Here is a 57671-nt window from a genome sequence, read left to right as displayed (position 1 = left end):
ATTGCCACCAGATCGCCAAGAACGACAATTAGGATCAGCAGGAAAATACCGGCAAGGAAGGTCGACAGGCGGCAACGGCCACCTGATTTGACGTTGATCACCGACTGGCCGATCATCGCACAACCGGCCATACCGCCAATGAAGCCGGTAAAGAAGTTGGCGATCCCCTGACCATAGCATTCGCGGGTGCGGTTCGAACTGGTGTCGGTCAGATCATCAACGATCTGGGCCGTCATCAGACTTTCAAGCAGACCCACAGCCGCGACCGCCGCCGAATAGGGCAGGATGATCAGGAAGGTATCAAGGTTCAGCGGCACATCCGGGAAATAGATCGCCGGGAAGGCATCGGGCAGTGCGCCCATATCGCCCACCGTGCGCAGATCAGCGTCGATAAAGAACGACAGGCCGGTCAGAACGACGATGCAAATCAGCGGCGACGGGATGACCTTGGTGATGCGCGGGAACAGATAAATGATGGCAAGACCGCCTGCGACCATCACATAGGTCATCGGGCTGACATTGGTCAGTTCCGGCAGCTGGGCCATGAAGATCAGGATGGCAAGCGCATTGACGAAGCCGGTCATCACCGATTTGGAGACAAAGCGCATCAGATTGCCAAGGCGAAGCACACCTGCCAGCATCTGGATAACACCGGCCAGAACGGTGGCGGCCAGCAGATAATCCAGCCCGTGTTCGCGGACAAGCGATCCCATCAGGACCGCGGTGGCGGCGGTGGCGGCCGAAATCATGCCCGGTCGCCCGCCAAAGATGGCGGTAATCACGGCGATCGAGAAGGAGGCATAAAGCCCGACCTTCGGGTCAACACCGGCAATGATGGAAAAGGCAATCGCCTCCGGGATCAGGGCCAGCGCAACGACGAGGCCCGAAAGCACATCGCCGCGAATGTTGCCAAGCCACTCAGCCCGCAAACGCGGAAGAAAATCGCTATTCACAGAAAGTCTCCGTCTCCATAAGCCCGTAATATCAACTGGATTGTCCCCGGGCCGGAATGTCATCAGGCGGTCTTTCTGATCCGTCAGCCGGAAATGCAGCGACAGGTCTCCCCAAGACCATCCTGTTCGTTGCTGCGTCGCAGCAGGCTGTACCTATACCAATTTAAGATTTTGCACAACCATGGGGCGGGGATGTCGCACGATGGCGATTGCATATGGGAAGTCTATGGGGGATGACGGACTGCTGAGAAATTTGGAGAGGCAGTCTGGCTGATGAACAGCCAGACTGAGAAGTCGTCAGGAGCAGGAAAGTGAGGGGAGCTTGCCTGCGCCTGAGCAAGATATTATTGGCTTACGGCCTTGGCGGCTTGGTCAATTGTGTCGGCGACCACTTTTGGCTGGGTCATGAAAATAGAATGACTGGCGGAAACCTTGGTGACCTTGGCGTTGATCCGTTCGGCCATCGCGGCAAGCATTTCGGGATCGAATGCCTTGTCCTCGGTTCCATAGACAGCCCAGCTCGGTTTTGTTCTCCAGGCAGCGTTTTGAAGTTTGGTTTCAAATGCCTCGAGATTGATCGGGACCTGTGAGTCTCGCATGAAGGCAGCATCCGCATCGCTGACATCATTTGCAAAGCCCTGTTTGAACTTTTCGGGTTCAACAAAGGCATAACCGTCGGTGTGAATGTCGAGGACGAATTCCGGCGGCGTTGTATAGCCTTCATAGAGCTGGCCTGTTGTTTCACCAGCATCCGGCGCGAGGGCCGCGACGTAAACGAGTGCGGCAACTTTGGGATCTGTGCCTGCTTCGGTGATGACGGTTCCGCCCCAAGAATGCCCGACGAGAACAGTCGGTCCATCCTGACGATCAAGGGCGCGTTTTGTTGCGGCAACGTCGTCGGCCAAAGACGTAAGCGGGTTCTGTACGATGGTTACGTTGTACCCGCGCGCCGTCAGATCATTGTAAACGCCGCGCCAGCCGCTTCCATCGGCGAATGCCCCGTGAACGAGCACGACATTGCGAATGCTGTTGCCGTCTGCGGTCTTGTCGTCTGCCTGCGCAGATGTTGCGGATACCAAGGACAATGCGATGGCAGCGGCGATGTTCAATATCTTGTTCTTCATTTCCGTAATCCTTTTCTGGTCAGTGTAGTTATTGAATGTCGAAAGCAGCGCAGTGTTGGATGTCGCTTTGCGACGGGCTGTGGGATGTTTAATAGTTATCGCGATAAATGTTATTTCGATAACTATTAAGTTGGATTAATTCTCTTGTCCAGAAAATAATTATCGCGATATATATTATCGTGAATAAACCTTGAGATCAGGTGCCAGAAAGGAGTCTCTTTTGTCGGAAGAATCCAACATTCCCGTGCCCCTTGAAGATCAACTATGCTTTGCGATCTATTCTGCGGGGATAGCGATCCAGCGGCTTTACAAGCCGTTGCTGACCAAGCTGGGTCTGACCTATCCGCAATATCTGGTTCTCAACGTTCTCTGGGAACAAAACACCCAGAGTGTGGGTCAGATCGCTGATCGACTTGCGCTCGAGTCAAGCACGCTCACACCCTTGTTAAAGCGTCTTGAGAGCTCCGGAATGGTACGCCGGGAACGAAATCCGGATAACGAACGACAGGTCCTGATTACGCTAACACCCGCCGGACTGGCGCTTCGTGATCAAGCCGGTTGCCTTGGTGCTGCTTTGTTGCAGGCTTCTGGCCAGAGCCCGGACGCGCTTGCGGATCTGAACAGCAAGACAAAGCAGCTTCGTGACCTGATTTACCAGAATGGTGTGGACTGGTAACAGCAGTGGTTTGATCGCATTGCATATTCCGTCAAACCGTCGGAACAGTACCGCCATCAATGACATATTCCGTGCCGGTTATGGAGCCGGCGCGATCAGATGCCAAAAATGCAATCAGGTTGGCGACTTCGGCGGGTTTTGCCGGGCGACCAAGCGGTATTCCGCCAAGAGCATCCATGATGATCTTTTTGCCGCCGTCATAGTCGGTGCCTGCTTGTTCGGCCAAGCGTTCGGCCAAGTGAACGGAGGCTTCTGTTTCTATCCATCCCGGTGAAACGCGCACAACGCGAACACCTTTGGGAGAGACTTCTTTTGAAAGCGCCTTGCTGTAGGTCGACAAAGCAGCCTTTGCAGCGGCATAGGCCGTTGTTGATTCTGGCAGCGGCAGTTCGCGTTGGATTGAGGTCACATGTATGACCACGCCCTGTCCTTGCGTGATCATGTCAGGGACCAAATGCCGATCAAGCCGCACGGCGGGAAACAGGTTCAGGTTCAGTTCCTGATACCAGTGATCATCGGACAATGCCCGGAATCCGCCAGCAGGTGAAGATGAGCCGCCAAGCATGTGGACGATGATATCCATACCACCAAGACGTTGTTTTGTTGCCTCTGCCACGGACAGGCAACCGTCATCGGTGGTCAGGTCGGCCGCGATAAAGTTATCGTCGGGAAACGTTTCCGGGCGGCTGCGCGCTGTGGTCAGAACAGTTGCGCCCAGTTCACGCAAAAGCTTGAATGTTGCAAGGCCTGCGCCCTTTGTCCCACCGGTAACAAGGGCGCGCTTTCCTTTCAGGGCAAGAAAATCTGACATCATTTCACCCCCATCTCGGCAATCTTGTTGTCTTTGATGCGAAAGACGTAGTCCAGCGTTACCGGGCTGTTTGGGAAATTCCCGCTGACCTTGGCGCGCACCATGACCTTGTCACCGGTTGTTTCTGTCTCAAGAGGCTCGGCGACATGGTTGTATTTTTCCTTCGCTGCCAGCCACCAGTTTCGGATTTCGGTCGACCCAACGTGACGTTCGCCTTCGTCATGAACGACTGCATCCGTGCAGAATGCTTTTGTCAGAATGTCAGGGTCCTGGTTTCGATCCGCATCGAAATACGCCTGCACAGCATCAATCATATCCATCGCTTTCACTCCTTACGGTGACTTATATCTCGACAGATAATCCTGATCCATTGTACTAACAATACGGATAATATTTGACGTAGTGATGAAAAAAACGGGACAATGGAACGTATCGTCTTGAACGATCTGGAAGCTGTCATGGCAATTGCCAAACGCGGTACATTTCGCGGGGCGGCCATTGATATGGGGGTTTCGACAACAGCCTTGAGCCATGCAATCAGCAAGCTTGAGGCGGGTCTGGGTGTCAGGTTGTTTAACCGCACCACGCGAAGCGTATCGCTCTCGGATGCGGGCAAGTTGTTTGTCGACCAGGTCGGTCCTTCGCTTCGGAGTATCCATGATGGGTTGGAAGTGGTTCGCTCGCAGCGAGAAACGCCTTCTGGAACCATTCGTATCAATGCGGCCCCCTTTGCAGCGCGTGAGGTGATTTCGCCACTCGTATTCGAGTATCTCCGCCGGTTTCCGGACATGCATGTCGATCTGGTGACCGAAGGGCGACTGGTGGATATCGTCGCGGAAGGTTTCGATCTGGGGGTAAGGGTTTCGGGGTTGATTCCCAGTGACATGATCGCAGTGCCGCTTGGTCGCGTTCAACAATATGCGATTGTTGCATCCCCCGACTATTTCAAGGGGCGCAACAAGCCAAAGGTCCCGCCGGACCTTTTGAACCATAAATGCATCCGCGTAAGGTTGCCTGACGGATCGGTTTTCAGATGGCGATTTGAGAAGGACGGCGAAGCGGTTCAGATTGACGTGAACGGGCCCATTACACTCGACGAGGCAAGTCTGGCGCGTGCGGCGGTTCTGGAAGGCATTGGGGTCGGCTGTTTTATGGAACGTGATGTCCTTGCGGACATTGAAGCAGGGCGTCTTGTGCGCGTGCTTGACGACTGGACGCTGCCATTTTCCGAGCTCTGCCTTTACTATCCCGGGCGGCGCAATCTGTCGGCCGGGCACAAGGCGTTTGTTGCGCTTGCCAGAGAACTGGGGCGGGGTGCTGCGTCAAATAAGCCAATTGTCAGTCCAATTGCACTCTGACCAAGGCCTTTGGCCAGAGTGCTTCGGATCTTATGACATCTTGAATTGCCGGTCAGGCGTTATCAAGCACGGCCTTGGCGATTGCCTTGCCGCAGGTGACGGTATCGGCCTTGCCGCCAAGGTCGGCGGTGCGCAGGTTTTCATCCAGAAGGACGGCCTCAATCGCGCGCATGATGGCGTCATGGGCATCGGTGTGGCCGAGGTGATCAAGCATCATTGCCCCTGACCAGATTTGCCCGATGGGGTTGGCAATACCCTTGCCCGCGATATCGGGGGCGGAGCCATGCACCGGTTCGAACAGGGAGGGGAATTTGCCTTCCGGGTTGATGTTGCCCGATGGCGCGATGCCGATTGTGCCCGTACAGGCCGGGCCAAGGTCAGACAGGATATCGCCAAACAGGTTGGACGCGACAACCACGTCAAAGCGGTCCGGGTTCATCACGAACTGGGCGGTCAGAATATCGATATGATATTTGTCCCAGGTGACGTCGGGATAGTTTTTAGCCATTTCGACCACGCGTTCATCCCAATAGGGCATGGTGATCGAAATGCCGTTCGATTTGGTCGCCGAGGTCACATGTTTGCGCGGGCGTTTCTGGGCCAGCTCGAACGCGTATTTCAGGATGCGGTCAATCCCAGTCCGCGACATGACGGTTTCCTGAATGACGATTTCACGGTCCGTGCCGGGATACATTTTGCCCCCGACCGAGGAATATTCCCCTTCGGTGTTTTCGCGCACGACATAGAAATCAATATCACCCGGTTTGCGACCGGCCAGCGGGGAGGGTACGCCGGGCATCAGTTTGGCCGGGCGCAGGCTGACATATTGGTCAAAGTCGCGCCGGAACATGATCAGCGATCCCCACAGCGAGATGTGGTCGGGCACGGTATCGGGCCAGCCGACCGCACCAAAGAAGATCGCATCGTGGGGTTCGATCTGTGCGCGCCAGTCATCGGGCATCATCTGGCCGTGCTTTTGATAGTAATCGCACGAGCCGAATTCGAATTCATTGAAGGTGAGGTTGATATCAAAAACCTCTGCCGCGGCCTTAAGCACGCGAATGCCTTCTGGCATGACCTCTGTGCCGATGCCGTCGCCGGCGATGACTGCGATTTTGTGGGTGGCGCTTGTCACGATGTTTTCCTCCGTCGCGATTTGGTTGTCTTTCAGGTAATCAGGATTGCCCGGAAATCATTTACATTGGTAAGTGTAGGGCCGGTAATGATTCCGTCTTCGAGTGTTTCAAAGAAGCTGTGACCATCATTATTGGCAAGATACGCCTTTGCGTCCATTTCCAGAAGTGATCCACGCAACAAGGTATCGGGAGAAACGTAAGCACCGGCGATTTCTTCGAGCCCGTCAACGCCGTCAGTGTCGCCCGCGACTGCGTGAATGCCCGGTGCGCTATCGAGTTCTATGGCAAGCCCCAGCAGAAATTCGACATTTCGGCCGCCGCGCCCAGTGCCTTTGACGGTGACGGTGGTTTCGCCACCAGATAACAAGACGCAAGGGCGATCATTTAAATGGCGGCGCGACGCGATATGCTTGGCTGTTGCGGCGAGTGATTGTCCGAGCTCGGATGCTTCGCCTTCGAGTGAGTCGCCGAGGATTATGGCATCAATGCCTGCACAGCGCGCCTTCTGTGCGGCGGCATCAAGTGCCATTTGCGGTGCCGCGATCAAATGGGCCTCTGTGTTCGACAGTCTGGGGTCATCGGGTTTGATTGTCTCGACTTTGCCTGAGCACAGGGAGTCCAATGCTTTGTTCGGCACGGGTATGTTGTATCGGGTTATGACCTCAAGCGCGTCGGCGCAGGTTGTCGGATCAGCAACTGTCGGTCCCGAAGCAATATCGATAAACCTGTCGTTTGGAACATCGGAGATCATGAGCGAAACCACGCGTGCCGGGTGGCAAAGTGCTGCCAGTTTGCCGCCTTTGACTGTCGATAGATGGCGACGGACGCAATTCATTTCGTCAATTGATGCACCTGATTTCAATAGCGCCTTGTTAATCGCCTGTTTTTCTTCTAGGCGGATTTCGGGTATCGGATCCACCAGAAGTGCCGAGCCCCCGCCTGAAATCAGGCAGATAACAAGGTCATCTTCGGTAAGGTCCTTCACGCAGTCCTTGATGCGGCGCGTGGCCTGAAGCCCGGCTTCGTCCGGAACCGGGTGGGATGCCTCGATGACTCCGATTTTGCAGGTGTCTACAGCGTGGCCGTAACGCGTAATCACAAGCCCCGAGAGATCACCAGTCCAGTATTTTTCCAGGGTCTGCGCCATTTTGGCGGACGCCTTGCCAGCGCCGATGACAATGGTCCGCCCTTTTGGCTGTTTCGGGATAAAAGGCGGCAGGCAAAGCTGAGGGTTGGCCGCATCAACAGCGGTTTGAAACAGATCAATCAGAAAATGTTTGATTGATACGGGATCATTGAGCTTAGTTTCTTGTTCAGTCCTCATCTTTGCCTCTGAGGTGTTTATTTGTTGTCGCCCTGGATCGCGGCAATAACCGCATCGGTGACCTGACGGGTGGTAGCGGTGCCGCCAAGGTCCGGTGTATGAAGGTCCGGATTGGCCGTTACGCGTTCTACCGCCCGCATCAAGCGTTCTGACGCTGTCTTTTCACCGAGGTGATCAAGCATCATCACCGCACTCCAGAAGGTCGCAACCGGGTTGGCGATGCCTTGGCCGGTGATATCGAACGCCGAACCGTGGATCGGTTCGAACATCGAGGGGAATTTGCCTTCGGGATTGAGGTTGGCAGTCGGCGCGATGCCAAGCGAACCGGCAAGGGCGGCAGCCAGATCAGACAAAATATCCGCATGCAGGTTGGTTGCGACAATCGTATCAAGGGTTTCGGGACGCAGGGTCATGCGCATGGTCATGGCATCGACCAGCATCTTATCCCATTCGACATCCGGGTATTCGGCGGCGACTTCCTTGGCGATTTCGTCCCACATCACCATGCCGTTGCGCTGAGCGTTTGATTTGGTGACCACGGTCAGCTTTTTGCGCGGGCGTGAACGGGCAAGATCGAAGGCAAAACGCATAATGCGGGTGACACCGGCACGGGTGAAGATCGATACCTCGGTTGCGACTTCTTCGGGCAGCCCGACGTGGGAACGCCCGCCCTGACCGGCATATTCGCCTTCGGAATTTTCACGCACGATAACCCAGTCAAGCTCCGTCTGTTTGACATTGCGCAGCGGACTTTCGATGCCTGGCAGAATGCGGGTCGGGCGCACATTGGCGTATTGATCAAACGGTTGGCAGATCGCCAGTCGCAGACCCCAAAGAGTGACATGATCGGGCACATCCGGGGCGCCAACAGCACCGAAATAGATCGCATCGTGATCCTTGATGTGGTCACGGCCGTCTGCAGGCATCATAACGCCATGCTTCTTGTAGTAATCGGAACCCCAGTCAAAGTGATCGAAGCTCATGGTGAAACCGCCATCGCGTTTTGCCAGAACATCCAGAACCTCGGTTCCGGCCGCAACGACCTCTTTGCCGATTCCGTCACCCGGAATGGCCGCAATACGATAGTTTTTCATGTTCATTCTCTTTGGTCAGTGTGTTGAATTCGTTTGATCGTGCCCGATCAGAACAGGAAGCCGGATGGCATTCTGATCAAAAGGACCTTGGCCATCAGAAGATACAATCCGCCGACAATGGCGATTGCTGCGACGGCTTCGATAAGTTGACGTTTGGGCCCCATGATTTCGTAGCAGGCGACCCGGGACAGGATCAGGAAGGCGACGATTGCTGCGGATGCAAACCCGATAACGGGGATTGCAGCGACCCATCCGGCCATGACGACGACCAGGGTGATGCGCCGCGATACTGATGCTGTCTCGGTTTCGCCGCTTGCTGCAGCTGGTTTGCGCAGAAAGTTCAACGCCAGAAGCATGACAGACAGGATGATGACGGCGACCGATATCGTGCTTGGAAAGACCGATCCCATCGGGCTCATCGTTGCGGTCTGACTGTATGCCCAGCCAGCGGCAACGATGAGGAGTGCGGAGACCACCATTCCGCTGACATCACGGGGTTTGGCGATCTGTTTCTTCAAACCGGCAAGTGGATCGAAGGGTGGGGCCTTGATTTCCTCAATCTCCTGAACCGTCGTTTCACCATTGCTTTGGGAATAGGAGCGTGCGGCATCGAGGGCCCGTTTCTTGGCCTTTTCCTTGCGCTTGGCAAAAATCAGCGGGTAGGCCACGGTGAAGATGGCCAACGCAACGATGGCAAGGCTGATGGGGCGGCCAAAGAACATACCGGTGATGTTGTTGGTGGCGTTGCCAATCAGATAAGATTGCACAAACCCTTGCTCGGCAATTTTGCCCAGAACCAGACCAAGGACAATCGGCGAGGGCGCGAAACCGCAGCGGTTCAAAACCCAACCAAGAACACCCAGACTGATCATCATGGTGACGTCATGCAGGTTGCTGTGGATGGCAAAGCTTCCAATCACCGTCAGAAAGGCAATGGTTGGCACCAACAGGGTCTTGGGGATCGAGGCAATTGATTTATAGGCATAGCGGCCAATGAGCAGACCAGCGGGCAGCATGAGTGCTGTCGCGATCAAAAGCCCGAAAATAAAAGTGTAAACGATTTCGCCTTGCTGGGAGAACAGCGTTGGGCCGATCTTGATGCCCTGAACCAGCAAGGCACCGAGAATAATGGCATCGGGAGGCGTGCCCGGAATGCCCAGAACAAGGGTTGGAATAAATCCACCGCCCACTGTGGCGTTGTTGGCGGCCTCTGTCGCCATGAGGCCGTCAGGTGCGCCTTTGCCAAACGTCTCAGGTTCTTTTGACGAGCGGCGGGCTTCAGAATAGGACACCAGACCAGCAATGGAGCCACCCGCACCGGGTAAGATCCCGACGATTGTGCCAATAACCGAACTGCGCAAAACGTTGAATTTGCTCTTCCAGGTCAGACCGAATGCTTCGAGTAGACGAATGCCGCGTTTGCCTTGTTCGACCTTCAGGTGACGATCAGGTGTTGCAACAAGATCAATCAGCACCGGAATGCAATAAAGACCGATCAGAGCGGAGACGATATCAAAGCCGCCCAGCAGCGTATGGGTGCCCATGGTAAAACGGATATCCCCGCCAACCACGGCAACGCCAACCATCGCCAGCATCAGGCCGATACAACCGCCGAGCAGGCCTTTGATGGTATTGCCAACAGAAAGGGCGGAAATAAGGGTCAGGCCGAAGACTGCCAACCAGAAATATTCAGGCGGACCAAAGGCCAAGGCAACCTTTGCCAGCGGCGGCGACAGCAGCAGCAGGAACACACCCCCGACAAGGCCACCAACAACAGATGCCAGCGTTGCCAGTGTTACTGCAAGACTACCGTCGCCGCGTTTGGCCATCGGGAAACCGTCAAACGTCGTGGCGATGGCCGACGGTGTTCCCGGTGTATTGACCAGAATGGCGGCAAACGCGCCGCCATAAATGGCCCCGGTATAGATCGCACCAAGCGCAATCAAACCGGTTGCGGGATCCATGGTAAAGGTAAACGGGACCAGAACGGCCACCGCCATGGTTGCTGACAGTCCGGGCAAAGCACCGATAACCGTTCCAAGTACAACGCCGCCCAGTGCCATAAGCAGGTTTAAAGGCGTGAGCGCGCTCACGAAATAGCCCAGCAATTCCATGGTGGTGACCTTTCCAATCCCGAATTATTATTGTTGGCGTTTCTTAGCGGTTGGCGATGCCAAGCTTTTCTGCGATTTCACGGTACTCTTCGGATTTCGCAGCAACGAAATCATTGATGAAGTCGTAGGTGATATCGGTCAGAACAAAACCGGCATCTTCCATCTTCTTCTTGAATTCAGGATTGTTGTTCACGTCCGTGACCATCTGCGAGATTTTCTCGCGGATTGGCTCCGGTGTTGATTTCGGTACGGCAACACCGCGGAATGCACCGCCAACGATATCAAAGCCAAGTTCCTTGAAGGTCGGTACATCCGGGAATGCCTTGACGCGGGTTTCCGATGCAACAGCAAGCATGCGCATGCCATCACCATTGTTCACGCCCGAAGTCACATAGTTAAAACCACCGGTGGTCTGGCTGCCGAGGATGGCGGTAACCGCCGGGCCGGTGCCGCTGAACGGGACATAGGTGGTGGTAATGCCAGCCAGTTCATCAAACTGAACCTGACCAAGATGGTTGGCAGAGTTCGAGCCCGAACCACTGAGTGTGACAAGGCCTGGATTGGCTTTGGCGTAGTCGATCAGTTCCTGCAGGTTCTGGAATTCGCTGTCCTTGGGGACAAAAAGCGCATTCGGAGTGTAGTGGAAGAAGTTGATGTAGGTGAGGTCTTTGGTCTCGTAACCAACATCTTTTTCCATCGGCTGCAGGATGGTATGGGGCAGGTTAATCCCCATAATGGTGTATCCGTCACCTTCCATGCCGTTCAGCTGTGACCAGGCCTGTGCACCACCGGCACCTGCCATGTACTGGATAACAAAAGACTGGCCTGAAATTTCTTCAAGATATGGCTGCTGGAAGCGTGCCGAGACATCGGACTCACCACCGGCATTGAACGGAATGATGTAGTTGATGGTCTGTTCCGGATATTCGGCAAATGCCGTTCCAGAAATAAAGGTTGCGGCCATTGCCGCTGCGATTGCTAGCTTACGCATCGGTATTCCTCCCGAAATAATTTTCACCGGACAAATTGCCGGTGCTGGCAACCAGAAAGGATCGTGTTGATCGATCCCATGCCAGTGTTTCCCTGATGCCGCATCGGGTATTGGGCGCTGTAGGACGCCTGCGTTCGGCTGTTGTTTTTAGCCCGATCGACTCCTTCAGTTTATATTTTTGAGAAATTGATTATAATTTCCGACTTCTCACTTCATTATGTCGCAGAGGTTAATAATGTCGGTCGATAGTGATCTGGGCTTTTTTGTGCTTCTGGTCCGCAAGGGCAGCTTGTCGGCAGCGGCACAGGAACTTAACCTCTCGCCGCCAGCGGTGAGCAAACGGTTGGCGAAGCTAGAAGACCGTTTAGGGGTCAGGTTGCTGAACCGCACCACCCGGCGGATCAGCCTGACAAGTGAAGGCGACGCCTATTTCCAGAGCGCCGAACAGATCATGCGCCAGATTGATGATCTTGAGCAGCGGGTCTCGCATGCCAGTGAAACGCCGACAGGGCTTTTGCGGATCAATGCAACATTCGGGTTTGGGCGTGAATATGTCGCACCAGTGGTGTCGGAGTTCTCGCACCTTTATCCCGAAGTCGAAGTGCAGCTTCTGCTGACCGATATTCCGATGAATATGGTTGAAGAAGGAATTGATCTTGGCATTCGTTTCGGCGGGTTGCCAAATTCGCGCATTCGTGCGCGCAAATTGCAAGGCAATCGACGATTTCTGTGTGCCGCACCGTCTTATCTTGAACGACATGGGATGCCGCGCAATTTGTCAGAGCTGATCAATCACAATTGCATCATCCTGCGGCAAAACACCGACGTGCATGATGTCTGGAAACTTCAACGGGGTCAGCATTCCGAGACCGTTAAAGTACATGGCACACTCAGCAGCAATGATGGTGAAATCGCGTTGCAATGGGTGCTTGATGGTCATGGGATCATGATGCGATCAGAATGGGATATTGCGCGCCATGTCGAGGAAGATCGATTGCATCTTGTTCTGCCGCAATATGCCCATGTCGATGCGGACATCTACGCTGTTTACCCGGAGCGCCACAACCTCTCTGCCAAGGTGCGCATTTTCATTGATTTCTTGCATCGGAAACTGCGCGAGACCTCAACCGCGCGCATTCAGTGACGGAGTGTCGCAGAACTTAATCTGCATCAAAAAAGCCACCCGCCGAAAAAGGCGGATGGCTTGTAAAGTCTGTTACGAAACAGCGTTCGCCGTTAGCGATTCTGGCGGTTATCAATCAGGTCATCGACAACACCCGGATCGGCAAGGGTCGAGGTATCGCCAAGCTGATCATATTCGTTGGCGGCAATCTTGCGCAGGATGCGGCGCATGATTTTGCCCGAACGGGTTTTCGGCAGACCCGGCGACCACTGGATGAAGTCCGGGCTTGCGATCGGGCCGATTTCCTTGCGGACCCATTTAACCAGTTCGGCGCGCAGCTCGTCGGTCGGTTCCTCGCCAGCATTAAGCGTCACATAGGCATAGATGCCCTGTCCCTTGATGTCGTGCGGAACGCCGACCACGGCGGCCTCGGCCACCTTGGAATGGGCGACCAGTGCGCTTTCAACCTCGGCGGTGCCCATACGGTGACCCGATACGTTGATCACGTCATCGACACGGCCGGTGATCCAGTAATAACCATCGTCGTCACGACGTGCACCATCACCGGTGGTGTAGACGTTTTTGAACGTGCTGAAATAGGTCTGGATGAAGCGTTCATGGTCACCATAGACCGTACGCATCTGACCCGGCCAGCTGTCCTTGATGACAAGGTTGCCATCGGTTGCGCCGGTCAGTTCCTTGCCTTCGTTATCAAGCAAGGCCGGCTCCACACCAAAGAACGGCAGGGTCGCCGAACCCGGTTTCAAGTCGGTCGCACCCGGCAGTGGGGTAATCAGGATGCCGCCGGTTTCGGTCTGCCACCAGGTATCGACAATCGGGCAATTCTTTTTGCCGACATGTTCGTAATACCATTCCCAGGCTTCTGGGTTGATCGGTTCACCGACCGAACCAAGAATGCGCAGGCTGGACAGATCGGCCTTGTTCACAAAGCTTTCGCCTTCGCGCATCAGGGCACGGATTGCGGTCGGTGCGGTATAGAAGATGTTGACCTTGTGCTTTTCGCAGACCTGCCAGAAGCGCGATGCGTCCGGATAGCTTGGCACACCTTCAAACATCAGCGTCGTTGCACCATTGGCCAGCGGGCCATAAACGATATAGCTGTGACCGGTGACCCAGCCGACATCGGCCGTGCACCAGTAAATGTCGCCTTCGTGATAGTCGAAGACATACTGATGGGTCATCGACGCGTAGACGAGATAACCGCCCGAGGTGTGCAGAACGCCCTTCGGCTTGCCGGTCGAGCCCGAGGTGTAAAGAACAAACAGCGGGTCTTCGGCGTTGACTTCGGTCGGCGGGCAGTCGGTGGAGGCTGCTTCGCATACTTCGTGATACCAGACGTCGCGGGCATCGTTCCAGGCAACGTCCTTGCCGGTATGCTTGACGACGACCATTTTCTCGACCGATTTAACACCCGGATGGGAAAGGGCTTCATCCGCGTTGCGTTTCAGCGGTACTGAACGGCCGCCACGCAGACCTTCGTCCGAGGTGATGACGACTTTCGCGCCGCAATCCTCGACACGGCCCGCCAGCGCTTCGGGCGAGAAGCCGCCAAAGACGATGGAGTGGATCGCACCGATACGGGCACATGCCAGCATGGCAACGGCGGCCTCGGGGATCATCGGCAGATAAATGACAACGCGATCACCCTTGGCAACGCCCATCGATTTCAGCGCATTGGCGAAACGACAGGTGCGCTCGTAAAGATCGCGATAGGTGATGTGTTCCGAGACGTTGGGATCATCGCCCTCGAAAATGATGGCGGTCTGATCGCCGCGCTTTTCAAGGTGACGGTCAAGGCAGTTGGCCGCAACGTTGAGCGTCCCGTCCTCATACCACTTGATATAGAGGTCCTTGGCGTCGTAGCTGACGTTTTTGACGGTGTTATAGGGCTTGATCCAGTCAATGCGTTTGCCGTGTTCGCCCCAGAAGCCTTCCGGGTCTTCGACCGACTGCTTGTACATGGCGTCGTATTTTGCCTTGTCGATCAAAGCGCCCTTCGCGATGTCGTCAGGTACGGGATAAACGTTCGCAGACATATGTGGCCTCTTGTTCGTTTCCTGTGGTCTCTAGGTCGGCACCGGGGTGTTTTCGATGACTTTTCCAACGGGCTCGAAAAAGGCATTCGTCCGATGCAGTAATTTCGGTGCGGTTCAGAACCTGCTTTGCCATGCTGCCCGGTCCGGTGTGTGTTCGGTCCCGTTCAAAGGGGGCGGGCACGGCAAAGTTAATCCTGTCGCTTGCGCCCTATGCTAGTGCGCAGAGAGTATTGAGGGAATACAACTTAAGACGGGGGCGGGCCTGGCCGGGTGCGCGTTGGTTGGTGTACGTTTGCCACACTGGCAGGCGTGATCGTCGTCTGTGGCCGCCCTTGCGTGCCGATCCTTGGTTCTGTTCCCTTATCCAATTGAAATATATCCGAAATTCCGGGCTTCGCCAGTGAAGCCGATTACATTTTTTCCATGCCCGGATGTGGGACCAGCTTGGTTCGGTTCTGGATTTGACGGAACAAAACAGATACAAAGAAGCCAGCACGTAATCAAATGGTGGGATAATGGATCCGATTTCTTTGGCAGCAGGGGCGCTTGGCGCATCTGTTCTGGCACTTGTCTTTAGCATCATGATGGTCAAGCGCATCAAGGATGCCGCGGAGGCCGAGACGGAGTCGCGCACAGCCCTTCTGGCGTCCCAGCTTGAACATGCGGAAAATACCCGGCGCGATCTTGCGACCGAGGTCGCCCAGATGCGTGAAAAGCTTTCCGAGGCATCGGAAAAGCGTGCCATTGCCGAAACCACGGCCAACCGGGTGCCCATCCTTGAAGCCGAGATGAAGGAGCTTCGCACCGCCCTTGATCAGTGGCGTGAAAAGGGATCCGAGCTTGAGACCGCGCTTGAGAAAGAGCGCGAGGCGGCCAAGGAAAAGCTCGAGATGCTCGAAGATGCCAAGACCAAGCTGCTGGATAGCTTCAAGGCGCTGTCGTCCGATGCGCTCAAGGTCAATAACGACGAGTTCATGAAGCTGGCGCGTGAGAATTTCTCGCGCCTGCAGGAAGGGGCCAAGGGCGATCTTGAAAAACGCCAGCAGGCCATTGACGGGATCGTAAAGCCCATCCGGGAACGCCTTGAGGCTTTTGATACCAAGGTCAATGAACTTGAAAAAAACCGCAAGGAAGCTTACGGCGAGCTGCGTGAACAGGTCGGGACCCTGGTACAATCGCAACACAAATTGTCCAAGGAAACCCAGACGCTGAGCTCTGCCCTGCGGTCCAGTTCCTCGGTGTCGGGCAAATGGGGCGAATTGCAGCTCAAGCGCATTGTCGAACTGGCTGGGATGCTCAAGCATTGCGACTTTGATGAACAGGTGCATTTCAACACCGACGAAGGTATTCAGAAACCCGACATGGTCATTCACCTGCCGGGCGGCAAGAATATCGTGGTCGATGCCAAGGCCCCGACATCGGCCTATCTTGAGGCGATTGACGAGAAATATGACGAAGATCGCCGCGAAGCCTTGATGGCGACCTATGTCACCAATGTGCGAAAGGTGATAACGGATCTTTCGAAAAAATCATACTGGAAGTCGGTCGACAGTCCGGAATTTGTCGTGCTGTTTCTGCCCGGTGAAAGCTTCTTCTCGGCCGCCCTTGAACGTGATCCGCGCCTGATCGAGGACAGCTTCCGCGATGGCGTGATTTTGGCAACGCCGACAACCTTGCTTGGATTGCTTAAGGCCGTTTCATATGGCTGGCGACAGGAAGCTTTGGCCGAAAGCGCACGTGATATCAGTGAAATCGGTTTGCAGCTTTATGATCGTCTGGGCGCGCTTGCCAAGCATTTCTCATCAATGGGAAAATCGCTTGAAAGTACGGTGAAGCATTACAACAAGACGCTGGGGTCACTCGAAGGATCGGTTCTGGTGTCGGCGCGCAAGCTCAAGGAAAAGCATATCGTCTCTGATGACCGTATGATCGAGGAACCGTCCCCGTCAGAAACCCATGTGCGCGAAATCACCAAGATGGAATTGCTGGCCGGGCCAGAGGATGCGACGCCAGACGCCAAGGATTAAGCCAAACCGGTTTTGGCCGAGATCCCTTGTGGGCGACATGGCAGCCATAACGGCTAAATCGGGCTGTTTGCTTGACTTGGGCGTGGGGAAACCTTATCTCGAAGCGCGAAATTCGCTATAATTATAGGAGGGTCAGGTCCCCCTAATTTGATTTGAATGGCAGACGTTATATTTGTGATCTCCTAGGAAAAGCCCGCAGTGCGGGGGAGGTCTCCCGGATAAGGGGTTTGACGCAGGAGCGCGCGAATATAACGTCTGTCCTTCGGATTCACCTGATTTGCACGGGCTACGTTGTCGCAAAGCCTTGAAAGATGTATATCTTCCTGCGGTTTTGCTTCGCGTATCCGCACAAATCAGGTGAACCATTTAAACCAAATTAGGGGGACCTGACCCTCAACCAAGTTCGAAACCGGATCAGAGACCCATGGCCCTGCGTGAAATTCTTATCGTTCCAGACCCGCGCCTGAAAAAGGAATGCGAACCGGTCGAGGAAGTGAATGATGAGATCAAGACCCTTCTTAATGACATGCTTGAAACCATGTATGCGGCACCGGGCATTGGCCTTGCAGCGCCGCAGATCGGGGTGATGAAACGCGTGGTTGTCATGGATGTGTCCGATGACAAGGACAAGCCGGAACCGCTGAAGCTGATCAATCCGGAGATCATCTGGGAATCCGAGGAAACTTCGATCTATCAGGAAGGGTGTCTGTCGATCCCGGAACAATATGCAGATGTCGAACGCCCGGCCGAAGTCGGCATGCGCTATATGGATGAAAACGGCGAAATGCACGAGATCGAGGCAGACGGGTTGCTTGCGACCTGTATCCAGCATGAGATCGATCACTTGGATGGCGTTTTGTTCACCGATTATCTCAGCGCGCTTAAGCGCAACATGATCCTGAAAAAAGTTCAGAAGCTGCAGAAAACCAAAAAGTCTGCCTGAGACGTCTGATCAGAAACGCATGCGAGGGGCCGGTTTTCCGGCCCTTTTGTTTTGTGTGGGTTACGATTTGCGGGGCTTGATGTCTTTTGGGTCAAGCCCGACAATCCAGCCTTCACGTTCCAGAACACTTGGCGTCCGTGGCAGATGTTCCAGACGGCGACCCTCGGCGATTTCGATCAAGCCCATCACACCGATCAGTGCGTCAAAGGCATTGTCCTTGCCGTGATCCGGGCCAAAGCCATCCTTGATATCGGCCCAGACCGCAGCGCTGATTTCGATGCCCCTGATGTGGGCATCTTTGCGGAGTTGGTGCAGGTATTTCTTACGGCTGATTTGAATTGATTTAGTCAACTCACTTGTATCAGTAAGCCAGCCATAAATTTCGCCGGGATAGGTTTCAATCAGGGTGACGCCGGTGGATCTGGTGCAGGTTTTGAGATCGCCCGAAAACGGCCAGATGTTAAATCCATCGGCATGACCCGGGATGATCAGGTTTTTGAGGCCATGCAGCATCCCTTTGCCGACCTGATTGGCGCCAAGCGTCCAAAAGGGCGGGCAGGCGGCGTTGCGTTGGGTGGTTGGGAATTCGCAGGCGCGATGAAGCGCATCGAAATCGGTCAGGCCCAGTGCCTTGATCAGATGATCGCGTTTGACACTGCCATTTGTGCCGGAACTTCGAGGGTAGAATGGCCGTTTGTGCCGGATTTCATCCGGTGATTGGCAGACCTCAAAGAATTCCTGCCATTTATCGGTTTGAAGAGTGTCCAGCAAGGATTTGAAGTCTTTGATATTCGCGCCATCATACCACGCGTCAAGAAATCCGATCGGCATATCAAGGCCAAGCCAGAGCGCATTCTTCTTGCCATGGCTGGCAAGCGATTGGTGGAACTGATGGAGCATCCCGACCGGTTCGATGGCGTGGATTTGCCAGCCGGTGTCACGGCGGCTGGCTTTGGCGACCCAGCGGCCCTTGGCCGACAGGCTCCAGTCTGCGTGCCAGATATGGCTGACCGGGTATTTGGGCGATTGAGGTAAGGCTTGGCTTGTCATTTGGGCAGGATAAGGCCAAATTGCCGCCAGAAGAGTCAAAAGATGAATGGACGAGTGATATGACCAAGCTGCGCATTGCCTTTATGGGAACCCCGGACTTTGCCCTTGTGGCGCTAAAGGATCTGGTGGCGGCGGGTCATGACGTTGTTTGCGTCTATTCCCAGCCGCCGCGGCCGGCAGGGCGCGGGCACAAGGAAACGCCAAGCCCGGTGCATGCCTGGGCGGACGCGCAGGGGATTGAGGTCCGCCATCCGGTATCCTTGAAATCGGCCGAGGAACAGCAGGCCTTTGCCGATCTTGATCTCGATGTTGCGGTGGTTGCGGCCTATGGCCTGATCTTGCCGAAAGCCATTCTCGATGCGCCGAAATTTGGCTGCCTGAATATTCACGCGTCGCTTCTGCCGCGCTGGCGTGGCGCAGCGCCGATTCAGCGCGCCATTCTGGCCGGGGATGCGGCGACCGGTGTCACCATCATGCAGATGGATGTCGGGCTGGATACCGGTGACATGCTTTTGATTGGTGAACTGCCGATTACCTCGGAAACTTATGCCAATGCCCTGCATGATGATTTGGCGGAACTTGGCGGCAGGATGATTGTCGAGGCGCTTGAAAAGCTCCCCAAGGGGGAACTTGTTGCCACCAGGCAGCCTGAAGAGGGTGTGACCTACGCGGCAAAGCTGGAGCGCGCCGAGGCCAAGCTTGATTTCAATGATGATGCCGCTGCACTCGAGCGCAAAATCCGCGCCTTTACCCCGTGGCCGGGGGCCTATTTCGAGCTGGGTAAGGAACGCATCAAGGTGCAGGCGGCCGAGGTGATGGATCAATCCGGCCCGGTGGGTGAAATCCTTGATGACAAGCTGACGATTGGCTGTGGCACCGGCGCGCTGCGTCCGACCCGTATTCAGCGCCCGGGCAAATCGGTGATGGATACTGATGCGGTGCTGCGCGGCTATGACAAGCTTGCCAAGGGCGTAAAGCTGGGCTGATGGCAAATATCACGGCACATGCGGGTGGTGATCTGACGATCCGGCCAGCTTTCAACCGCGATGGCGATGGCATTGCCGATCTGATCGCGCTGGTGTTTGCCGATTATCCCGGCTGCGTGTTTGATCGTGCCGCCGAATTCCCCGAGCTTGACGCGATTGCCGATGACTTCAAGGCCGATGACGGCCGGATCTGGGTTGCGGTCGATGATCTGGATCGGGTTCTGGGCTGTTTCGGGGTTAAATATGATGCCGCCACCCGCGAAGCTGAGCTTCACAAGGTTTATCTGCATCCCACTGTCCGCGGGCGCGGTATGGCGCAAAAGCTTATGGCAAAGGCATTGGCGTGGCTGGGGCAAACCCATCCCGAATGTCAGGTGGTGACGCTGTGGACCGATACGCGGTTTGAGGCCGGGCATCGGTTCTATGAAAAATGCGGCTTTGCGCGCACAGGCGAAAGCCGCATTCTGGATGATCTTTCCAATTCGTCGGAATGGCAGTTCCGGTTTGACTTTGCGGCATATCAGAAGGCGCTTGGCTTCTAGGTCAGGTGCCTATCGGTTATTTGCCGACATCGCGGGCGGTTTTGCTGGTGTCGGTGGTGCCGTCACTGTTGCGGCGCACCGCACGGGCATCGCGGAAGCCGAGCTCCCACGGCGGGACCGGGGTGAATTTTTCGGCCAGAAAATCAACAAAGGCCCGGACCTTGGGTGACAGGTGGCGTTTATGCGGATACACCGCCGAAATCCATGCCTGATCATGGACATATTCGGTCAGAACCGGGGTCAGGCGACCCGCACGGATATCTTCATGGACGAGGTATTCGGCCAGACGCGCCATGCCAAGCCCGGCCAGAACCGCCTCGTGCAGCACGTCACCGTCATTGGCCGAGAACGAGCCCTGTGCGCGGAACGCCACGTGACCATCGGGCGTTTCAAAGTGCCAGTCGTTAAAGCTTTCGCGCGATGACAGATGCAGGCAGTTATGGTTTTCAAGATCCTGCGGTTTGCGCGGGATACCGTTCTTTTCGAGATATTCCGGTGATGCGACGATCATACGTCGGTTGACCGCGTATTTACGCGCAATCAGCGACGAGTCTTCGAGTGCCGACAGGCGAATGGCAAGGTCATAGCCATCGTTGACCAGATCGGTGAATTTATCATCAAGGGTCAGCTCAATCCGCACATCAGGATAGCGTGCCAGAAATTCCGGGATCAGCGGCACCACCTGCATCTTGGTAAAGGCCACCGATGCGTTGATCCGCAGCGTCCCGCGCGGGGCGGCATAAAGCTGGGTGACGACTTCTTCGGCTTCCTCGATCTCATTTAGGATCGTGCGGGCGCGTTCGTAAAAGGCGCGGCCTTCCTCGGTCAGGCTGAGCTGACGGGTGGTGCGCATCAAAAGACGGGCACCCAGACGATCTTCAAGGCGCGAGATGTATTTCGAAACAGCTGACGGTGACAGGCGCATTGTCCGGGCAGCGGCCGAGAAACTTCCTTCCTCGACTGCATGGACAAAGATTTCCATTTCCGCGGCGCGATCCATATTCAGCTTTCCTATTTATGACGGACATTCACAAGTAATGTGCATATTGAGGTAATTCTCTTTCCCCGTAAAGGAAATTAGATTGAGTTCATCGAGAGCGACACGGCGTCGCAACGAACGAAATTTTAGGAGGTCACCATGGCCACTTACGAAGAAATCACCACCCGTTACATCTCCACCACCGAAATCGAGGCAGGTGTACGTAAAGGTCAGCAGCTCCGCGCTGAATTCGTAGGCTCCTTCTTCCGTAACCTGTTCAAAGGTTCCGAGAAATCAGCCGACGTAAACCATCCGGCCGGCACCGTTGGCGGTGCTGCCTAACTGACGACCTAACTGCATGCGGTCGAGCGCCGATTGATTTCCTCCCCAAGAGGTGCTCCCGCAGGCAGGGACTATGACGACGGTTTCTATCTAGCGTCTTCCTCCCTATTTGACGCTGTTTTCCCGACTGGCCCGGTCACTTTTGTGATCCGGGCCATTTTTTTCGCAAAACGCTTTAATCGGCTTCTTTCGGGGCGATGTTGGGCGGCATGTAAAAGCCCGGCCGTTCCGAGAACCAGGACCCCAGACTGACGATGGCAGCGGCAATCAGGGTCACGACCAGCATGGTGGCAATCGACATGTCGGCCGCAAACATCCAGCCATAAATCGCCGGGCCCATGGCCGAGGCCAGCACCATGACCGCTGTAAGTGTACTGCGCACCGCGCCAATTTCATCAAGCGGCACCAGTTCCGGGATGATGGCGGTGCGCAATGTCGTGGCAAAGCCCACAGTAATGCCAACCAGCCCCATATAAATCAGGATCACCCACGGCGTGGTTGTCAGGGCCAGAATGGCAATACCAACCATCATCGGGATCAGATGCCAGGGAAACAGGCGGCGGGCAGAATGTTTGTCAATCAGCGGACCACTGCCAAACGCGCCCAACACCGACGTGATGGCAAAAACCGTGAAACCTGCCGCAAACCAGCCAAGATCGATCCCCTTGCTGTTGGAAATCGCGCCTTGATGGAAGAAAAGGGCGGTCATGATCAAGGGTGGCGCGGCCAGCATCGGCATGCAGAACCAGACATAAACTGATTTGAACAGGCGCGGGTGATCACTTTGGGGGTGGCTTTCCGGGGAGTCGGCACGCGCCGTGCCGGATGCAGTGGCCGATTCGCCTGATTTCGCGGGTGCCTTGCGGAATTTTGCATCGCTTCGAATAAGCCAGATCGCAACCGGCAGCAGGACCAGCAGAATAAACGCCGCCGACCCGGCATAGGTGTATCGCCAGCCAAAGGCGGCAATCAGGGCCAGCAAGGTGGCGGGCATGATCGCCTCTGCCAGGGGAAAGCCGAAACTGGCAATCGCCAGCGCCCGTCCGCGATTGCGCGAAAAATAGCGCGCAATACCGGTCATGCTGACATGGCTCATCAACCCCTGACCGGCCAGACGCAGCACAAACAGGGCGGTAATCAGCATCCAGACATTGCCGGCGAGCGCAATCATCACACAGCCAAGTGCGAGTAACGCCATGGTGGCAAGGCTGTAGGACAGGATATCGACCTTGTCGATCCAGCGGCCAACGACTGGCAGGCAGAGCGCGCTGGCAATGGTGATCCCAGCATAGATATTGGCAAATTCGGTTTCATTGAGTGCAAGGCTGGCCGAGATGAAGGGTACAAACAGTGCGACCAGAAACGTCTGCCCGAACGAGGAGCCAAAACTGTGCAACGCGCCAAAGGCAAGTTGGCGGGGCGCTTGGCGAAGCAAGATCAAAAACTGCATGCGGATTCCGGCGAGGTAAGAGTGGGGCGCAAAATTAAATAGTATGAGGAATTTAACCGTACCGGTTATGCCTGTCTACCTGCCCGAAACTATGTAGCTAGTAGTTCATCATAAATGGGATGTCTTTAGCACATTTGTGATGAGGCTCAATACAGACGTAGATTCAGTATTTGCTTCCGATAATTGATTAACTCAAAGCGCATTGAGTCGATATCGCGTTCAAGTTCAGCAGCTAATTTGGGAATGTTATGAAAAGCAGTCGAAGTAATACATCTCCACAGATCGTTCATCGTTCGCGCAAGACGATCAAAAGAACCCTGTAAAGGGAGAGGGATAATATTACTTTTCCGAATCTCATCTGCCGAGAGAATGACGCGCCTTACGTGCGATATTCCATCTTCCGAGTAAAGTAATTTTATGATCTCGTCAGCAGGAGAATTTAATTCGTTCTCCTTATAGAGTTCTAGAGAGATGCGCATAAAAGCCTCTCCTCCAGTGCAGAAATTTTCAATGTCTGCTAGCTTAATATTGACATCTGCTAATAAAAAATCCTCCCTCTGCTGCTGAGCAACTCTCTCCGAATGTAAAATTTGCTTCCTCGTTGAAACGATAACAGAAAAACCGCCTGCAAGACCCAGCAATCCCGCAGTCAACGCCTCCCATTGGAGGGTTCGTATTGAGTTGCAGAGGTTTGATGTGCATCCAGCAACCAATGAGTTGCCAGAAAGACCTACCCCAATTACTGAGATTGCTGCGAGCAAAACCAAATGAACCGGCCACCAATCCTTGACGTGTCTTGTAATTGCAGTTTTGGTCAACGCCGATACATCCTAATCACTAACTGATTGCGTGAGATGTTAGCGCATATGGTGTGTTGGTAACACTCAAGAAAAAGCCCGCAAGCATTTCGCTTACGGGCTTTGACTTTCGTCGGGACGGAGATGGTTTAGCTTGCGGCGACTGCCGGTGTCGGGGTGTTCTTTTTACCCTGCCACCAGTTGAAGGCCAGAACCGCAAGAAGGACGATCGTGCCAGCGATTTCTGCCCGGATGTCAGGATAGAACACGCCGATGGTTGCCGGAACGATGATTATGCGTGAAAGCACATCCATCGGGGCAAACAGATAGCCTTCAAGGGCGGCGGCAAAGGCGACCAGACACAGGATCGCGGTAAAGCCGGTCCAAAGGACGATCTGGATCGAACCGCCTTCGATGATTTCCGGATTGAAGACCATGAAGGCCGGGATCAGATAGAGACCCTTGGCAAACTTCCACGCCTGAATGCTGGTTTCCATGGGGCTGGCGTTGGCAATCGCGGCCCCCGCGAAGCCCGCCAGTGCAATCGGCGGCGTCACGTTACTGTCCTGCGAGTACCAGAACACCACCAGATGCGCGATCAGAAGCGGAATGCCGAACTCGTTCGACAGTGCCGGACCCACCAGCACGATCAGAACGATATAGGACGCCGTGACTGGCAGACCCATACCGAGGATCAGGCTTGCGATCAGCACCAGAACAAGCGCCAGAACGATGTTACCACCCGAAAACGCGATCATCATCGACGAGAATTTCAGGCCAAGACCAGTGACGCCAACCACGCCGACAATGATACCGGCAACCGCACAAGCCATCGAAACGGCAACGGCGTTTTTCGCACCAAGTTCAAGGGCGGCAATGGTGATCGCGGTGCCCTTGCGAATGGCAGCGATCAGTTTTTCGTGGCTTGGTTTTTCACCTTGCTGCGGGGCGACAAAGAAGAACCACAGCGCATAACGCAGGGCGGCAACCGCCATCACCGACAGAATGGCCCAGAAACCCACCCGCATCGGCGAGATGTTAAGCACCAGCAGGTAAATCAGGATGCCCAGCGGCAGGATGAACTGCCAGCCTTCCTTGAGAACTTCTTTCCAGTCCGGAAGCTCTTCGACCGGCATACCGCGCATGCCCTGTTTCAGGGCAACGATATGCACAAACAGATAAACCGTGCCGAGATAGAGGATCGCCGGGAAGATCGAGACCAGAACGATGTCGAGATACGGCACCTGGGTATATTCGGAAATCAGGAACGCACCCGCCCCCATCAGCGGCGGGGTGATCTGGCCACCGGTGGAGGCTGCGGCCTCAACACCGCCCGCCTGTGCCGGGCGGTAGCCGAGCTTTTTCATCAGCGGAATGGTAAAGGCGCCCGTGGTGACCACGTTGGCAATTGCCGAGCCACTGATCGATCCCATACCGGCCGATGCCAGAACGGCGGCCTTGGCCGGGCCACCCGGTTTTCTGCCGGTGGCGGCATAGGCCATATCGATGAAGAATTTACCCGCACCCGTGACTTCAAGGAACGCCCCAAACAGAACGAACATGAAGATATAGGTCGCAGCAACCCCCATCGGCAGGCCGTAAATGCCTTCCTGACCGAGGTAAAGTTGCCCGACAAGGCGATCAACGTCGTTGCCGCGATGGGCAAGAATGCCCGGAAGCCATTCACCGACCCACGGCAGTGCACCGCGCGGACCCGACAGGGCGTAAATGATGGCAACGATGCCAATCACGGTCATGCCAAGGCCGACCGCACGGCGGCTGGCCTCCAGCACGGTAACGGTGGCAATCACGCCGATGATCAGGTCGGTTTCGCTCCAGAAACCGGCGCGGTTGATGATTTCATCAAGAAAGAACGTAAGATAGAAGCCCGTGGTAAAGGCGCCGGCCAGGAAGGCCAGATCAATCACCCAGCCAAGGAAGCCGCGCTTTTTGTTGCTGCCGAAAATCGGGAACATCAAAAAGGCCAGGAACATCACGAACGCAAGGTGAATACTGCGTTGATAGAACAGGCCAAGCGGTTCGATCCCTGCGCCATACATCTGAAACAAAGAGAGTGCGACTGCGACGATCGAGATTGCCCACAGAACCAGTTTTGGCTGTGGCAATCTATCCGTCATGGATGGCAGCGTTGCCTGTTCGGACATGAAATTTATTCCCCGGTATCAAGGCGGATGGTGACACGGGTGTGTTCAGCCATCTTTGAAAGGTTGATTTCGTCACGGTCAGTGACGATGCGGTGGTTCACCGCAAGTGAGCCGACGCGCAACACATAGGCATTGCCGCGTACAGGTTCGTCGATATCTTCGATCCAGTATCCGCCGCCTTCTGCGCTGGTCAGGATCCCGCGACCGGGATAATGACCAAGTCCCGCCGCGAAGTCGGGCTGATAGGCGCGATGGAGAACCATCTTGCCAAGATCGTCGACATAACAGTCAATCACGCCATCACCGGTGACAGAATGGTTCCAATACAGGCACCAGCCGGTTTGACGCGGAATTTCGGTTCTGGCCAGAAGCGCCCCGTCCTCACCGATCACCTCAAGATGATCAATAACGGTGCCGGGCTTGACGTGATCCTGATAGGCCGGGCCAGCACATGCCGTGATCAGGAGAAGAAGGGCGGCCATTGCTGGCCGCCCGAACTTTTGCAGAAGCATCTTACTTGATCAGCTTCGGCGGAATCGGCATGCCGGTTTCTTCGTAGTAACGAAGGGCGCCCGGATGCATCGGGATCGGGGTCGAGTTCAGAGCGAAATCAACCGTGGTGTCGTTTGCTGCCGGGTGGATGGCGATCAGTTCGTCGACCTTTTCAAACAGGGTCTTGGTGATCTGATATGCCAGTTCCTCGTCCATTTCTTCGTTCACGAACAGAACGTTCGGGGTCGAAATGGTGTTAACCGGTGCAGTTACACCTTCGTAAACGCCTTTACGCAGGGCGTACGGTGCGAAGGTCGGCTCTGCATCGAGGGCCGCCAGGATTTCATCGTCGGTCAGCGCGATCAGTTTGATTTCACGCGTGGTCGCGAGGTTCAGAATCGAGCTGGTGGGCGGACCAACGCTCCAGAAACCGGCATCGATGTCACCATCACGAAGGGCATCTGCGGTTTCGTTGAAGTTCAGGCGCTGTTCTTCGATGTCATCATAGGTGATGCCGTTGGCGCTCAGCAGGGTCTGTGCCGAAACTTCGGTACCCGAACCCGGTGCGCCAACAGAAACGCGCTTGCCTTTAAGGTCGGCAAGGCCGTTGATGCCGCTGTCGGCCATGGTGACGAGCTGAACAGCGTTCGGATAGATCGACGCCAGGGCGCGAACGTTATCAAGGGTACGGCCTTCGAATTTACCGGTGCCGGTGTAACCAGCATAAACGGTATCAGCCAGACCGATTGCGATGTCACTGTCGCCACGGGCAATCAGGCCCATGTTTTCAACAGATGCGCCGGTGACTTCGGCAACGGCACTGGTGCCGTCGATGTATTTGGTGATCAGTTCCGCAAGGCCACCGCCATACGGATAATAGGTGCCACCGGTACCACCGGTTGCGATTGACAGTTGCTGTGCCGACGCGGGTGCGACGGTCAGCATCATGGCTGCGGCTGCTGCGGTGAGCAGGGTACGGAGCTTCATGATAGTCCTCCCTAGGGTTAAACACTTAAGCGACGAATAGATCCAAGAGATCGTAAAACAATATGGGTCTTCACGTTCGTTGGCGGCCTGTAAACCGGGCCTGTTGTTTTTGGGTTTTCGAAGGTGCCGGATGTTGATCGCAACATGCTTGGCCGATCAAGCCAGACGGGCACCCTTCAAAGACCATTTCCAAGAGATGATTTTAAGTCAGCCGTTTGAACCGTCCGAACCGGACCGGCTGTCAGATTTCCTCCCTCGGATTTTTGTCAGTTTATCATTTTGGTGTTTTAAACTGCAATGAGTATGCCAAACAGGAAATAAAATTAATAATTACAAATCAATGACTTAGATTGCTTCAGTTTGTCAATTCGGCATAATCTTGCCGATTTACCAAAATGGATCGGCGGATTCTTGCCGATTTGTTGCGCGCGCGAACAAAATATCGCAACGCAACAATAGTTTAGGCCGGTTTGTCACGCCGGATGTTGAGCTTTTTCATTTTCTCGTTAAGCGTCCGGCGCGGAATGTCGAGTTCTTCCATCACCGATTTGACATTGCCGTCATGGCGATCAAGCGCATCGCGAATGATGCGTTCTTCAAACTCGCGGACCTGATCGGCAAGGGCAAGATCGCCGGTGGGGGCTGCTGTTGTTTCAAAACCACCCTTGAACAGCCGTTTGAAGCGTTCTTCCGGACTTCCAACCAAAAGAACATACCGTTCGGCCATGTTTTTAAGCTCGCGGACATTGCCCGGCCACTCATGGGCCCTGAGTTGCGCGATCAATGCCGGAGACAGGCGTTCATACGGGCGTTCGAACCGCTCAGCCGCCCGTTCGGCAAAGATATCAAACAGAAGCGCGACGTCATCCTGGCGTTCGCGCAAGGGGGCGATGGACAGTTCAAACGTATTGATGCGAAACAGCAAATCTTCGCGGAAATTGCGTTCGGCAACGGCGGCGACCAGATCCTCGTTGGTGGCACAGATCAGGCGAAAATCGACCTTCACCGGCGCGTTGGAGCCCAGCCGCACCACTTCGCGCTGTTCAATCACGCGCAGCAATTTGGCCTGAAGGGCAAGTGGCATGCTTGATATTTCATCAAGAAACAGCGTGCCGCCAATCGCATGTTCGATCCAGCCGATCCGTTGGCTTGCCGCCCCGGTAAAGGCCCCCTTTTCATGGCCAAACAGTTCGCTTTCGGCCGTGCTTTCGGGAATGGCGGCACAGTTTACCGCGACAAATTTTTCATCGCGCCGGTCGCTCAGGTCATGGATGGCACGCGCGACCAGTTCCTTGCCGGTGCCGGTTTCGCCTGAAATCAGAACCGGGACTTCGGTTGGTGCAATATTGGCGATTTCATCCTTGAGATTACGCATCGGCATCGAATTGCCGATCAGGCGGGATTCAAGGCTGCCGCGGCTTGCGATCTGACGCCGAAGGTTGCGGTTTTCAAGAACAAGACGGCGCTTTTCAATGGCGCGTTCAAGGCTTTCGACAATGTCTTTGGGCTCGAACGGTTTTTCGACGAAATCATAGGCGCCGCTTTTCATCGCCTCGACCGCCATTGGCACATCGCCGTGGCCTGTCATCAGGATGATCGGGATGTCCGGGTCGGCGGCCAGCACAGAACGGGTAAAGGTAATGCCGTCAAGCTTCGGCATTTTGACGTCGGTCAGGATGACCCCGGCAAATTCGGGGCTGATGTCATGCAGGGCCTCTCCGGCATCTTCATAGACCGTGACGTCAAAGTCGGAAAGCTCAAGCCACTGGGCAAGCGAGATACGCATCGCCTCGTCATCATCGACAATGATGATGTGCGGTGTGATCTGAATTTCTGCGTCACTGTGTGGCACTTGCTTGGTGGTCGTCACGGTGTTTTACCCTTGAGTAACGGCAGGCGAACTTCGAAACAGGCCCCGGCCGTTTCGGTGTTATAGGCTTTTATGCTGCCTCCGAAGTCCCGCACAATGCCATAAGTTACCGAAAGTCCCAATCCCACGCCTTGCCCCGGATCCTTGGTGGTAAAGAACGGGTCAAACAAAAGCGACAGGGTTTCTTCATTCATGCCAGGCCCGGTATCGGTAATCTGCATGATGACGTCGGTTTTGGTGCGCGTAAGGTCAATGCGGATACGTTTGACCGAACTGTCGGCCATGGCATCAAGCGCGTTGCGGATGATGTTCACGCAAATCTGTTCGATCCGCACAAGGTCGGCCTGGATCACCAGTGGCGTATCGGGTTCATTACGCTCAAGCGTGCATTCTTCCTGCTGCAATTGGGGGCTTAGCAATTGCAGGGTGTTATCCAGCGCGATCTTGAGGTCAACCGGCTCCAGCACGCCGGTGGATTTACGCGAAAACGTTTTGAGCTGACCTGTGATTGCACCCATGCGTTCGGTGAGTGCGGAGATCTGGTTGATGTTCTGATCAAGCTTTTCGGTTTTGCCGCGCTCCAGCATCAGTTTGGCACTGGCACAGAATGTCCGGATGGCGGTGATCGGCTGGTTGATTTCATGGGCGATGGCAGCCGACATCTGACCCAGGGCCGCAAGCTTTCCGGCCTGCACCAGTTCGTTTTGGGTGCCACGCAGTTCTTCCTCGGTTTTGCGCCGAACAGCGATTTCTTCCTCAAGTCGGATGTTCAGTGCCTGAATGCGGGCAAATTCACGCGCTTCGCGCTGGGAGGCGAGCTTGAGTTCGCGTTCGCGCAAAAACAGGATGATCAAAATGATCAGCCCAGCACCACTGGCGGTAATGAACAGGGCGGCCGCCTGACGGTTGGAAACATAATCCATCGATGTCAGGTAATAGAGCCGCCATTTGCTGCCCTGCATATGTTTGTCATCAAACAGGAAGCGTTCGGAATTAATCGTGACAATCCCGGTGCCCTTGACCAGTTGTTGGCCGATATCAAGGGATGCCAGTTCCTTGCCGGGATATTGTTGATGGCGGGTAATGCGCCCGCGGACCTCGGGCGAGAGTTCGGAAAGCGTGCGATATTTCCAGTCGCTACGACTGGTCATGGTGATCACGCCGTCTTCATCTGCAACAAATACGGTCTCGCCGCCTTCCTGCCAGTTCCGTTCAACCTCATCAAGTTCTAGTTTGACCACCGAAACGCCGATGATTTCATCGTCGCCGCGGATCGGGTTGGAAATAAACAGGCCTGCCCGCCCGGTGGTCACCCCGATGCCAAAGAAAAATCCCTCGCCGCCGGTAATTGACTGACTGAAATAGGGGCGAAATCCGTAATCCTCGCCAACAAAGCTGTCGGGTGTGTTCCAGTTGCTTGCCGCGACCGTCATGCCGGTCTTGTCCATGACATAAAGGGCGGCTGCCCCGGATCGTTGTTTGACCCGTTCAAGATACATATCCGCAGTGCGCGGATTTCCGGTGCCGGTGATGGCGGCGATCACTTCGTGATGGCGGGCAACGACATAGGGCAGATAGCGATATTGATCGACGGCCGCACGCAGCGAACTGTCATACAACGCCAGGCGTGCCTGTGCGGTGCGATGCAATTCATTGATTGTCAGATTGCCGGTCGAACTGACAACAAGCCAGACAACAAGTGTCGAAATCAAAACCCCGGCAGCGGTCAGGCTGGCACGGCTGAACTTGCTTAACCAATAGAAAATCGCGACCTCCCGTCGGGTCAGGGATCAATTTGGTTTGTCCCGCGTTCGGGACAGGTGGGCATTTTACCCTGATGCGATGATTGTTATTTGCCGCAGCGGCGCAAAGTCAACAAATACAGCGATGTGACAGATTGCACTGCGACTGTATTCGACAAGCCTTAATTATGCCGCAAGTGGTTATTTTTTCGCCACATTGGAATGTAAATTGTATAGTCACCACACGAATGAGTGAAATGTATCTGTCCAGTAGATGAGGTCCAGGTGAGTAAGATCGCACTTGTTGATGACGACCGTAATATCCTGACGTCGGTTTCGATGGCGTTGGAAGAAGAAGGATATGAGGTCCTGACATATTCTGATGGCTCGGAGGCACTTCATGCCATCACGAAGGAAGAGCCTGATCTTGCGGTGCTTGATATCAAGATGCCCCGTATGGACGGACTGGAACTTCTGACCCATTTGCGCAAGAAAACCGAAATGCCGGTGATCTTCCTGACGTCCAAGGATGACGAGGTTGATGAACTGACCGGCCTGCGCATGGGTGCCGATGATTACATCAAGAAACCGTTTTCCCAGCGTTTGCTGATTGAACGTATTCGCACCCTTTTGCGTCGCGCGGAAATCATGCGTGCGGGGGGGGTGCGCCCGAACGGGTCGGATGATGTTCTGCAACGCGGTGATCTGGTGCTTGATCCGTCGCGCCACATGTGCAGCTGGAAAGGTCAGCATGTTAATCTGACCGTGACCGAGTTCCTGTTGATCCAGGCACTGGCCAAACATCCGGGGCATGTGAAAAACCGTGACCAGCTGATTGATGCGGCGTACGGCGAACATATCTATGTCGATGACCGCACGATCGACAGCCACATCAAACGCCTGCGCAAGAAATTCCGCGAGACCGACAAGGAATTCAAGGAAATCGAAACCCTGTATGGCGTCGGTTACCGGTACCGCGACACGGCCACTGTGGCAGGTTGATCAGGATTTATGACGCGCCGGAGCTTTGTGCTTCGGCGCGCACTCTTTTGCAGGCCCGCTTCCCGGGCCGGTTATTGCAGGTTTGAATGAGCGATCTTGGGACTGGTGATCACGACCAGCACACAGGTCCGTCCGAACCCCGGACGACACGGATAGAGGAACGCCACGGGCTGTTTTCGCCTTTGACCTGGCGGATTCTGGCCGTGAACGCGCTGGCACTTTTTGTGCTGGTGGCGGGTATTTTGTATCTGGGCCGCTACAAGCAGGAACTTATTCATTCCGAACTGGAAGCCATGGCGGTGCAGGCGGAAATGTATGCCGCTGCCCTGTCGACGTCGGCGGTGAGTTCCAGTGATGATGCAACCAACCGGGTGAAAATCGAAGTGGCGCGCGAAATGGTGCGCCGTCTTGTCGGGATTACCGGCGCACGTACCCGGCTTTTTGCCACCAATGGCAGCCTTTTGGCTGATAGTCGCAGCATCCAGTCACTTGGTGCGGGCACCATTCAGGCCGAACAACTTCCACCCCCCGGCGAAGAAGATGCCTTTGCCGATATCATGCGCAAACTGACCGATGGCATCCTGACATTATTTGAGGGCGAACAACCCTTGCCACTTTATGTCGATCCGCCGGTTGCCAGTGCGGCCGATTACCCGGAAGTGCGCGCAGCCCTTGCGGGCTATTCGCGCGGGGTTGTCCGCGTTGATAGCGAAGGACGCCGGGTCTTGTCGGTATCGGTGCCGGTTGCCCGGTTCAAGCAGGTTCTGGCATCGGTGATGATGACCAAAAGCGGCGAATCGATTGAAAACGCGCTGCATGCGGTGCGGCTTGATATCCTGAAGATCTTTGTCTTTGCCTTTGGCATTACGGTGTTGTTGTCGATCTATCTTGCCGGCGTGATCACACGTCCGCTGAACCGGTTGGCGCGTGCGGCCGAACGGGTCCGGCGCAGCAAAAACCGCCAGTTTGCCATTCCCGATCTGTCGGATCGCCGTGATGAAATCGGCGATCTGTCGACCACGCTTCGCGATATGACCGAAACGCTGTGGGACCGTATGGACGCGATTGAACGGTTTGCCGCCGATGTCGCGCATGAGATCAAAAACCCGCTGACATCATTGCGGTCGGCGGTGGAAACCGCGACCCGCCTTAAGGACCCGGAACGACAGCGCCGCCTGATGGAAATCATCGCCGAGGATGTGCAGCGTCTTGATCGCCTGATCAGTGATATTTCCGATTATTCGCGGATGGATGCCGAATTGTCGCGCGCCGAAAGCGAGGAAGTCGATCTTGGTGTGCTGCTTTATACGCTGGGCGAACTTTATAACGCCGATGCCGAGGGCCCGCGGATCAGGGTGTCCGTGCCTGAAAACCTCAATGTCCCGGCGCTTGAAAGTCGTCTGACACAGGTCTTCAGGAACCTGATTTCGAACGCGATTACCTTTACCCCGGAAGGTGGTGAAGTGCGCGTGCGGGCATGGCGCGATAAAAACTGGGCCGTGATTACGGTCGAGGATGACGGCCCGGGCATCCCGCCTGGCAAGGAAGAGGCGATCTTCAACCGGTTCTATACCGAACGCCCTGCGACCGAGAAATTCGGGCAGCATTCGGGCTTGGGGCTTTCAATTTCCAAGCGAATCATTGCCGCCCATAATGGCGAGCTTAGTGCACAGAATCGCGTGGTCCGTGACGAGGTCAAGGGCGCTGTCTTTACCATTCGCCTGCCGCTCGACTAAGATTTTTCAGCGCAGAAAGTGCGAAATGCCTATGCGGGAGGTTAAGTGGATCACGCCCCGGGCTTTTGGGGTTTGACAAGCCAACCTCTGCCAAGCATCGTTTTGCATTATGTCCCAGATTCACGCAAATTGTGTCCGGATCGGCGCCCATGCGGTGCTGTTGCGCGGGCCTTCCGGATCTGGAAAATCCGGGCTTTCGCTGCGTCTGATTGATGCCGGCGGTTTTCTCGTTTCTGATGATCGAACCGACCTTGTGGCGCGCGATGGGCGCCTGATCGCCAGCGCACCTGATCAGATTGCCGGATTGTGCGAAGTCCGCGGCATCGGTGTTGTGCGCGGTTTGCCGCAAAAAACCGAAGGCGACGTGCGGGTTTTGATTGATCTGGTCACCGATCCAAACACGGTTGAACGCATGCCCGAACCCGATTTCGAAGAGATTTGTGGCATTGCGATCCCGCGTTGGACATTATGTGCATCCGATCTGGCCATCGAGGCAAAGATTGGAGTAGCTTTGGCGCTCGCGACGGGTGGAATGACACTTGAACCGTAATCCACAGGACCCAGACTTGCAGAAAACTTCGGCGAATTCTTCGGACAGCCAAAATAAGGCCCTGGGGGCGTTTGATGGCAAAAGCGGACTGGTTCTTGTGACCGGGGTATCCGGTGCCGGACGCACGACGACCCTTAAGATTCTTGAAGATTTCGGCTTTGATGCGGTCGATAACCTGCCGCTGCGGATGCTGTCCGCCCTGGTGCCGGGGGATTGCCGCCCGGAACAGCCGATTGCCATCGGCCTTGATATCCGGACCCGTGATTTCGGTGTAGATCAGTTTGTCGAGATTGTCGGTCGCCTGCGCAAACAGACGGGCATGGATCCGTTGATGATCTATGTCGATGCCGACACGACGGTCCTGCAGCGCAGGTTTACCGAAACCAGACGTCCGCATCCGCTCAGCCATGATCGGCCTCTGGTCGACGCGATTGAACATGAAAAACGCCTGATGGCGCCGATTGCAGCGACCGCGGATATGCGCATTGACACATCGCGCCTGAAATCGGCCGAGCTTCGCAAGATCCTGCAAGACCAGTTCGACATTGGCGAAAATGAAGGCCTTGCGATCTTTGTGCGCAGCTTTTCGTTCCGTCAGGGTGTTCCGGCAGAAGCCGATCTTGTTTTTGACGTTCGCTTTCTGCGCAACCCGCATTATGATCCCGAGCTTCGCCTGATGACCGGGATGAATGCGGCTGTTGGGCAATACATAGAAGAAGACCCGGATTTCGCCGGGTTTATCGACCGCCTGAAGGCAATGCTGGAGCCGATTTTGCCGCGCTATGCGCAGGAAGGTAAAAGCTATCTGACCATTGCGGTCGGGTGCACAGGTGGTCAACATCGTTCGGTTTATATCGCGCGGTTACTCAATGACTGGATTGCCGATCTGGGATATGACACACATCTCAGCCATCGGGACAAACCGGACGAGCCGACCTCGGGGGAGTGAAAAATGGAGAAAACTGCATGATCGGGATGGTGCTGGTCACCCACGGCGATCTCGCGAAAGAGTTCGTATCTGCCTTGCAGCATGTTGTTGGCGAACAGGAAAATGTCGAAGCGGTCTGTATCGGACCGGATGACGACATGGAACAACGCCGCGCAGATATTCTTGCCAGTGTCGAAAAGGTCGACAGCGGCAAAGGTGTTGTCCTTCTGACCGACATGTTTGGCGGGACCCCGTCCAATCTGGCGATTTCCATTATGGAACAGGCAAATGTCGAAGTCATCGCAGGGGTTAATTTACCTTTGCTGATTAAACTCGCATCTGTTCGCATCGACGGCACCTTGGCCGAGACGGTCAATGCGGCCCAGGATGCGGGGCGTAAATACATCAACGTTGCGTCGCGTTTGCTGAGCGGCGAGGAATAAGTCAGCCACAAAAAGAACAGGGCCGGATGCGCGGGGACGGTGCATCAGGCTTGCGGGGACATACATGGCGCAGAAGGAAAAACGCACTTTAACAATCAGCAACCAGCGAGGATTGCACGCGCGGGCGGCTGCAAAATTTGTTAAACTGGCAGGTGAATTTCAATCGAGCATCATGGTGCGCAACCGTGGCACCGAAGTGTCGGGTGTGTCGATCATGGGTTTGATGATGCTGGCCGCATCGATTGGCACCGAGATCGAAGTCGAGGCCACCGGCCCGGACGCCAAACAGGCGATTGATGCGCTTAACGAACTGGTCGATGCCAAGTTCGACGAAGAATAGGATCCCGCGGATCACGATGTGAGGCCGCGGGCGTCTGAGTTTCGGGAAACAACAAGAACGAGTTGGTAGCAGACAAGGCTTGCAAGTTCCTCCGACAGACCAAACTGTTTCAGATGAAAATAACTCGGGCGTTCGCCGGGTCATAACCGGATTGGGCGCATCGGGCGGGATTGTGATCGGTCGCGCCTTTGTTCTGGATCGCCAGATCGTCCATGTCAGCCGCAAGCCGATTTCCCAAGATGCCGTGCAGGCCGAATGCAAACGCCTTCATGATGGCGTTGCCGAAAGCATTGATCAGCTCAAACGCCTGAAATCCCAATCATCGAGTGCCGAAAGTGCCGCATCAGAGGAACTTGGCTTCCTGATGGATGCCTATATCCACATGCTGACCCAATCGCGTCTGGTGCGCGGGGCTGAAGAACTGATCGTCTCGCGCAAGCTTAATGCCGTGCATGCGGTCAGCGAAGTGATCGATGCGATTGCCGAACAGTTTTCGGGCATGGAAGACAGCTATCTTGCAGCACGCGCCACGGATATTCGCGAGGTGGGCCTGCGTCTGATGCGCTGCCTGATCGGTGAGACCGACCGGGCAATGGACAATGCCCCACAGGGGTCCATCCTGATTGCCGAGGATGTCAGCCCGGCCGATATGGCCCGCTTTGAACCGGGCCAACTGACCGCCTTTGTCACCGCCCTTGGCGGGGCAGAGGGGCATACCGCCATCATGGCGAGATCCCTTGGCATTCCGGCCGTTCTGGGGGCTGCTGATATCGTTCGCGGCGTTGCTGGCGGCGATCAGATCATTATCGATGGCGGGCGCGGCGAAGTGATCCTGTCGCCAAGCGATGCCGATATTGAACATTATACCCAACGCCGCGCTGACTGGCTGGCGGCGCGCGAAAAGCTGGCATCCCTTCGCGATGTGCCCTCATCAACGCGTGACGGCATCGATATTGACCTGCATGCCAATATCGAACTGCCAATCGAACTTGCCGCTGCTTTGGAAAACGGGGCGACCGGTATCGGGCTTTTGCGCAGCGAGTTCATGTTCATGAACAAGGACTATCTGCCAGACGAGGACGAGCAATACGAAGAACTTGCCGACATTGTCAAACGCATGGATGGCAAACCGGTCACCATCCGAACCCTTGATATCGGTGGTGAAAAACTGGCCGTCGCCCTGCAAGATGAAATCGTGTCTGGCCCGAACCCGGCCCTTGGATTGCGTGGCATACGGTTATCATTGCGCAAGCCGGAATTGCTTGAAGCACAGTTTGCCGCCATCCTGCGTGCCTCCCTGCATGGATCGGTTCGGGTGTTGCTTCCGATGGTGGTCAACGTGCATGAAATGACCCGTGCGCGTCAGATCTATGAGGCGGTGGCAAAGCGCCTGCGCAAGGATGGACATCCGATCCCCGAAACCCTGCCACCACTTGGTGCGATGATCGAAATTCCCGCCGCGGCGCTGGCGGCGGATACCTTGGCGCGCGACAGTGATTTCTTTGCCATCGGCACCAACGACCTGACGCAATATACCCTGGCGATTGATCGCACCGATGATCAGGTGGCGGGCATGTTTGATCCGCTGCATCCGGCTGTGTTGCGCCTGATCCGTGATGTGATCAAGGTGGCCCGCGAACGCGATATACCGGTCAGTGTCTGTGGCGAGATGGCTGGTGATCCGCGCTATGTGCCGCTGTTCATCGGGTTTGGGTTGCGTAACCTTTCGATGTCGCCGGTCAATCTGTTGCTGGTCAAACAGCGCCTGCGCCGCCTTGATAGTCGCAATTCCGAACATCAGGCCAACCGCGTCATGGAACAATGGGATTCTGCCCGGATTGCCATGATGCTTGATGACTTCAACGATCTCGCCTGAAAAATCCCGTTACTCATAGCTTGTTGTGATCGGCATCTGTCCCAACATAGGGGACAGTTTTGTCCGCGAATATTCCTGGTTTCCTGCTGCAAAAAAGGCCGGGATTGCAGGGCGTGGGCATCTTTTATCCGGTCCGGTTTTGCCCGGAATGCAAATTCCGTCAAAAAAGGACTTGAAAACGATATAAAGATATCTTTATATGTGGCCTATAGCGATCAGGGAAATGATCGCAACAGAATTCTTCGGCGTATCGGCGGGATGAAAATCCCATGCGGATGCGCCATTCCTGTTTGATTGGAGACGATATGTCGAACTTTACCGATTACAAGGTCGCTGATATCTCGCTGGCCGGTTGGGGCCGCAAGGAAATCGCGATTGCCGAAACCGAAATGCCGGGCCTGATGGCGCTGCGCGATGAATATGGCGCGGCCAAGCCGCTTGCTGGCGCGCGCATCGTCGGCTGCCTGCACATGACCATTCAGACCGCAGTTCTGATTGAAACCCTGACGGCACTCGGCGCAGAAGTTCGCTGGTCTTCGTGCAACATCTTCTCCACCCAGGATCAGGCTGCTGCGGCGATCGCGGCTGCTGAAATCCCGGTATTTGCCTGGAAAGGCGAGACCGAGGAAGAGTTCTGGTGGTGCATCGAGCAGACCATCTCCGGTCCGAACGGCTGGAAGCCGAACCTGATCCTTGATGATGGCGGCGACGTTACCCAGCTGATCCACGACAAGTATCCGGAACTTCTCGAAGACATCAAAGGTCTGTCGGAAGAAACCACCACCGGTGTGCACCGCCTCTATGAAATGGCGAAAAAAGGCACCCTTAAGGTCCCGGCGATCAACGTCAATGACTCGGTCACCAAGTCGAAATTCGACAACCTGTATGGCTGCCGCGAATCCCTTGTTGATGGTATCAAGCGCGCAACTGACGTCATGGTTGCCGGCAAGATCGCCGTTGTTGCCGGTTTCGGTGACGTGGGTAAAGGTTCGGCTGCGTCCATGCGCAGCCAGGGCGCACGCGTTCTGGTAACCGAAATCGATCCGATCTGCGCATTGCAGGCCGCGATGGAAGGTTACGAAGTCACCACCATGGAAGACGCAGCACCGGTTGGCGACATTTTCGTCACCACCACCGGTAACATCGACATCATCACGCTTGACCACATGCGTGCGATGAAAGACCGCGCAATCGTTTGCAACATCGGTCACTTCGATTCCGAAATCCAGATCGGTTCGCTGCGTAACTACAAGTGGGACAACGTCAAGCCGCAAGTCGACGAAGTCGAATTCCCGGACGGCAAACGTCTGATCGTTCTGGCCGAAGGCCGTCTGGTCAACCTTGGTTGCGCAACCGGTCACCCGAGCTTTGTTATGTCGGCATCCTTCACCAACCAGGTGCTGGCCCAGATCGAGCTGTGGAAAAACCACGCGAACTACGAAAACAAGGTTTACGTCCTGCCGAAACACCTTGATGAGAAAGTTGCAGCCCTGCACCTTGATCGTCTTGGCGTGAAACTGACCAAACTGTCGTCCGAACAGGCCGAATATATCGGCGTTCCGCAGGCTGGTCCGTTCAAGCCGGATCATTATCGCTATTAATTGGCGCTACTAATTGGCAGCTGCCGATTTGCATCAAAGCCGGTCTGTTTATTCAGACCGGCTTTTTTGGTGTCCAGATACAAAGCAAGTTGTTAGAAGCATTTAAATCTTGTCAGACGGATGGCGGCCATGCCCCAGCTTGAAATCGAATATTCTGCCCAACTGCCGATCAAGGATGAATTGTCCAAGTTGGCGGTTGATTTGCATTACGTCATCGCCCGCGAGGCCGATGCGGAACTGAGTTCTTTCAAGACCCGGATTACGCCGCTGGAAAATGTCGTGATCGGCGATGGTGACCCGAAAAACGCCATGGTGCATCTTGATATCCGGCTTCTGTCAGGCCGGATCAATGCGGTGAAATTCGCCACTGGCGAGGCCGCCCTTGCAGCCCTGATTGATCGGCTGGAATGGCTGGTTGGCGATTATCAGGTGCAATTCACCGTCGAGGTCCATGACCTTGATCGGGAAAACTATTTCAAGCATGTCACTGACGGCCCCCGCGCGGCCTGATTGCGCCGCCACGTCTGCCGGGTGATTACATCAGAAGCGCTTCGTGGATCGGATGATCCGGGCCATAGCGATCATTAAGCAGTTTGATCAATTCACGCGAAAAGCCCTTGCCGGCATCAAGCAGGGATCGCAATTCCGTATCATTGCGATCATGCGGACCAACGCCATCAAGGCGCGCACGCACTTCCGGATCGGAAAGTTCGCGCAGGAAACGGTCATAAAGTTCCAGCGCCGGCAGGCTTTTCTCGCCAAACACGGTTTGCAGGCGCGTTATGGGTGGCAGCTGTAAAAGTTCGGACAGTTTTTCGCGTTTGCCGGCATAATCCCGGCCTGCGGTTTCGGCTGCTGCGATAATGCCGCCGAAATAAAGCATCTTGCGCGAGAAAACCAGTTTCAGCCGCCGGGGTGCCCAGGCCTTGCTGGCATCGCCTTCGCGGGTCTTGATTTCAAAATCGACGCTGATGGTGCGGTAATAGCGGATCACGTCATTGACCAGAAAACGCGCAATGGAATCACGTGTTACCGAGCTTGTGACGTAATTGGCGATCAGGTCGTCAAAGAATTTGCGCTTGCCCGCCTCGTTATACAGCCACTCACATTCGAGCAGGAACAACAGCCGACGCGTGGTAATCGAGTTGGTATCGCCATCAAGCCCGATGCGATTTACCAGTTCCTCGGCGGTGATATAGGACGAAAACGGGCCGTTTACCGCCGGTTTTTTGGTGACCATCTTGCCAAGGATATCGGCGACCTGTTGGTGCGGCGCCTGACTGCGTTCGGCTTCGCGGCCAATGATGAAGTAATCCAGATCGGATTGATCGGATGCTTCATGCCGCCCATAGGACCCGGTTACCACCACGCAAAATGTATCGCCCGAAAGGCTCTTACCCAATGCGTCACGCATCTCGGCCAGACGGGTGGCCGAGTAGTGCTGATTGGTTGCGATGGTTTGCGGTAACAAGATCGGGACAGCCTCTTGGTGCGACTCGTTGATATCCGAGTATCTGCCTAATGGTTAAAGATTAAAACCACGTTTAACTGATATGGCGCTGTCCAATTAAGCTGATTGACAGTTTTATGGGCGCGGCAGATATTTTTCGCGCCTGTTCAATATCTTGAACGTTCTGCGCTACCCTTGACCACGAAAGTTTTCCCATCATGGATATTTCCGATCTGCCGTTCGGTACAACCGACTGGTCTGCGATTGAACCGACCGAACATAGCGGTGAAACCGGCATGGCGACCTGGCGTACCCGCCAGTTTGGCCCGATCCGTGTGCGGATGGTGCAATATTCCGCCGGTTATCTGGCAGATCACTGGTGTTCCAAGGGGCACATTCTGCTGTGTCTTGAAGGCGAACTGGTGACCGAGCTTGAGGATGGCCGGACCTATGTCCTGAAACCGGGTATGAGCTATCAGGTGGCAGATAACGCAGAGGCCCATCGTTCCTCTACCGAAACCGGCGCGACCCTTTTTGTCGTTGATTAAATAGTCGCTGACTTAATCAAACAGGCTGGCGGCGGCGGCCTGCTGGGCCGGATCGGTCAGGCTGCCGACACGGCGCAGGAAGGAATGCTTTTCCTCGTAATAGCGTTTTGACAGATCGGCAAAGCAGCGGACTTCGACATCCTTGTTGATGTGAAATTCACGCCGCGGCACCTTGGCCTCGTGCAGGTCAAACGTGCTGGCTGAGGCGCTGAGCTGATGGTCGACAACATCGGCAACGCCATCAAGCTCGATCCGGTTTTTGAGACTATGCAGGAATTTTTTGAACGGCGGATGGCTGTTCAAGAACGCCTTTTCGGTCAGCAGGAAGTCATCGGCGGCAAAGTCCGGCGCATTCTTGACGACAAATTCGCGGCACAGATGGTCGGTGGCAAAGCACATCGGACCAAAGATGAAATTGCGATAGATGTCTTCTTTCAACTGCCAGAACTTATCGAGACGTTTCAGCGAATCTGCATCAAGTTTCACTGCCGCCTCAAGCAACAGGCGCGGGTGGCAATGCACATGGTTGGGATGCACATACGTCTTGGTGCGGCTAATGCCCTCCAACGTGTCGATATTCACCGGGCCGGAAAACAGCGCCGCGTGCGGGTGATCGGACTTTTTGGATAAAAGCGCGATCACTTCATCCGGATCGACCCCATGCTTGACCAGCAAATGATTGACCGACAGGTCCAGATCGACCTCGCCGGTGATGATCTGATTGGTCAATTGGTGATGGTTACGGTTAAAACGCCGGGCAAATTCCGGTTCCAGCGTGTGCGAAAACGGGCCATGGCCGATATCATGCAACAGGGCCGCGGCGCCGAGCAGATCGCAATCGGCATCTGACAACCCCATCAAACGGCAATAGCGTTGCGACAGCAATGCCACGCCAATCGTGTGGTCATAGCGGGAATGACGGATATTGGCCGGGCGTCCATTCGGGTGGAACAGATAATCAATGGCGCCGAGAAACGAGATTTCCCGCAACCGTTCAAAGGCGGGCGATGCGATCAGTTTCTTGTGCAATGGCCGGTCAAAGGCTGAGGCGATCTGGGCGCGTTTGAAATGGTAGTTATATTGCGGCACATCGCGAAACAGCAGTTCCCATTCGGCGATGTCATCGGCATTGAAATTGGTATCAAACAGATCGCCGATTTCGGGTGCCGGTTTTGCCGCCGCCTTGAGCATGGCAGAGTCCTTTTGTGGCGCGGCCTGCTTGGGCTCTGCGCGCTGGGCAAAAAGGTCTAGCTGCGGTTTTGGGCTCATTTTAGGAATGGTTGATGCGCTCAGTTGAGAATGTGTGTCCCGCAGACATAAACGGAATCACCGGCCATGTCATTGCGGTTTTTCCGCAGGATTTCGCCATGAAATATGCCACCAGACAAGCCTGTTGCCGTAATGATGTGAAACGGTGGTAAAAGCACGGCGTTTTCACCATAATAATAGCTCATAAACACAAACGGTTAACAACACGTGACACGGCGAGCATCCGAACAGGCACCCACACAGCTTTGCGCAGGTAAAAAGACAGTGGCGATCATGCGCAGACTGTCTGATTTGGCGCGCCCGGCCTTTTGGCGGGCGACGACTGCAATGGTTGCCACGTTTGGTCTGTCGGTAAGTGTCCAGGCCCAGGAAAAATTTCGCCTCAATACCGCGCCAAATGCAGGGGATGCCGCGACCAAAGCTCAGACCCAGCCCGACGGAATCGGCGCGACGATTTTCGGAAGCCTTGCCGGCCTAAGTGACCGCGACTGGCTGGTTGTTGGCCTGGCGGCTGTCGGTGGGGCGGCGATTGCCGGTTGGGTGGGGTGGCGCTTGTCACTTCGGATGCGTCGTCACCTTGAAGAAGTCGAAGATCACGAACATGAACTGGCGGGCGAGACAGAGCTTTTCACCCAGCTTTTGTTTGCCGGCCCTGACCCGGTTTACTATTGGAGCAGCCATGGCTTTGCCGAGGGGGCCAGTCCATCGCTCAAACGGGCCTTCCAGCTTGGTCAGGATGGCCGGTTTCCCGATCTGCTGGATTTGTTGCGCGATGAAGATGCCGCCGCACTCAAGGAACGGGTCCGCAACCTCAAGACCGGGCATGACCGGTTTGAATTGTGGATCACCACGGTCGATGAGCGCAAATTCCACGTCACCGGCATGGCCGCGCGCAAGGATCGATCATCGGATGTATTGGCGCATGGACTATGGTTCCGCGATGAAACCCGCCATTCGCGCGAACGCGAAAACCAGTTTGGCGATTTTCAGCTGCTCAAACACGAAGTATCGGGCCTGCGCCAGTTGCTTGATAGCCTGCCCTTCCCGGTCTGGCGCCGCGATAGCGAACTTCGCCTGATTGATTGCAACATCGCCTATGCCGATGCGGTCGAATATCAAACCATTGAGGATGCCCTGGCCGCACAGGCCGAAATTGGCGCGGGGGTGATTCCCGATCACGGGCGATCACTGGCGGCATCGGTTCAGCGCAATAATGAAAGCCTGACCCGCGATTTCCATGTTGTTATTCGTGGTGATCGCAAATTGCTGCGCATCACCGAAATGCCGGGCGGGGCGGAGAACGAGCCTGATGGCCTGATCGGCTTTGCGATTGATTGTACGCCGGTCGAAGAACTTCAGTCCGATCTGTCGCGCCATATTCGCGCCCATGCCGAGGTGCTTGAAAACCTTGGCACTGCGATTGCGGTGTATGGCGGTGACAAGGGGCTGATCTTCTTTAACACCGCGTTTACCAAGCTTTGGGATCTGGATGACGAATGGCTCTGGACCGAGCCGACCCATGATGATGTTTTGCGCCGTCTGCGCGATGAACGCAAGCTGCCCGAAGTCACCGATTTCGCCCAGTTCCGCCATACCGAAAACCAGCGCTTTACCGATCTTCTCAAACCTGAAGAAGACCTGATGCATTTGCCAAACGGCATGACGTTGCGTCGCTTCACCTCGCCCCATCCGTTTGGCGGGCTGATGTTTGTTTATGAGGATGTGACTGACAAGCTGGTTCTGGAAAGTTCCTATAACACCCTGATCGCGGTTCAGCGCGAAACGCTTGAAAGCCTGCATGAGGCCGTCGGCGTGATCAGCGGCGATGGGCGCTTGCGGCTTTATAACCATGGCTTTGCCGATCTTTGGGGCCTTGAAAGCACCTTCCTTGATGTCGCACCGCATCTGGGCGATGTGGTCGAGAAATCCAAGGACTATTGGCGCGAACGCGACGATTGGGAAAAATTCAAAAACCGCATGGTCGCGCGCATCACCAACCACGAACCGATGAATGGCCGCTTGGAACGTGCGGATAATTCGATTGTTGATTTTGCCATTGTGCCGCTGCCCGACGGGGCGGTGATGATGTCCTATATCGATGTGACGGATACCATCCGGGTCGAACGTGCGCTGCGTGAACGTAACGAGGCACTGCGCACCGCCGATCAGATGAAGTCCGACTTCATTTCCACCGTGTCGCGCGAACTGACCAAGCCCTTGGATCACATCAATGGTGAATCTGATCGATTGATCCCGCATCTGACCGGCAATGTGGCGCGGTCGGTTGAAACCATCCGGACCGAGGCGCAAAGCATGCTAGCACTTGTCGATGACATGCGCGATCTGGCAACCCTTGGGTCGGGGCAGGTGGCCCTTGAGCTTGATACCGTCGATCCACGACGTTTGCTGCGCTCCCTCGAAGCCCTGACACGGGCACGCTTGGCGGAACTTAATGTGTCGCTGCGTCTTTATTGTTCGCGCCAGATCGGCTGGATGGTGGCCGATGAACGCCGCCTGAAACAGGCCTTGTTCATTCTGGTGACCAATGTGCTGCGCACAGCACCCGAAGGCAGCGAGGTTTCCGTGGTGGCAAAGCGTAGTGGCGAGGATATCGAAATTTCGATCTCGCTTTCGGACGAAGCGCCGCAACCGATGCTGTTTGAAGGACTGCGCGATGGCGAGTCCCCATCGGCCCGCCGTGCGCTTGGCATGGCGATGGTGCGCGCCGTGGTCGAAATCCATGGCGGACGTGTGAAGATCAGCCGCGATGGCCGCAAGATCGCCTGTATCCTGCCCGCGGGCGAGGAAAGCGATCTGGGCTAGGTCCAATCCTGCCCGAATATGAAAAAGGCGCCATCTGGCGCCTTTTGCTTTGCCTGTTTGCAGACAGTTGATCAGACCGTAAACGGTACGTCCTTGCCGGCAACAAAGGCATCGATGTTATCAAGTGCGCGGAAGCCCATGGCATTGCGGGTTTCAACCGTGGCTGATCCCAGATGCGGCAGCAGGAATGTGTTGGCAAGGTCGCGATAGGCCGGTTCGATATTCGGCTCGCCAGCAAAAACATCGAGGCCCGCCGCAGTCAGTTTGCCTGATTTCAGCGCCGCGATCAGATCCTGGTCATTGACGACATCGCCGCGCGCGGTGTTCACGATGATCGCGCCATCGGGCAGTTTGGCAATGAAATCTGAATTGACCATGCCGCGCGTTTCGGGTGTTGACGGGCAATGTAGCGACAGGAAATCACAATGGGGCAGAAGGCCATCGATGCTGTCGTGATAGGTCGCCCCCAGTTCCTGATCGGCAGGCAATTGGCGGCGGTTGTAATAGTGGATATCCATATCAAAGCCGCGTGCGCGTTTGGCCACCGCCTGACCGATCCTTCCCATGCCAACGATGCCCAGTTTCTTGCCAGTCACCTGCGTCCCCATCAAATGGGTCGGACGCCAGCTTGACCAGGTGGCGTTGCGGACTTCTGCCTCCCCTTCGCTGGCGCGGCGCGCAGCCCCAAGGATCAGAAGCCAGGCAATATCAGCGGTGGCATCGGTCAGAACACCCGGTGTGTTGCCGATAATGACACCCTTATTCCTGGCGGCGGCCAGATCGATATGATCGGTCCCGACCGAGAAGGTGGCGATGATTTTCACACTGTCGGAAAGATGATCGAAAAATTCGGCATCAATCGGATCACCCACCGAAACAAGGGCGGCATCGGCACCATGACACAGCGCCAGGATTTCGGCCCGGGTCAGGGGATCGTCATCTTCCTGGGTGCGGATGTCATAACTTTCGGCCGCACGTTTGGCGACGGCATCGGGCAATCGGCGGGTGACGGCAAGAACAGGTTTCATGATGGGTTTCTCCCTGAAGCGATTTTGTTTTTAAGATTTGTATAGCTTTAGAATAGCTGGCCGACGGCCAGACGGATACCGATTGATGTGATCACGAGTGACAGCAGGAAATCGGCCAGAACAATCGTACTGGCGGTCGGGATCGAAACCGACAAGGTCAGTTTGGTGATATAGACGCCATACACCAGTGTCGCGATCACCGCGATAAAGACAAAGCCACCAGCACCCAGCGACGGAAACAAAACACCCAGCATCAAGGCCGCCAGATACAGCCCCATCTGAAGCACGCTTGCCCAGTTATAGACCGTGATAAACGCGATATAGCGTTCGGCGCGCCCGATCATCGGAATGACATGGAACATGATCAGCGGGAAGGCGACCCATTTGATCGCATAGGCAATGACTTCGACCAGCATATAACGGAGCGCCGGGAAGTCTTCGGGGGCGTCAAAAATATCGTTCCAGCGCAGGAATGCAAAGGCGGGAAAGACGATGATGGCCGCCAGGAACGAACGCCAGAATCCCTCAATCGAAAAGTTAAAAAATCCAAGGCCTTGGCTGTCACCGCGCGCAAGACGCCATGTGCCGTAAAGGGCGTTCAGGGTTTCGGAAGAGGTACTCATCTGGGGCTTGTTTCCGGGCTGTGGGGCAAAGCAGACATGAATGTGTCTAGCAGTCTGTGCGCAACAGTCCAACAGCTTATCCCCGAACGCCCGTCCTTCACAAGGTGGGGTTGCCAAACGTCTTTTTCTTGCACGGGTCATCGGGCCCTTGAGACGGCAAAACGAGGTGGCGGGATCAGGATGACGGACAATACGGACGAAGAATATGCGTTGCGCTTGTCCTATCTTGAAAAAACCGACCCCAACTCGTTGGCGGTTGCGCGTCTGTATCTTGAAATGGCCAGCAACCACAGGCCCGATCAGCGTGAAGCAGCATTGATCCTGTTTGATGCCGCTGATGCAATTTTCGCGCTGCATTTGCCGACTGCCCGTGATGCGGCGGTGGCGGGCCTGGCACTTAGCCTCAATAACCGCGCTGCGCTTGAGATTGAGGCCGGTGAATGGGACTGGGCGGTGGATGCCGCCTGTCAGGCCGTCGAACTGCGTCAGGATCGCTTGCGCAATTGCGTCGGGCGCAAGGATGACAAGGAACGTCTTGATCTGGGGTACTCGCTGGCCGCCCTTGTTCTGGCGTTGCAAGGAGCGGGGAAGCTTGATCTGGCGCGCGATGCGGCATGCGATGCGGTCGAAGTGCTGGGCGCCTTTGCCGGGATGCGCAATCAGGATGCGTTTGTCCTTCTGACCAAGCTGATCTGTATCTATGCCGATCTGTGCAACCGGACGGGTCAGTTGCCCGATGCCAATGTTTTGTTGCCGCTGGCCAAGGCATTTTACTCTGCGCGCGGCAAGTCCTGAGCAATGAAAAACGGCCACAAGGAAGTTTCCCCTGTGGCCGTTCCAATTCATGGATTGATTGATCAGCGGGTGCTTGCCACCGACCAGGTCAATGTCACTTCACCATTTGCCGGAACGTCGATGTCCCAGCTGATCTGGCCGGGTTGGTCGCGTTCGTGCTTGTGGCTTTCGGCCGTCACTTTCCAATCCGTTGGCAGGTCTTCACGGACGGTGACGGTTTCGACACGGTCACTGGTATTGCGGATGGTCCATTTCAGATCGGCCTTGATCGCGTCTGGCAGGTTCGGACGTGCCTTGCGGTCAAACGAGATAACATTACGTGTGCCGTTAAGGTCGCTGGCCTTGCCCAGACGCAGGGTCGCATCACGGCCAACCGGGGTCAGCGAAATCATGTCTTCGGACAGATAGCCGGTATCGCCTGCCGGGGTTTGGGCATAGATGCGCACAATGCCATCCGGCCACGGGCTTTTGGCGTCTTTGCCGCCTTCGTTGGTGATGTCGATTTCAAGATCCGGGCGGACGAAGTCGTTGGTGTCATTTTGCGCCATGTTATAGACGCTGCTTGATGCCTGGAAGATCGCGTGGCGTTTGACCGGCAGGACCTGTGGGTCGAGCAACGGCAAGATCACTGTGTCGCCATCCTGCATCGACAGGCCGTCAAACGGGCCATAAACATGCAGGTTTTCAAAGCTTGCCCGGTCCGGTGCGCCAGCAGAAGGTGCGGCGCCATCGGCCATGGCCGACATCATCATTTCGGTGCGTGCGGCCTTGGCCATCGGGGGCTGTTGCACCCGGTTGGGGTCACCGGCGACCAGACGCAGGGACGCATTGTCATAATCGCTGCCCGATCCGTTCATGACCTTTGCAATCGCGGTCAGTTTCAGGCTGTTTTCCGCGCGGTCGTAATAGGCGGTATAGGACGTGTTCCAACCGATCCCGCCCAGAAGATAGGCCATCGATACGTGATCAAGCGCGGTACCGGTCGCGATATCCGCATCAAGGGTCGGGCTGGTGGTAAAGCCATCGGGCAGTTCGGAAACAATCACCTGATCAAGCGGCACCTGTTCCAGACCAGCATCGGTTTCAATCAGGGCAACATGGCTTATCGCGACAAGGGTGCCTTCAATCAGGTCGTCGTCCCGGCGAATGGTGACGGTCTTGCCGATCTGATCGCGGACAAGGTCGTCGATGGCGTTTGATCCATTGCTGCGATTGCGCAAGGACGTCCAGACAAGATCGGCATCCTTGGCAGTGCCCAGCAGGAAGGAGTCATTCATGATGGTCTGGGGCAGGCCATCAATGCGAAGCGTGCTTTGGCCTGCGGGAATGGCTGCATCGCGTTTTTCCGTAATCAGCGACAGGTTACCGGGATAAACCGTCAGCTGCAGGCTGGTGCGGTTGTCGGCGGATAGTCCGACGGACGGGCTTTGCGCGCGGGCAGGCTCGGCATCCGGTCCGAAAAATACCGCTGATCCCAACAAGGCGGCGAGTGCAAAACGATTGCGTAATGCTGCTGTCATTCCCGATCCCTTTTGTCATGATGAAGTGGGGCTATGCAATTTGCTCTGATTGCCACCTTTGCGTGAAAAGATGGCAGGATCAAGGACATGCAGGGATAATTTCAGGCAAAACGCATAAACACGTTGCGCCAACGCATAAACACGTTGCGCCAACGCATACAAACGTTGGCCGGCGCAATTCGATGCGCAGCAAAAGGTCAGAATCCGAAGATGGGGCTTATGCTTAGCTCAGAACGTGGTGGAAGGAATATCCGCCGACCTCGGGCAGGTGATGCTGATAGGCAGCCTGACGGGCGGTATCAATGATGATCGGCGCGCGCAGATTGACCGACATGCTCACGGGGCCATCATCGGGTTTGTGCAGGGTCACAATCAGCAACACCGCGCCATCTTCCTTTTTGATGCCGTGAATGCCAAAGCCCTGTTCAAGGTGTTCGGGCCGGATCGTATCGCTTTCAAGGTTATAGGGTGCCACGATAAAGGCCAGTTCCGGTTCGGTCAGGCATTGCATCAAAAGAAATGCATTACCGCTTTCACCCGGGAAGCTCGCCAGCGCAAAGACGTTATGATCAGGAAAGCCCTTAAGCCCGGCCGGGAAGTAAATGGCCTTGTCCCAGGCGAATTCGCGTTCGCCAAACAGGGTGGTCAGTTTTACGGCGGACGGGACGGGCCCCTTGGCCGTCGGGTTCGCGCCTTTTTCGGTCGCCATCGCGTCCTCCTGCTGATCCGTTTTCATGCTGCACCAGAAATATCAAAGCACTTTGGATTGGTTTGCCGGATATTCAAGGGCTTGGCAGACCGAAAGACATTCTATTAGCAGTTTATTTAGCAGCCGTTAAAGCGGACCCCGACAGGTTCACTAAACCCTTTGACCTGAATTGTTTGCGTTTGTGCATAACGGGCAAGAAGGATCGGGCCTGCGACCGAGGCCTCTTTACGCAGGCGGTTGGCGAATTGTTCGCTCATGACCGTATCGCTGCCAAGTTCGCGGGTGGCCTTTTCAAGGCGCGCGGCAAGGTTGACCGTCGCCCCGATGACGGCGGGTGTCACCGCCTCACGCTGGCCGATATCACCGACAACGGCCGGGCCGAAATTAAGTCCAACCCCGATTTCAAGCGGTTCTCCGCCATTTGCCGGGGCCCGGGCCTGCCATTCGGCGACCTGGGCGATGATCGCCTGGGCGGCACAAAATGCATTGGCCGCCGGGTTTTCAAGATCGTCGAAGGCCGCGAAACTCGCCATCACCGCATCACCGATATATTTTTCAACAATGCCGCCATAGGCACCGATTTGCGACGTTGCGATGTGATGGAACTGGTTGAGGAACCGCATGACTTCCTGCGGATCGCGCTTTTCGGCAAAGCGTGAAAAGCCGATAACATCGGCAAACAGAATAACGCATTCGCGGCGTTCACCCACACGGATCGGCTCATCACGATCGGCCAACTGATCGGCAAGGGCGGTCGGGAAATATCGTGCCAGGTTGCCATGGGCGCGTTCGGACGCAGCCGACTGGTTGATCAGAACCCGCAAACGCGAAACCATCACCGCACAGGCCAACGTAAAGACGATGACAATGATCACCTGTTCGGCAAGGGCCGAGATATCGACAAATTCCGGCAGGTTATAGGTATCGATGATTTCTTGCTGGCTGGGGTTCCATTCATCGCCGAAATGCTGCGAAACGATCACGCCGGGCCGGGTCATCAGCCACCAGATCGCCCCGCACCATGACGCAAACAGCCAGAAACCGAACCACAGGATCAGGCGCGGCGAAAAGGTCATGATGATGATTGCCATCATGATCATCGAAAAGACCACGCCACGGTCACGTACGACAAATCCATAAAGCCATGCCGGATGATCCAGCAACGGATTAAGCGGATCGGGCACAACCGAGACATAAACAATCAGAACCGCATCAATCACGGCCAGAAGATAGATCATCCAGTATGATCTGCCGCCGCGAAAGGCGACGAAAAGCTGAACAAACACGCCGGGAATGAACCAGCCGAGAACCTCAAGCAATGTGTAAAGCTTGCCGGTTGGCGAATCAGGTTTGCTAAACAAAAGCAGGATGAACGCCAGAAGGCAGATGCGTAAGAAGGCAACAAGGATCAGCCCGCGCTTTTCTTCGCGGGCGACAAGGCGTTCAAAAATTGACTCGGAAGGCTCAGTTTTTGACGGCATCAGCAAGAAGTTGTTTCAGCCCTTCGCTGTCCTTGACGACCAGTCGACCATCACGGCGCGTGATCATCCCCTGTTTTTCAAGTTCGCGCAGCTTCTTGTTCACCGCTTCACGGGTCACACCCAGCATCAGGCCCAATTCCTGCTGCGACAACGGAAGGGCAATGCGAATGCCTTCCGGGTCCGGGCCGCCATGACGTTCGGCCAGCCACAGGATGCGCTTGATCAGACGCGCGGTCAGATCAAGGAAGTTGGCATCTTCAAGCAGGTCACTGACCCAACGCAGGCGACGGCACAAAAGGGCGGTGATGTGACGGCGCAATGGGGCTTCGCGGTCAAAGATTTCAAAGAAGTCATCGCGCGAAATGAAAAGTGTCCGGGTCGGGCCAACCGCCCGTGCGGTCGCTGTGCGCGGTTCGCCATCCAGCAATGCGATTTCGCCAAATACCGCACCGGGGGCCAGAACGTTAAGCACGATTTCCTTGCCGGTTTCCGAAACCGATGAAATGCGAACCTTGCCGGCCTCAACCGCATAAAGCCCGTCTGCCGGTGCACCCTTTTCAAACAGCAACTGACCATCGTCGAACCGGCGCACAGTCGCCTGGTTTGACAGCTGCTCCAACAGTTCGGGGTCCAGATCCTCAAACAGGAAGCTGCCTGCCAGAATGCGCGAAGCAATCTTCGCAAGTTGCGGTGATTTTGGGCCGGTTACACTGTTCACGGGGTTCACTTTGAAAATGGTTTCGTTTCAGCGGGCGAATCGCAGAATTCGAATGCCAAAGTAGCACAAATATCCTGCTTTACAGCAAGCTGTTTTGCAATTGGCATCTGGCCATTGCATCTGTTGCCAAGTCACTGGAATGCTTGTGATGCGGCAAGGTTTTTTGATGTCACTGGTTTGAAATTCAGACAGCCCTCCCCCAAGCTTATAGATGTTAAAGCATCGCTTTTTGGCAGGAATTTGACGGGGAGATCGGGACTGGCCGCAGAAAATGGTAACGATCCGAATGGGTCCGAAGGCCTTATTTTACGCGGCTTACAGGTAAAATATAGAACATTTGACAAAATCTCCTATGTTTTTTAAATTATCCTAATTCCGAACAGGGGCCGCCCAAGAACAAGAGTGTCAAAAGCAACCACGGTCCGCGGATGTCGTTTTATATCGGGAGGAAGAAATGAAGATGATTTCCAAAGGTGCCTTGTTTGGCGCCGCTTCAATGGTCGCCGCGTCATTTGGTTTTAATGCGCAGGCAGCCGATGTGACCCTGAACTTTGCCCATGTTGACCCGGCAGAGTGGACCACCTCGAAAAAAGGTGCAGCGTCACAGGTCTTTAAAAACATTGTCGAAGCAGAATCGGCTGGCCGTATTGAGGTCGCTCTGTTCCCGGCCGGTGCGCTGGGCGGTGAAACCGATCTGCTGCAGAATACCCAGGACGGTACGCTTGCCATGTCGATGGTATCGGGTCCGTTCTCCAAGGTCTGCCCTGAGGCAGCCGTTCTTGATATCCCTTATGTTTTCCCGAATGCCAACGTTGCCTGGAACGTTCTGGATGGTGATTTCGGCAAGGAACTTGCCGCGCACTGCCTGGAAAAAACCGGTCTGCGCACGCTGGCCTACGGTGAAACCGGTTTCCGTAACTTCACCAACTCCCAGCGCGCAATTGCCGAGCCGAAAGACATGGAAGGCTTGAAAATTCGCGTCATGACTGTTCCGCTGTTCGTGGAAATGGTCAAGGCACTTGGTGGCGAGCCGACCCCGATTCCGTGGCCGGAAGTTCCGACCGCACTGACCACCGGCACGGTCGACGGTCAGGAAAACCCGATCAGCGTGATCTATGCCAACAAGTTCTATGAAATGCAGAAATACCTGACGCTTGACCGTCACGTGTATGGCACCGACTTCATCGTGATCAACGAAGCGATCTATCAGAACCTTTCTGATGCTGATCAGGCACTTCTGCGTCGCGCCGCCGGTGTTGCATCGAACGTTGGCCGTGCGGTTCAGCAGTTCAACTCTGCCGAAGGCGTTGCCAAACTGGCAGAGGAAGGCATGGAAGTAACCACGCCGACCGCCGAACAGCTCAAGATGTTCCGTGATGCCGCTCAGCCGGCAGTCATCGAATGGCTTTCGGGCGAGATCGATGCTGCATGGATCGAAAAACTGCAAACTGCCGTTTCCGAAGCAGAAGCTTCAATGTAATCGGTGTTTGGCGGGTCGGGTGCTCCTCCTTGCACCTGACCTGCCCTTTTTCCCGCCACCGTGCTTATAAAAGCATAATAATTTTCAGAGCGATCCGGGGGAACCCATGCAACGCACCGAGAATGCTTACAAGCGTTTGCTCGCCGGACTTTCGGGATTAAGTATCCTAATTGTTTTTGGTGTCGTTTTTGCCGGCAGTGTCAGCCGATATCTGTTTTCTTCCCCGCTGCAATGGAGCGAAGAAATCGCGAAATACGCGATGATCTATGGCTGCATGTTCGGTGTGGCCTATGCCTATCTGCAGGGTACCCAGATCACTTTCAGCATTGTTGTTGATACCATTCCCGCACGCATCCGCCGCAAGCTTGCAATCATTGTTGATGCCGCGACGCTGGTGCTGGGCGGTATCCTTGCCTATGCAGGTTACGTGTTTGCCGCCAAGCGGGGCGGTATTGTTGCCTCGGGCATTGGCATTCAGATGTATTGGGCGCAAATCGCCATCACCGTTGGTGGTGTTTGTCTGGTGATTGCCGCCATTTTGCGCCTTGCATCTTGTCTCAATAAGAATTCCACCGGGGGTGAAGCATGATTACAGGCGTCACCCTTCTGGCACTGCTTGCGATCGGTGCACCGGTTGCCTTTGCGATCGCGCTTGGCATTGTCGCCTATATCAGTACCGGCACATTCGGCATTGATCTTCTGCCGCAACGTATTTTTGCCGGGATGGACAGCTTTACCATTCTTGCCATTCCGCTGTTTGTTCTGGCCGGCGAGTTGATGAATGCCAGTGGCATTACATCGCGTGTGATCAATCTGGCCAATGCGCTTGTTGGCCACGCCAAGGCCGGTCTGGCCCAGGTCAATATCTGGTCCTCGGTGATCTTTGCCGGTCTTTCGGGGTCTGCGGTTGCCGATACATCCGCGATTGGCCGCATCTTTATTCCGTCGATGGAAAAGGAAGGCTATCCGCGTGATTTTGCCGCCGCGCTGACGGCTGCATCATCGGTCATTGGCCCGATCATTCCGCCCAGCATTCCGGTCATTATCTATGCGCTGATTACCACCAATGTGTCGGTGCCGGCCTTGTTCCTTGCCGGGATTGTGCCCGGTGTTTTGCTGGCGATTGCGCTGTCGGTTTATGTGCGTTTCTTTGTCAAAAACCACGCCAAGCCGCGCGAACGCATGAATATGGGCGAGAAGCTCAAGGCGATCTGGAACGGCCTTATTCCGCTGTTCATGCCGGTCTTTGTCATCGGCTCGATCCTGGCCGGCATCGTTACTCCGACCGAGGCCGCAAGCTTTGCAGTGTTCTATGCGCTGGTTGTTGGCCTGTTCGTGTTCCGGGAACTGAAACCGGGTGATCTGCCGGCAATTTTCGCAGGTGCGATGCGCGATTCATCAAGCATCCTGATCATCATGGCAACGGTGGCGGCGGCAAACTGGTTCATGACCTTTGCCGGCATTCCGCAAACCGTCAGCAAGTTCGTTCTGGGTTACGTCGATAGCCCGGTCACCTTCCTGATCCTGATCAACCTGATGCTTTTGGCGGTTGGTCTGGTGCTTGAAGGCATTGCTGCGATGCTGGTGCTGGTGCCCATCCTGCATCCGATCGCGATCAGCCTTGGCATTGATCCGACCCATTTCGGAATCATCGTGATCTTTAACCTGATGATCGGCCTGATTACGCCGCCGATGGGATTGTGCCTGTTTGTTGCGGATGCGATTGCGGGCGTCGGCATGGCCCGAATGATCCGCGCCATCATGCCGTTCTTTATCGTTGAACTGGCGGTGTTGCTGATCATCACCTTTGTTCCGGGCATTGTTACGTTCCTGCCCGATCTGTTTGGATTTTAGGATACCTGTCCATGTTGAAACTCGGTCTTATTGGTAAAGGCATTTCGCGGAGCCAGTCGGCACGACTGCACGTATTGCTGGGCCGTATGTGCGGTATGGATGTCACGTACGACTATCTCGACAGCGAGGTGATCAAGGATTTCGACCTGATCAAGCAACTGACCACGTGTGCGCAAACCGGCTATGCCGGGGTCAATGTGACCCATCCATACAAGACAAGTGCCCGCAAACTGATCACCCCGCGCAAACGCCTGCCCGAGGCACTCGGTTCGGTAAATACCGTTGTCTTCCGTGAAGATGGCTGGCGTGGTGATAACACCGACTTTGTCGGCTTCATGCGCGGCTATCGCGGCACGTTCGGTGACGCCAAACCGGGCACGGTCTTGCAGATGGGTGCCGGGGGTGTCGGCCTTGCCACGGCCTTTGGCCTGCGTGGACTTGGGGCGGACAAGATCCTGATCCATGACAAGGATGCGGCACGCGGTGAGGAACTGGTGGCAACAATGGTTGCGGCCGATGCCAATGCGGTCTTTGTTGCTGAGGATGACCTTTCTGATGCGGTGAGAACGGCTGATGGCCTGATCAATTGCACACCGGTTGGCATGAACCAGTATCCCGGTTGCCCGTTTGATACCGATCTGTTTGGCGGCCAGAAATGGGCATTCGATGCCGTCTATACCCCGGTTGAAACCGCTTTCCTGCGTGCAGCAGCGAAATCCGGGATCGAGGTCATGACCGGCTTTGAACTCTTCTTCTTTCAGGGTATTGAAGCATTTGAAGTTTTCAGCGGGGCAGACATTGATGCCGACGCTGCGAGGGACGAATACTTCAATGCCTATCCCGAGGCATTGACAGGCTAGGGGACGATCATGAGCACCAGCACAGTTGCCGAGACAGTCTATAACGAAATTCGCGATGACATTCTGTATGGCGAATTGCAGCCGGGCGTGAAGCTTAAGCTTGAAGCGCTCCGCGAACGTTATAGCGTCGGGGTCAACACGCTGCGCGAAGTGCTGAACCGGCTTGTGGCGTCGGGCTTTGTCTTTGTCGAAGGCCAGAAGGGTTTCCGTGTTGTTGAAACCTCACCGTCCAATTTCATGGAACTGACGGCGATGCGCTTGTTGCTTGAACGCGATGGTCTTGCGGCCTCGATTAAGCATGGTGATGTCGAATGGGAAGCCCGCGTGGCAGCGGCCCACCACAAGCTTGCTGCCGTTGAAAAACAGATGCTTGCCCAAGACAGCCGCGAACTGACCGTCCGCTGGAGCCAGTATGACCGCGAATTTCATCAGGCGCTGATTTCGGCCTGTGGATCAGACCTGCATATGCGTTTGCACCGCGAGATTTTCGATCAGTTCCGCCGCTATGTGGTGATCGAACTGAAAACCCATGGTTTCCGGGCACAGGAAATCATCGATGAGCATCGCGAAATCTTCGAACTGGCACTCGCACGGGATCTGGATGGCGCGATTGCCAAACTGACCGACCATATCGAAACCTACCGGCGTCGTTCACAGCATTGATCTGCGCGCAGGGCTCGTCCCGCGATTGCAGCATCCTTCTGTGAATGTCCCGGTGCCCCACACGCATCCCGGAGGGATAATATGCTGACCTCAATTGCCACAGTTTCACTGTCCGGCGATCTTCAGGAAAAACTCGATGCCATCGCCGCCGCCGGCTTTGACGGGGTCGAGATTTTTGAAAATGACCTTCTGTCCTTCGACGGATCGCCAGAAGATGTTGGCAAGACGATCCGCGATCTTG

Annotated in this window: 53 protein-coding genes (2 of these 53 only partly in view); 26 read left to right on the top strand and 27 right to left on the bottom strand. The window is 55.4% G+C overall.

Annotated elements, in window-relative coordinates; all coding sequences use genetic code 11:
- Positions 1-953, bottom strand: partial view of a SulP family inorganic anion transporter gene (locus DY252_RS21820; RefSeq protein WP_064788132.1) — the 5' portion only. It extends 538 nt beyond the left edge of the window; 953 of the gene's 1491 nt are visible here — the first part of the coding sequence; it begins with the start codon at positions 951-953; its stop codon lies beyond the left edge, outside the window.
- A 344-nt stretch (positions 954-1297) separates the two neighbouring features.
- A complete protein-coding gene (locus DY252_RS21815; RefSeq protein ID WP_064788133.1) occupies positions 1298-2077 on the bottom strand; it encodes an alpha/beta fold hydrolase in 780 nt (259 codons plus the stop codon).
- A 220-nt stretch (positions 2078-2297) separates the two neighbouring features.
- Here DY252_RS21815 and DY252_RS21810 point away from each other — a divergent pair, with 220 nt between their 5' ends.
- Positions 2298-2753, top strand: a complete 456-nt coding sequence (locus tag DY252_RS21810; RefSeq protein ID WP_064788134.1) for a MarR family winged helix-turn-helix transcriptional regulator — start codon at positions 2298-2300, stop codon at positions 2751-2753.
- 31 nt (positions 2754-2784) lie between these two features.
- Here DY252_RS21810 and DY252_RS21805 read toward each other — a convergent pair whose 3' ends face one another.
- Positions 2785-3564 (bottom strand): SDR family oxidoreductase, encoded by a 780-nt coding sequence (locus DY252_RS21805; RefSeq protein ID WP_064788337.1) that lies wholly within the window; start codon positions 3562-3564, stop codon positions 2785-2787.
- The gene (locus DY252_RS21800; protein WP_064788135.1) at positions 3564-3884 is read right to left on the bottom strand and encodes a nuclear transport factor 2 family protein; all 321 of its coding nucleotides are present in this window, start codon (positions 3882-3884) and stop codon (positions 3564-3566) included. Before DY252_RS21800 ends, DY252_RS21805 begins: the two co-directional genes overlap by 1 nt.
- 102 nt (positions 3885-3986) lie before the next feature.
- On the opposite strand from DY252_RS21800, the gene DY252_RS21795 reads away from it, so the two are divergent.
- Positions 3987-4922, top strand: coding sequence for a LysR family transcriptional regulator (locus DY252_RS21795; protein WP_064788136.1), 936 nt, complete (start codon positions 3987-3989; stop codon positions 4920-4922).
- 52 nt (positions 4923-4974) lie between these two features.
- Here DY252_RS21795 and DY252_RS21790 read toward each other — a convergent pair whose 3' ends face one another.
- From DY252_RS21790 to DY252_RS21770, 5 genes are read right to left on the bottom strand one after another with little or no spacing between them, the layout of a single operon-like run.
- Positions 4975-6057, bottom strand: a complete 1083-nt coding sequence (locus DY252_RS21790; protein ID WP_064788137.1) for a tartrate dehydrogenase — start codon at positions 6055-6057, stop codon at positions 4975-4977.
- Between the two features lie 32 nt (positions 6058-6089).
- Entirely contained in the window at positions 6090-7382 is a 1293-nt protein-coding gene (locus DY252_RS21785; protein ID WP_064788138.1) for a glycerate kinase type-2 family protein, read from the bottom strand.
- Positions 7383-7399: 17 nt separating this feature from the next.
- On the bottom strand, positions 7400-8476 hold the full coding sequence (locus DY252_RS21780) for a tartrate dehydrogenase (RefSeq protein WP_064788338.1): 1077 nt from the start codon (positions 8474-8476) through the stop codon (positions 7400-7402).
- Between the two features lie 47 nt (positions 8477-8523).
- Positions 8524-10590, bottom strand: coding sequence for a tripartite tricarboxylate transporter permease (locus DY252_RS21775; protein ID WP_064788139.1), 2067 nt, complete (start codon positions 10588-10590; stop codon positions 8524-8526).
- A gap of 43 nt (positions 10591-10633) precedes the next feature.
- Complete coding sequence (locus DY252_RS21770) at positions 10634-11581, bottom strand: tripartite tricarboxylate transporter substrate binding protein (RefSeq protein ID WP_129542789.1); 948 nt, start codon at positions 11579-11581, stop codon at positions 10634-10636.
- A gap of 235 nt (positions 11582-11816) precedes the next feature.
- Between DY252_RS21770 and DY252_RS21765 the strand changes: the two genes are divergently transcribed.
- Positions 11817-12725 carry a LysR family transcriptional regulator gene (locus DY252_RS21765; protein WP_064788140.1) on the top strand — a complete coding sequence of 303 codons (909 nt, stop codon included), beginning with the start codon at positions 11817-11819 and terminating at the stop codon, positions 12723-12725.
- A 92-nt stretch (positions 12726-12817) separates the two neighbouring features.
- On the opposite strand, the gene acs is transcribed toward DY252_RS21765, so the two are convergent.
- Positions 12818-14761, bottom strand: coding sequence for an acetate--CoA ligase (gene acs, locus DY252_RS21760; RefSeq protein ID WP_064788141.1), 1944 nt, complete (start codon positions 14759-14761; stop codon positions 12818-12820).
- A 515-nt stretch (positions 14762-15276) separates the two neighbouring features.
- Between acs and DY252_RS21755 the strand changes: the two genes are divergently transcribed.
- Together DY252_RS21755 and def are read left to right on the top strand one after the other, a co-directional pair.
- Complete coding sequence (locus DY252_RS21755; protein WP_064788142.1) at positions 15277-16788, top strand: DNA recombination protein RmuC; 1512 nt, start codon at positions 15277-15279, stop codon at positions 16786-16788.
- 424 nt (positions 16789-17212) lie between these two features.
- A complete protein-coding gene (gene def, locus DY252_RS21750) occupies positions 17213-17731 on the top strand; it encodes a peptide deformylase (RefSeq protein ID WP_064788143.1) in 519 nt (172 codons plus the stop codon).
- Positions 17732-17791: 60 nt separating this feature from the next.
- On the opposite strand, the gene DY252_RS21745 is transcribed toward def, so the two are convergent.
- The gene (locus DY252_RS21745; RefSeq protein ID WP_064788144.1) at positions 17792-18781 is read right to left on the bottom strand and encodes a hypothetical protein; all 990 of its coding nucleotides are present in this window, start codon (positions 18779-18781) and stop codon (positions 17792-17794) included.
- A gap of 59 nt (positions 18782-18840) precedes the next feature.
- Between DY252_RS21745 and fmt the strand changes: the two genes are divergently transcribed.
- Both fmt and DY252_RS21735 read left to right on the top strand, forming a co-directional pair.
- On the top strand, positions 18841-19767 hold the full coding sequence (gene fmt / locus DY252_RS21740) for a methionyl-tRNA formyltransferase (protein ID WP_064788340.1): 927 nt from the start codon (positions 18841-18843) through the stop codon (positions 19765-19767).
- Entirely contained in the window at positions 19767-20309 is a 543-nt protein-coding gene (locus DY252_RS21735) for a GNAT family N-acetyltransferase (RefSeq protein ID WP_064788145.1), read from the top strand. The genes fmt and DY252_RS21735 overlap by 1 nt, the downstream gene beginning before the upstream one ends.
- 16 nt (positions 20310-20325) lie before the next feature.
- On the opposite strand, the gene DY252_RS21730 is transcribed toward DY252_RS21735, so the two are convergent.
- Positions 20326-21309, bottom strand: coding sequence for a LysR family transcriptional regulator (locus DY252_RS21730; RefSeq protein WP_064788146.1), 984 nt, complete (start codon positions 21307-21309; stop codon positions 20326-20328).
- Between the two features lie 138 nt (positions 21310-21447).
- Here DY252_RS21730 and DY252_RS21725 point away from each other — a divergent pair, with 138 nt between their 5' ends.
- On the top strand, positions 21448-21630 hold the full coding sequence (locus tag DY252_RS21725) for a hypothetical protein (RefSeq protein ID WP_008889045.1): 183 nt from the start codon (positions 21448-21450) through the stop codon (positions 21628-21630).
- A gap of 175 nt (positions 21631-21805) precedes the next feature.
- Here the strand turns inward: DY252_RS21725 and DY252_RS21720 are convergent, their stop codons facing one another.
- The 7 genes from DY252_RS21720 to DY252_RS21690 all read right to left on the bottom strand — a co-directional run bounded on the left by DY252_RS21720 (position 21806) and on the right by DY252_RS21690 (position 31103).
- Entirely contained in the window at positions 21806-23080 is a 1275-nt protein-coding gene (locus DY252_RS21720) for an MFS transporter (RefSeq protein WP_064788147.1), read from the bottom strand.
- A gap of 146 nt (positions 23081-23226) precedes the next feature.
- A complete protein-coding gene (locus DY252_RS21715) occupies positions 23227-23898 on the bottom strand; it encodes a hypothetical protein (RefSeq protein ID WP_129542788.1) in 672 nt (223 codons plus the stop codon).
- 128 nt (positions 23899-24026) lie between these two features.
- Positions 24027-26042, bottom strand: a complete 2016-nt coding sequence (locus DY252_RS21710; protein ID WP_064788149.1) for a TRAP transporter permease — start codon at positions 26040-26042, stop codon at positions 24027-24029.
- 5 nt (positions 26043-26047) lie between these two features.
- Positions 26048-26524, bottom strand: a complete 477-nt coding sequence (locus tag DY252_RS21705; protein WP_231959662.1) for a DUF1850 domain-containing protein — start codon at positions 26522-26524, stop codon at positions 26048-26050.
- Positions 26525-26555: 31 nt separating this feature from the next.
- On the bottom strand, positions 26556-27521 hold the full coding sequence (locus DY252_RS21700) for a TAXI family TRAP transporter solute-binding subunit (RefSeq protein WP_064788150.1): 966 nt from the start codon (positions 27519-27521) through the stop codon (positions 26556-26558).
- A 460-nt stretch (positions 27522-27981) separates the two neighbouring features.
- Entirely contained in the window at positions 27982-29391 is a 1410-nt protein-coding gene (locus DY252_RS21695; RefSeq protein WP_197482556.1) for a sigma-54-dependent transcriptional regulator, read from the bottom strand.
- Positions 29388-31103, bottom strand: a complete 1716-nt coding sequence (locus tag DY252_RS21690) for a sensor histidine kinase (RefSeq protein WP_064788151.1) — start codon at positions 31101-31103, stop codon at positions 29388-29390. The genes DY252_RS21695 and DY252_RS21690 overlap by 4 nt, the downstream gene beginning before the upstream one ends.
- 315 nt (positions 31104-31418) lie before the next feature.
- On the opposite strand from DY252_RS21690, the gene DY252_RS21685 reads away from it, so the two are divergent.
- From DY252_RS21685 to DY252_RS21645, 9 genes are all read left to right on the top strand, one after another.
- Positions 31419-32135 (top strand): response regulator transcription factor, encoded by a 717-nt coding sequence (locus tag DY252_RS21685; protein WP_008889052.1) that lies wholly within the window; start codon positions 31419-31421, stop codon positions 32133-32135.
- 86 nt (positions 32136-32221) lie between these two features.
- A complete protein-coding gene (locus DY252_RS21680) occupies positions 32222-33871 on the top strand; it encodes a stimulus-sensing domain-containing protein (RefSeq protein WP_231959663.1) in 1650 nt (549 codons plus the stop codon).
- A gap of 109 nt (positions 33872-33980) precedes the next feature.
- Positions 33981-34421 (top strand): HPr kinase/phosphorylase, encoded by a 441-nt coding sequence (locus DY252_RS21675; RefSeq protein WP_064788152.1) that lies wholly within the window; start codon positions 33981-33983, stop codon positions 34419-34421.
- Between the two features lie 16 nt (positions 34422-34437).
- Entirely contained in the window at positions 34438-35370 is a 933-nt protein-coding gene (gene rapZ / locus DY252_RS21670; RefSeq protein WP_008889055.1) for an RNase adapter RapZ, read from the top strand.
- 17 nt (positions 35371-35387) lie between these two features.
- A complete protein-coding gene (locus DY252_RS21665; protein WP_008889056.1) occupies positions 35388-35792 on the top strand; it encodes a PTS sugar transporter subunit IIA in 405 nt (134 codons plus the stop codon).
- 64 nt (positions 35793-35856) lie between these two features.
- A complete protein-coding gene (locus DY252_RS21660) occupies positions 35857-36132 on the top strand; it encodes an HPr family phosphocarrier protein (protein WP_008889057.1) in 276 nt (91 codons plus the stop codon).
- Between the two features lie 79 nt (positions 36133-36211).
- A complete protein-coding gene (gene ptsP / locus DY252_RS21655) occupies positions 36212-38008 on the top strand; it encodes a phosphoenolpyruvate--protein phosphotransferase (RefSeq protein WP_051007567.1) in 1797 nt (598 codons plus the stop codon).
- A 305-nt stretch (positions 38009-38313) separates the two neighbouring features.
- Entirely contained in the window at positions 38314-39609 is a 1296-nt protein-coding gene (gene ahcY, locus DY252_RS21650) for an adenosylhomocysteinase (protein WP_008889059.1), read from the top strand.
- Between the two features lie 129 nt (positions 39610-39738).
- Positions 39739-40119 carry a 5-carboxymethyl-2-hydroxymuconate Delta-isomerase gene (locus DY252_RS21645; RefSeq protein ID WP_064780501.1) on the top strand — a complete coding sequence of 127 codons (381 nt, stop codon included), beginning with the start codon at positions 39739-39741 and terminating at the stop codon, positions 40117-40119.
- Between the two features lie 25 nt (positions 40120-40144).
- On the opposite strand, the gene DY252_RS21640 is transcribed toward DY252_RS21645, so the two are convergent.
- The gene (locus DY252_RS21640) at positions 40145-41080 is read right to left on the bottom strand and encodes a DUF294 nucleotidyltransferase-like domain-containing protein (protein ID WP_008889061.1); all 936 of its coding nucleotides are present in this window, start codon (positions 41078-41080) and stop codon (positions 40145-40147) included.
- Between the two features lie 197 nt (positions 41081-41277).
- Here DY252_RS21640 and DY252_RS21635 point away from each other — a divergent pair, with 197 nt between their 5' ends.
- Complete coding sequence (locus tag DY252_RS21635; RefSeq protein ID WP_064788153.1) at positions 41278-41607, top strand: DHCW motif cupin fold protein; 330 nt, start codon at positions 41278-41280, stop codon at positions 41605-41607.
- 12 nt (positions 41608-41619) lie between these two features.
- Here DY252_RS21635 and DY252_RS21630 read toward each other — a convergent pair whose 3' ends face one another.
- Positions 41620-42876 (bottom strand): HD domain-containing protein, encoded by a 1257-nt coding sequence (locus DY252_RS21630; protein WP_231959664.1) that lies wholly within the window; start codon positions 42874-42876, stop codon positions 41620-41622.
- 273 nt (positions 42877-43149) lie between these two features.
- On the opposite strand from DY252_RS21630, the gene DY252_RS21625 reads away from it, so the two are divergent.
- Positions 43150-45699 carry a sensor histidine kinase gene (locus DY252_RS21625; protein ID WP_064788344.1) on the top strand — a complete coding sequence of 850 codons (2550 nt, stop codon included), beginning with the start codon at positions 43150-43152 and terminating at the stop codon, positions 45697-45699.
- 71 nt (positions 45700-45770) lie between these two features.
- On the opposite strand, the gene DY252_RS21620 is transcribed toward DY252_RS21625, so the two are convergent.
- Positions 45771-46727 (bottom strand): 2-hydroxyacid dehydrogenase, encoded by a 957-nt coding sequence (locus DY252_RS21620; RefSeq protein WP_064788154.1) that lies wholly within the window; start codon positions 46725-46727, stop codon positions 45771-45773.
- A 47-nt stretch (positions 46728-46774) separates the two neighbouring features.
- Entirely contained in the window at positions 46775-47350 is a 576-nt protein-coding gene (locus DY252_RS21615; RefSeq protein ID WP_064788155.1) for a hypothetical protein, read from the bottom strand.
- A 180-nt stretch (positions 47351-47530) separates the two neighbouring features.
- Here DY252_RS21615 and DY252_RS21610 point away from each other — a divergent pair, with 180 nt between their 5' ends.
- A complete protein-coding gene (locus DY252_RS21610) occupies positions 47531-48145 on the top strand; it encodes a hypothetical protein (RefSeq protein ID WP_064788156.1) in 615 nt (204 codons plus the stop codon).
- 62 nt (positions 48146-48207) lie between these two features.
- On the opposite strand, the gene DY252_RS21605 is transcribed toward DY252_RS21610, so the two are convergent.
- From DY252_RS21605 to DY252_RS21590, 4 genes are all read right to left on the bottom strand, one after another.
- On the bottom strand, positions 48208-49665 hold the full coding sequence (locus tag DY252_RS21605) for a DUF4139 domain-containing protein (RefSeq protein ID WP_064788157.1): 1458 nt from the start codon (positions 49663-49665) through the stop codon (positions 48208-48210).
- Between the two features lie 223 nt (positions 49666-49888).
- On the bottom strand, positions 49889-50374 hold the full coding sequence (gene fliW, locus DY252_RS21600; protein ID WP_008889070.1) for a flagellar assembly protein FliW: 486 nt from the start codon (positions 50372-50374) through the stop codon (positions 49889-49891).
- Positions 50375-50490: 116 nt separating this feature from the next.
- Positions 50491-51855, bottom strand: a complete 1365-nt coding sequence (locus DY252_RS21595) for an adenylate/guanylate cyclase domain-containing protein (protein ID WP_064788158.1) — start codon at positions 51853-51855, stop codon at positions 50491-50493.
- Positions 51839-52573 carry a Crp/Fnr family transcriptional regulator gene (locus DY252_RS21590; RefSeq protein WP_008889072.1) on the bottom strand — a complete coding sequence of 245 codons (735 nt, stop codon included), beginning with the start codon at positions 52571-52573 and terminating at the stop codon, positions 51839-51841. Before DY252_RS21590 ends, DY252_RS21595 begins: the two co-directional genes overlap by 17 nt.
- Before the next feature lie 454 nt (positions 52574-53027).
- On the opposite strand from DY252_RS21590, the gene DY252_RS21585 reads away from it, so the two are divergent.
- The 6 genes from DY252_RS21585 to DY252_RS21560 all read left to right on the top strand — a co-directional run.
- Positions 53028-54053: a DctP family TRAP transporter solute-binding subunit gene (locus DY252_RS21585; protein WP_064788159.1), complete on the top strand. Its 1026-nt coding sequence runs from the start codon at positions 53028-53030 to the stop codon at positions 54051-54053.
- A 106-nt stretch (positions 54054-54159) separates the two neighbouring features.
- Positions 54160-54642, top strand: coding sequence for a TRAP transporter small permease (locus DY252_RS21580; protein WP_008889074.1), 483 nt, complete (start codon positions 54160-54162; stop codon positions 54640-54642).
- On the top strand, positions 54639-55907 hold the full coding sequence (locus DY252_RS21575) for a TRAP transporter large permease (protein WP_064788160.1): 1269 nt from the start codon (positions 54639-54641) through the stop codon (positions 55905-55907). The genes DY252_RS21580 and DY252_RS21575 overlap by 4 nt, the downstream gene beginning before the upstream one ends.
- Positions 55908-55918: 11 nt before the next feature.
- Positions 55919-56767, top strand: a complete 849-nt coding sequence (locus DY252_RS21570) for a shikimate dehydrogenase family protein (RefSeq protein ID WP_064788161.1) — start codon at positions 55919-55921, stop codon at positions 56765-56767.
- A 9-nt stretch (positions 56768-56776) separates the two neighbouring features.
- Positions 56777-57430: a GntR family transcriptional regulator gene (locus tag DY252_RS21565; RefSeq protein WP_064788162.1), complete on the top strand. Its 654-nt coding sequence runs from the start codon at positions 56777-56779 to the stop codon at positions 57428-57430.
- 81 nt (positions 57431-57511) lie between these two features.
- On the top strand, positions 57512-57671 hold the 5' end (the start) of the coding sequence (locus tag DY252_RS21560) for a bifunctional sugar phosphate isomerase/epimerase/4-hydroxyphenylpyruvate dioxygenase family protein (protein WP_064788163.1). Its footprint extends 1712 nt past the window's final position; only the first 160 of its 1872 coding nucleotides appear in the window; it begins with the start codon at positions 57512-57514; its stop codon lies beyond the right edge, outside the window.

It is taken from the genome of Thalassospira indica (genome assembly GCF_003403095.1).
Lineage (GTDB): Bacteria > Pseudomonadota > Alphaproteobacteria > Rhodospirillales > Thalassospiraceae > Thalassospira > Thalassospira indica.
Note: the sequence above shows the minus strand (reverse complement) of the source record. Positions and strands in the feature narration are given on the sequence as shown.

Coding starts and splice junctions, on each gene's coding strand:
- DY252_RS21710 (WP_064788149.1), bottom strand. CDS start 26,042: ATGTCCGAACAGGCAACGCTGCCATCCATGACGGATAGATTGCCACAG.
- DY252_RS21730 (WP_064788146.1), bottom strand. CDS start 21,309: ATGGATCGCGCCGCGGAAATGGAAATCTTTGTCCATGCAGTCGAGGAA.
- DY252_RS21700 (WP_064788150.1), bottom strand. CDS start 27,521: ATGAAGCTCCGTACCCTGCTCACCGCAGCAGCCGCAGCCATGATGCTG.
- DY252_RS21770 (WP_129542789.1), bottom strand. CDS start 11,581: ATGCGTAAGCTAGCAATCGCAGCGGCAATGGCCGCAACCTTTATTTCT.
- DY252_RS21775 (WP_064788139.1), bottom strand. CDS start 10,590: ATGGAATTGCTGGGCTATTTCGTGAGCGCGCTCACGCCTTTAAACCTG.
- DY252_RS21705 (WP_231959662.1), bottom strand. CDS start 26,524: ATGGCCGCCCTTCTTCTCCTGATCACGGCATGTGCTGGCCCGGCCTAT.
- DY252_RS21570 (WP_064788161.1), top strand. CDS start 55,919: ATGTTGAAACTCGGTCTTATTGGTAAAGGCATTTCGCGGAGCCAGTCG.
- DY252_RS21675 (WP_064788152.1), top strand. CDS start 33,981: ATGTCCCAGATTCACGCAAATTGTGTCCGGATCGGCGCCCATGCGGTG.
- fmt (WP_064788340.1), top strand. CDS start 18,841: ATGACCAAGCTGCGCATTGCCTTTATGGGAACCCCGGACTTTGCCCTT.
- DY252_RS21610 (WP_064788156.1), top strand. CDS start 47,531: ATGACGGACAATACGGACGAAGAATATGCGTTGCGCTTGTCCTATCTT.
- DY252_RS21595 (WP_064788158.1), bottom strand. CDS start 51,855: ATGCCGTCAAAAACTGAGCCTTCCGAGTCAATTTTTGAACGCCTTGTC.
- DY252_RS21805 (WP_064788337.1), bottom strand. CDS start 3,564: ATGTCAGATTTTCTTGCCCTGAAAGGAAAGCGCGCCCTTGTTACCGGT.
- DY252_RS21635 (WP_064788153.1), top strand. CDS start 41,278: ATGGATATTTCCGATCTGCCGTTCGGTACAACCGACTGGTCTGCGATT.
- DY252_RS21795 (WP_064788136.1), top strand. CDS start 3,987: ATGGAACGTATCGTCTTGAACGATCTGGAAGCTGTCATGGCAATTGCC.
- DY252_RS21815 (WP_064788133.1), bottom strand. CDS start 2,077: ATGAAGAACAAGATATTGAACATCGCCGCTGCCATCGCATTGTCCTTG.
- DY252_RS21605 (WP_064788157.1), bottom strand. CDS start 49,665: ATGACAGCAGCATTACGCAATCGTTTTGCACTCGCCGCCTTGTTGGGA.
- DY252_RS21765 (WP_064788140.1), top strand. CDS start 11,817: ATGTCGGTCGATAGTGATCTGGGCTTTTTTGTGCTTCTGGTCCGCAAG.
- DY252_RS21800 (WP_064788135.1), bottom strand. CDS start 3,884: ATGGATATGATTGATGCTGTGCAGGCGTATTTCGATGCGGATCGAAAC.
- DY252_RS21755 (WP_064788142.1), top strand. CDS start 15,277: ATGGATCCGATTTCTTTGGCAGCAGGGGCGCTTGGCGCATCTGTTCTG.
- DY252_RS21665 (WP_008889056.1), top strand. CDS start 35,388: ATGATCGGGATGGTGCTGGTCACCCACGGCGATCTCGCGAAAGAGTTC.
- DY252_RS21780 (WP_064788338.1), bottom strand. CDS start 8,476: ATGAAAAACTATCGTATTGCGGCCATTCCGGGTGACGGAATCGGCAAA.
- fliW (WP_008889070.1), bottom strand. CDS start 50,374: ATGGCGACCGAAAAAGGCGCGAACCCGACGGCCAAGGGGCCCGTCCCG.
- DY252_RS21580 (WP_008889074.1), top strand. CDS start 54,160: ATGCAACGCACCGAGAATGCTTACAAGCGTTTGCTCGCCGGACTTTCG.
- DY252_RS21565 (WP_064788162.1), top strand. CDS start 56,777: ATGAGCACCAGCACAGTTGCCGAGACAGTCTATAACGAAATTCGCGAT.
- DY252_RS21620 (WP_064788154.1), bottom strand. CDS start 46,727: ATGAAACCTGTTCTTGCCGTCACCCGCCGATTGCCCGATGCCGTCGCC.
- DY252_RS21645 (WP_064780501.1), top strand. CDS start 39,739: ATGCCCCAGCTTGAAATCGAATATTCTGCCCAACTGCCGATCAAGGAT.
- DY252_RS21680 (WP_231959663.1), top strand. CDS start 32,222: ATGAGCGATCTTGGGACTGGTGATCACGACCAGCACACAGGTCCGTCC.
- DY252_RS21725 (WP_008889045.1), top strand. CDS start 21,448: ATGGCCACTTACGAAGAAATCACCACCCGTTACATCTCCACCACCGAA.
- def (WP_064788143.1), top strand. CDS start 17,213: ATGGCCCTGCGTGAAATTCTTATCGTTCCAGACCCGCGCCTGAAAAAG.
- acs (WP_064788141.1), bottom strand. CDS start 14,761: ATGTCTGCGAACGTTTATCCCGTACCTGACGACATCGCGAAGGGCGCT.
- DY252_RS21735 (WP_064788145.1), top strand. CDS start 19,767: ATGGCAAATATCACGGCACATGCGGGTGGTGATCTGACGATCCGGCCA.
- DY252_RS21630 (WP_231959664.1), bottom strand. CDS start 42,876: ATGAGCCCAAAACCGCAGCTAGACCTTTTTGCCCAGCGCGCAGAGCCC.
- DY252_RS21660 (WP_008889057.1), top strand. CDS start 35,857: ATGGCGCAGAAGGAAAAACGCACTTTAACAATCAGCAACCAGCGAGGA.
- DY252_RS21625 (WP_064788344.1), top strand. CDS start 43,150: ATGCGCAGACTGTCTGATTTGGCGCGCCCGGCCTTTTGGCGGGCGACG.
- DY252_RS21615 (WP_064788155.1), bottom strand. CDS start 47,350: ATGAGTACCTCTTCCGAAACCCTGAACGCCCTTTACGGCACATGGCGT.
- DY252_RS21575 (WP_064788160.1), top strand. CDS start 54,639: ATGATTACAGGCGTCACCCTTCTGGCACTGCTTGCGATCGGTGCACCG.
- DY252_RS21585 (WP_064788159.1), top strand. CDS start 53,028: ATGAAGATGATTTCCAAAGGTGCCTTGTTTGGCGCCGCTTCAATGGTC.
- DY252_RS21785 (WP_064788138.1), bottom strand. CDS start 7,382: ATGAGGACTGAACAAGAAACTAAGCTCAATGATCCCGTATCAATCAAA.
- DY252_RS21720 (WP_064788147.1), bottom strand. CDS start 23,080: ATGCAGTTTTTGATCTTGCTTCGCCAAGCGCCCCGCCAACTTGCCTTT.
- DY252_RS21745 (WP_064788144.1), bottom strand. CDS start 18,781: ATGACAAGCCAAGCCTTACCTCAATCGCCCAAATACCCGGTCAGCCAT.
- ahcY (WP_008889059.1), top strand. CDS start 38,314: ATGTCGAACTTTACCGATTACAAGGTCGCTGATATCTCGCTGGCCGGT.